Annotated in this window: 54 protein-coding genes and 1 pseudogene (2 of these 55 running past the window's edge); 32 read left to right on the top strand and 23 right to left on the bottom strand. The window is 62.2% G+C overall.

Features of this window, described 5'->3' with window-relative positions:
• The 3 genes in view from rsmB to def are tightly spaced (at most 60 nt apart) and all read right to left on the bottom strand, a layout consistent with a single transcriptional unit that may run on beyond the window.
• Positions 1–706: the 5' portion of a 16S rRNA (cytosine(967)-C(5))-methyltransferase RsmB gene (gene rsmB / locus AC3WR3_RS17000; protein ID WP_492292488.1), read on the bottom strand. The gene continues 587 nt to the left of window position 1, outside the view; only the first 706 of its 1293 coding nucleotides appear in the window; the start codon lies at positions 704–706; the stop codon falls past the left edge of the window.
• Positions 707–766: 60 nt separating this feature from the next.
• Complete coding sequence (gene fmt / locus AC3WR3_RS17005) at positions 767–1711, bottom strand: methionyl-tRNA formyltransferase (protein ID WP_492292490.1); 945 nt, start codon at positions 1709–1711, stop codon at positions 767–769.
• A 12-nt stretch (positions 1712–1723) separates the two neighbouring features.
• A complete protein-coding gene (gene def / locus AC3WR3_RS17010) occupies positions 1724–2236 on the bottom strand; it encodes a peptide deformylase (RefSeq protein WP_043132215.1) in 513 nt (170 codons plus the stop codon).
• Between the two features lie 108 nt (positions 2237–2344).
• Between def and AC3WR3_RS17015 the strand changes: the two genes are divergently transcribed.
• The 8 genes from AC3WR3_RS17015 to spfP all read left to right on the top strand — a co-directional run bounded on the left by AC3WR3_RS17015 (position 2345) and on the right by spfP (position 8949).
• A complete protein-coding gene (locus tag AC3WR3_RS17015) occupies positions 2345–3433 on the top strand; it encodes a LysM peptidoglycan-binding domain-containing protein (protein ID WP_492292492.1) in 1089 nt (362 codons plus the stop codon).
• Position 3434: 1 nt separating this feature from the next.
• A complete protein-coding gene (gene dprA, locus AC3WR3_RS17020) occupies positions 3435–4550 on the top strand; it encodes a DNA-processing protein DprA (RefSeq protein WP_492292494.1) in 1116 nt (371 codons plus the stop codon).
• On the top strand, positions 4543–5016 hold the full coding sequence (locus tag AC3WR3_RS17025) for a DUF494 family protein (RefSeq protein ID WP_025325340.1): 474 nt from the start codon (positions 4543–4545) through the stop codon (positions 5014–5016). The genes dprA and AC3WR3_RS17025 overlap by 8 nt, the downstream gene beginning before the upstream one ends.
• 55 nt (positions 5017–5071) lie before the next feature.
• Positions 5072–5629: a DNA topoisomerase family protein gene (locus AC3WR3_RS17030; protein WP_342059288.1), complete on the top strand. Its 558-nt coding sequence runs from the start codon at positions 5072–5074 to the stop codon at positions 5627–5629.
• Positions 5630–5930: 301 nt separating this feature from the next.
• Positions 5931–6491: an L-threonylcarbamoyladenylate synthase type 1 TsaC gene (tsaC, locus tag AC3WR3_RS17035; protein WP_492292497.1), complete on the top strand. Its 561-nt coding sequence runs from the start codon at positions 5931–5933 to the stop codon at positions 6489–6491.
• Positions 6492–6599: 108 nt separating this feature from the next.
• On the top strand, positions 6600–7508 hold the full coding sequence (gene hemF, locus AC3WR3_RS17040) for an oxygen-dependent coproporphyrinogen oxidase (protein WP_492292499.1): 909 nt from the start codon (positions 6600–6602) through the stop codon (positions 7506–7508).
• A 104-nt stretch (positions 7509–7612) separates the two neighbouring features.
• Positions 7613–8434 (top strand): shikimate dehydrogenase, encoded by an 822-nt coding sequence (gene aroE, locus AC3WR3_RS17045; protein ID WP_492292501.1) that lies wholly within the window; start codon positions 7613–7615, stop codon positions 8432–8434.
• Positions 8435–8901: 467 nt separating this feature from the next.
• The gene (gene spfP / locus AC3WR3_RS17050) at positions 8902–8949 is read left to right on the top strand and encodes a small protein SpfP (protein WP_462101308.1); all 48 of its coding nucleotides are present in this window, start codon (positions 8902–8904) and stop codon (positions 8947–8949) included.
• Positions 8950–9434: 485 nt separating this feature from the next.
• On the opposite strand, the gene yihA is transcribed toward spfP, so the two are convergent.
• Positions 9435–10091, bottom strand: a complete 657-nt coding sequence (gene yihA / locus AC3WR3_RS17055) for a ribosome biogenesis GTP-binding protein YihA/YsxC (protein ID WP_202047937.1) — start codon at positions 10089–10091, stop codon at positions 9435–9437.
• A 143-nt stretch (positions 10092–10234) separates the two neighbouring features.
• Between yihA and AC3WR3_RS17060 the strand changes: the two genes are divergently transcribed.
• The 4 genes from AC3WR3_RS17060 (at position 10235) to hemN (ending at position 14080) form a co-directional block, all read left to right on the top strand.
• On the top strand, positions 10235–10852 hold the full coding sequence (locus AC3WR3_RS17060) for a c-type cytochrome (protein WP_139437652.1): 618 nt from the start codon (positions 10235–10237) through the stop codon (positions 10850–10852).
• A gap of 795 nt (positions 10853–11647) precedes the next feature.
• A complete protein-coding gene (yihI, locus tag AC3WR3_RS17065; protein WP_139437654.1) occupies positions 11648–12223 on the top strand; it encodes a Der GTPase-activating protein YihI in 576 nt (191 codons plus the stop codon).
• An 11-nt stretch (positions 12224–12234) separates the two neighbouring features.
• The gene (locus AC3WR3_RS17070; protein ID WP_043133237.1) at positions 12235–12675 is read left to right on the top strand and encodes a DUF2489 domain-containing protein; all 441 of its coding nucleotides are present in this window, start codon (positions 12235–12237) and stop codon (positions 12673–12675) included.
• 31 nt (positions 12676–12706) lie between these two features.
• Complete coding sequence (hemN, locus tag AC3WR3_RS17075) at positions 12707–14080, top strand: oxygen-independent coproporphyrinogen III oxidase (RefSeq protein WP_319912571.1); 1374 nt, start codon at positions 12707–12709, stop codon at positions 14078–14080.
• A gap of 70 nt (positions 14081–14150) precedes the next feature.
• Here the strand turns inward: hemN and add are convergent, their stop codons facing one another.
• The 5 genes from add to glnA form a co-directional block, all read right to left on the bottom strand.
• A complete protein-coding gene (gene add / locus AC3WR3_RS17080; RefSeq protein WP_492292505.1) occupies positions 14151–15152 on the bottom strand; it encodes an adenosine deaminase in 1002 nt (333 codons plus the stop codon).
• A 142-nt stretch (positions 15153–15294) separates the two neighbouring features.
• Positions 15295–16713 (bottom strand): nitrogen regulation protein NR(I), encoded by a 1419-nt coding sequence (glnG, locus tag AC3WR3_RS17085; RefSeq protein WP_265435573.1) that lies wholly within the window; start codon positions 16711–16713, stop codon positions 15295–15297.
• Between the two features lie 9 nt (positions 16714–16722).
• Positions 16723–17778 carry a nitrogen regulation protein NR(II) gene (gene glnL, locus AC3WR3_RS17090; protein WP_139437660.1) on the bottom strand — a complete coding sequence of 352 codons (1056 nt, stop codon included), beginning with the start codon at positions 17776–17778 and terminating at the stop codon, positions 16723–16725.
• Between the two features lie 86 nt (positions 17779–17864).
• Positions 17865–18440: a DUF4124 domain-containing protein gene (locus AC3WR3_RS17095; RefSeq protein WP_492292508.1), complete on the bottom strand. Its 576-nt coding sequence runs from the start codon at positions 18438–18440 to the stop codon at positions 17865–17867.
• A gap of 198 nt (positions 18441–18638) precedes the next feature.
• Positions 18639–20048: a glutamate--ammonia ligase gene (gene glnA / locus AC3WR3_RS17100; RefSeq protein WP_025325354.1), complete on the bottom strand. Its 1410-nt coding sequence runs from the start codon at positions 20046–20048 to the stop codon at positions 18639–18641.
• Between the two features lie 350 nt (positions 20049–20398).
• Between glnA and typA the strand changes: the two genes are divergently transcribed.
• From typA to dtd, 4 genes and pseudogenes are all read left to right on the top strand, one after another.
• Complete coding sequence (typA, locus tag AC3WR3_RS17105) at positions 20399–22210, top strand: translational GTPase TypA (RefSeq protein ID WP_139437664.1); 1812 nt, start codon at positions 20399–20401, stop codon at positions 22208–22210.
• A gap of 219 nt (positions 22211–22429) precedes the next feature.
• On the top strand, positions 22430–23302 hold the full coding sequence (locus AC3WR3_RS17110) for a virulence factor BrkB family protein (protein WP_247627704.1): 873 nt from the start codon (positions 22430–22432) through the stop codon (positions 23300–23302).
• A gap of 6 nt (positions 23303–23308) precedes the next feature.
• Positions 23309–23446, top strand: a pseudogene (locus AC3WR3_RS17115) (virulence factor BrkB family protein); the annotation flags it as partial.
• A gap of 75 nt (positions 23447–23521) precedes the next feature.
• A complete protein-coding gene (dtd, locus tag AC3WR3_RS17120) occupies positions 23522–23959 on the top strand; it encodes a D-aminoacyl-tRNA deacylase (protein WP_492292511.1) in 438 nt (145 codons plus the stop codon).
• A 28-nt stretch (positions 23960–23987) separates the two neighbouring features.
• On the opposite strand, the gene AC3WR3_RS17125 is transcribed toward dtd, so the two are convergent.
• Positions 23988–24644 carry a spermidine synthase gene (locus tag AC3WR3_RS17125; protein ID WP_492292512.1) on the bottom strand — a complete coding sequence of 219 codons (657 nt, stop codon included), beginning with the start codon at positions 24642–24644 and terminating at the stop codon, positions 23988–23990.
• Positions 24645–24817: 173 nt separating this feature from the next.
• On the opposite strand from AC3WR3_RS17125, the gene AC3WR3_RS17130 reads away from it, so the two are divergent.
• Complete coding sequence (locus tag AC3WR3_RS17130; RefSeq protein ID WP_492292514.1) at positions 24818–25726, top strand: bifunctional GNAT family N-acetyltransferase/hotdog fold thioesterase; 909 nt, start codon at positions 24818–24820, stop codon at positions 25724–25726.
• Positions 25727–25779: 53 nt separating this feature from the next.
• Here AC3WR3_RS17130 and AC3WR3_RS17135 read toward each other — a convergent pair whose 3' ends face one another.
• The 4 genes from AC3WR3_RS17135 to AC3WR3_RS17150 form a co-directional block, all read right to left on the bottom strand.
• Positions 25780–27849 (bottom strand): AsmA family protein, encoded by a 2070-nt coding sequence (locus AC3WR3_RS17135; RefSeq protein ID WP_492292516.1) that lies wholly within the window; start codon positions 27847–27849, stop codon positions 25780–25782.
• 143 nt (positions 27850–27992) lie between these two features.
• Positions 27993–30062, bottom strand: coding sequence for an ATP-dependent DNA helicase RecG (gene recG / locus AC3WR3_RS17140; RefSeq protein ID WP_492292518.1), 2070 nt, complete (start codon positions 30060–30062; stop codon positions 27993–27995).
• A gap of 177 nt (positions 30063–30239) precedes the next feature.
• The gene (gene pssA, locus AC3WR3_RS17145; RefSeq protein ID WP_492292520.1) at positions 30240–31589 is read right to left on the bottom strand and encodes a CDP-diacylglycerol--serine O-phosphatidyltransferase; all 1350 of its coding nucleotides are present in this window, start codon (positions 31587–31589) and stop codon (positions 30240–30242) included.
• Positions 31590–31742: 153 nt separating this feature from the next.
• A complete protein-coding gene (locus AC3WR3_RS17150) occupies positions 31743–33104 on the bottom strand; it encodes a GntP family permease (RefSeq protein ID WP_236661794.1) in 1362 nt (453 codons plus the stop codon).
• 164 nt (positions 33105–33268) lie between these two features.
• Here AC3WR3_RS17150 and AC3WR3_RS17155 point away from each other — a divergent pair, with 164 nt between their 5' ends.
• The 4 genes from AC3WR3_RS17155 (at position 33269) to AC3WR3_RS17170 (ending at position 37121) form a co-directional block, all read left to right on the top strand.
• The gene (locus tag AC3WR3_RS17155; protein WP_005328545.1) at positions 33269–33778 is read left to right on the top strand and encodes a gluconokinase; all 510 of its coding nucleotides are present in this window, start codon (positions 33269–33271) and stop codon (positions 33776–33778) included.
• A 61-nt stretch (positions 33779–33839) separates the two neighbouring features.
• Positions 33840–35636, top strand: coding sequence for a phosphogluconate dehydratase (gene edd, locus AC3WR3_RS17160; RefSeq protein WP_492292523.1), 1797 nt, complete (start codon positions 33840–33842; stop codon positions 35634–35636).
• Positions 35637–35645: 9 nt separating this feature from the next.
• Complete coding sequence (locus tag AC3WR3_RS17165) at positions 35646–36287, top strand: bifunctional 4-hydroxy-2-oxoglutarate aldolase/2-dehydro-3-deoxy-phosphogluconate aldolase (protein WP_492292524.1); 642 nt, start codon at positions 35646–35648, stop codon at positions 36285–36287.
• A gap of 141 nt (positions 36288–36428) precedes the next feature.
• Positions 36429–37121: a helix-turn-helix domain-containing protein gene (locus AC3WR3_RS17170; RefSeq protein WP_492292525.1), complete on the top strand. Its 693-nt coding sequence runs from the start codon at positions 36429–36431 to the stop codon at positions 37119–37121.
• On the opposite strand, the gene AC3WR3_RS17175 is transcribed toward AC3WR3_RS17170, so the two are convergent.
• Both AC3WR3_RS17175 and AC3WR3_RS17180 read right to left on the bottom strand, forming a co-directional pair.
• Complete coding sequence (locus AC3WR3_RS17175) at positions 37110–37499, bottom strand: nuclear transport factor 2 family protein (RefSeq protein WP_492292527.1); 390 nt, start codon at positions 37497–37499, stop codon at positions 37110–37112. The genes AC3WR3_RS17170 and AC3WR3_RS17175 overlap by 12 nt on opposite strands.
• Positions 37500–37624: 125 nt before the next feature.
• A complete protein-coding gene (locus tag AC3WR3_RS17180) occupies positions 37625–38632 on the bottom strand; it encodes a substrate-binding domain-containing protein (RefSeq protein ID WP_202047949.1) in 1008 nt (335 codons plus the stop codon).
• 89 nt (positions 38633–38721) lie between these two features.
• On the opposite strand from AC3WR3_RS17180, the gene AC3WR3_RS17185 reads away from it, so the two are divergent.
• Entirely contained in the window at positions 38722–39372 is a 651-nt protein-coding gene (locus AC3WR3_RS17185) for a Qnr family pentapeptide repeat protein (RefSeq protein ID WP_492292530.1), read from the top strand.
• Between the two features lie 128 nt (positions 39373–39500).
• Here the strand turns inward: AC3WR3_RS17185 and AC3WR3_RS17190 are convergent, their stop codons facing one another.
• Positions 39501–40904, bottom strand: coding sequence for a peptidoglycan DD-metalloendopeptidase family protein (locus AC3WR3_RS17190; RefSeq protein ID WP_492292532.1), 1404 nt, complete (start codon positions 40902–40904; stop codon positions 39501–39503).
• Positions 40905–40913: 9 nt separating this feature from the next.
• On the bottom strand, positions 40914–42443 hold the full coding sequence (gene gpmM, locus AC3WR3_RS17195) for a 2,3-bisphosphoglycerate-independent phosphoglycerate mutase (protein WP_492292534.1): 1530 nt from the start codon (positions 42441–42443) through the stop codon (positions 40914–40916).
• A 337-nt stretch (positions 42444–42780) separates the two neighbouring features.
• Here gpmM and AC3WR3_RS17200 point away from each other — a divergent pair, with 337 nt between their 5' ends.
• From AC3WR3_RS17200 to gpsA, 3 genes are read left to right on the top strand one after another with little or no spacing between them, the layout of a single operon-like run.
• On the top strand, positions 42781–43212 hold the full coding sequence (locus AC3WR3_RS17200) for a rhodanese-like domain-containing protein (RefSeq protein ID WP_025325373.1): 432 nt from the start codon (positions 42781–42783) through the stop codon (positions 43210–43212).
• A 47-nt stretch (positions 43213–43259) separates the two neighbouring features.
• Positions 43260–43730 (top strand): protein-export chaperone SecB, encoded by a 471-nt coding sequence (gene secB / locus AC3WR3_RS17205; RefSeq protein ID WP_005328525.1) that lies wholly within the window; start codon positions 43260–43262, stop codon positions 43728–43730.
• 2 nt (positions 43731–43732) lie between these two features.
• Positions 43733–44737 (top strand): NAD(P)H-dependent glycerol-3-phosphate dehydrogenase, encoded by a 1005-nt coding sequence (gene gpsA / locus AC3WR3_RS17210; RefSeq protein WP_025325374.1) that lies wholly within the window; start codon positions 43733–43735, stop codon positions 44735–44737.
• Positions 44738–44806: 69 nt separating this feature from the next.
• Here the strand turns inward: gpsA and nfuA are convergent, their stop codons facing one another.
• Together nfuA and AC3WR3_RS17220 are read right to left on the bottom strand one after the other, a co-directional pair.
• Positions 44807–45385 (bottom strand): Fe-S biogenesis protein NfuA, encoded by a 579-nt coding sequence (gene nfuA / locus AC3WR3_RS17215; protein ID WP_033129997.1) that lies wholly within the window; start codon positions 45383–45385, stop codon positions 44807–44809.
• 148 nt (positions 45386–45533) lie between these two features.
• Positions 45534–46262 (bottom strand): ComF family protein, encoded by a 729-nt coding sequence (locus AC3WR3_RS17220; RefSeq protein WP_429110718.1) that lies wholly within the window; start codon positions 46260–46262, stop codon positions 45534–45536.
• 38 nt (positions 46263–46300) lie between these two features.
• Here AC3WR3_RS17220 and bioH point away from each other — a divergent pair, with 38 nt between their 5' ends.
• The 3 genes from bioH to AC3WR3_RS17235 all read left to right on the top strand — a co-directional run bounded on the left by bioH (position 46301) and on the right by AC3WR3_RS17235 (position 48228).
• Entirely contained in the window at positions 46301–47065 is a 765-nt protein-coding gene (gene bioH / locus AC3WR3_RS17225; RefSeq protein WP_492292539.1) for a pimeloyl-ACP methyl ester esterase BioH, read from the top strand.
• A 71-nt stretch (positions 47066–47136) separates the two neighbouring features.
• Positions 47137–47370 (top strand): flagellar hook protein FlgE, encoded by a 234-nt coding sequence (locus tag AC3WR3_RS17230; protein WP_042648867.1) that lies wholly within the window; start codon positions 47137–47139, stop codon positions 47368–47370.
• Positions 47371–47466: 96 nt separating this feature from the next.
• Complete coding sequence (locus tag AC3WR3_RS17235) at positions 47467–48228, top strand: putative metalloprotease CJM1_0395 family protein (RefSeq protein WP_492292541.1); 762 nt, start codon at positions 47467–47469, stop codon at positions 48226–48228.
• Between the two features lie 69 nt (positions 48229–48297).
• Here the strand turns inward: AC3WR3_RS17235 and AC3WR3_RS17240 are convergent, their stop codons facing one another.
• Both AC3WR3_RS17240 and greB read right to left on the bottom strand, forming a co-directional pair.
• Positions 48298–50610, bottom strand: a complete 2313-nt coding sequence (locus AC3WR3_RS17240; protein ID WP_492292543.1) for a Tex family protein — start codon at positions 50608–50610, stop codon at positions 48298–48300.
• Between the two features lie 217 nt (positions 50611–50827).
• On the bottom strand, positions 50828–51301 hold the full coding sequence (gene greB / locus AC3WR3_RS17245; protein WP_247627721.1) for a transcription elongation factor GreB: 474 nt from the start codon (positions 51299–51301) through the stop codon (positions 50828–50830).
• 225 nt (positions 51302–51526) lie between these two features.
• Between greB and ompR the strand changes: the two genes are divergently transcribed.
• Complete coding sequence (ompR, locus tag AC3WR3_RS17250; protein WP_111911588.1) at positions 51527–52246, top strand: osmolarity response regulator transcription factor OmpR; 720 nt, start codon at positions 51527–51529, stop codon at positions 52244–52246.
• Positions 52243–53553: a two-component system sensor histidine kinase EnvZ gene (gene envZ / locus AC3WR3_RS17255; RefSeq protein WP_492292546.1), complete on the top strand. Its 1311-nt coding sequence runs from the start codon at positions 52243–52245 to the stop codon at positions 53551–53553. Before ompR ends, envZ begins: the two co-directional genes overlap by 4 nt.
• 37 nt (positions 53554–53590) lie before the next feature.
• Here envZ and AC3WR3_RS17260 read toward each other — a convergent pair whose 3' ends face one another.
• Positions 53591–54505: a DMT family transporter gene (locus tag AC3WR3_RS17260; protein ID WP_492292548.1), complete on the bottom strand. Its 915-nt coding sequence runs from the start codon at positions 54503–54505 to the stop codon at positions 53591–53593.
• Between the two features lie 356 nt (positions 54506–54861).
• On the opposite strand from AC3WR3_RS17260, the gene rpsJ reads away from it, so the two are divergent.
• Positions 54862–55173, top strand: coding sequence for a 30S ribosomal protein S10 (gene rpsJ / locus AC3WR3_RS17265; RefSeq protein ID WP_005307944.1), 312 nt, complete (start codon positions 54862–54864; stop codon positions 55171–55173).
• A 22-nt stretch (positions 55174–55195) separates the two neighbouring features.
• Positions 55196–55293, top strand: the beginning of a protein-coding gene (gene rplC / locus AC3WR3_RS17270; protein ID WP_010672559.1) for a 50S ribosomal protein L3. It continues 535 nt past the right edge of the window; only the first 98 of its 633 coding nucleotides appear in the window; the start codon lies at positions 55196–55198; its stop codon lies off the right edge, out of view.

The following is a 55293-nucleotide window of genomic DNA, read 5'->3' on the forward strand; positions in this document are numbered from 1 at the left end:
CGGCCTGCTGGGCGGCACCGTCCTGCACCGAGCAGTCACCGGTTTCGAAGCCGGGCAGCTTGGTCACATCGCAAGGGCGCTCCAGCAGGATGCAATCCTCACCCTCTTCGCCAGCCACCGCATTGATGCCCACTTCGGCCATGCGGGCCAGCATCTGCTCGCGGCTCTGGCGCAGGCTGTTGTTGCGGATCCACATGGGGGGGCGCTGGTTGTTGGCCTCCATGATGAACTCCCAATCTTCGGGATAGGCCTGACGCAGACGCTTGGTGAGCCACTCGGGGTGACCGAGGCGGATGCTGGGCACCCGGTCGATGCGCAGCAGTATGACTTCGGCGCTGCGCTGGAAGTTGCGCAGCACACCGTTGATGAGGCCGCGCAGTGAGGTGCCCTTGAGCAGCTTGACGGCATTGACGGTCTCGGCCACGGCGGCATGCGCCGGAATGCGGGTGTAGATGAGCTGATAGAGACCGACCAGGATCAGATAGTGGAAGATGCGGCTCTTGTTCTTGAGCGGCTTGTCCATCATCTCGCTCACCGCCGCGTCGAGACGGGGCAACCAGCGCAGGGTGCCGTAGCAGAGTTCTTGCAGGAGGGCGCGATCGCGAGGCGCCACCTTCTCCTGGGCAGCAGGCAGAACAGCGGAGAGGGATTGGCCCTGATCCAGCACCTGTTGAATAACGAGAGCGGCCTGTGCACGTGTTTTCATAGAGTTACCTTAGATGCGCAAGTCGGGGCCTGGGCCCCGCTTGTGTCAATTCAATCCAGTTCAATGCAATTGCGTGCCGGGTTCAAACCAGTCGCGGCGAGAGTTGAGCAGATCCGGGACGGACATGGCCTTCTTGCCGGGCGGTTGCAGGGTCAGCAGACGCAGCACTCCCTTGCCGGTGGCGACGTCGATCCCCTGCTTGTCGGCCTTGAGCAGGGTGCCGGCGGGTTGGCCATGGTCGCTGTCGATGACCTCGGCCTGCCACACCTTGATGGTCTGCTCCGCGACCTCGAACCAGCTGATGGGCCAGGGATTGAAGGCACGGATGCAGCGCTCGATGGCGACGGCCTCCATGGACCAGTCGATGCGCGCCTCTTCCTTGGAGAGCTTCTGGGCATAGTTGGCCAGCGCATCGTCCTGCGCCTCGGCAGCTGTGTCACCGGCGGCCATGGCATCGAGGGTGTCGACCAGCGCCTGCGGGCCCAGCTCGGCCAGCTTGTCGTAGAGGCTGGCGGAGGTCTCATCACTGGCGATGGGGCAGCTCACCTTGCGGATCATGGCGCCGGTATCCAGCCCCACATCCATCTGCATTATGGTGACGCCGGTTTCGGCATCCCCCGCCCAGATGGCGCGCTGGATGGGAGCCGCGCCGCGCCAGCGGGGCAGCAGGGAGCCGTGCACGTTGAGGCAGCCCAGCCGCGGAGTGTCGAGCACCGCCTTGGGCAGGATCAGGCCATAGGCCACCACCACCATGAGATCGGCGCCAAGGGCAGCCAGCTCGGCCTGGGCCTCTTCATTGCGCAGGGACGCCGGCTGGTAGACCGGCAGATCGTGGGCCAGCGCCAGCTCCTTGACCGGGCTGGCGGTCAGTTTCTGGCCGCGGCCCGCGGGCTTGTCGGGCTGGGTGTAAACGGCGATGACCTCATGGTCGGAAGACAACAACGCCGCCAGGTGACGGGCGGCGAAGTCGGGGGTACCGGCAAAAATCAGTTTCAGCTTGTTCAATGGGGCAGATCCTCAGAGGACTTTGCGATCTTCACGGGCCATCTTTTCCAGCTTCTGACGGATGCGCTGGCGCTTGAGCGGGGACAAGTAATCCACAAACAGCTTGCCGACCAGATGATCCATCTCATGCTGTATGCAGATAGCGAGCAGATCGTCCGCTTCCAGCTCGAATGGCTTGCCGTGGCGATCCAGCGCCCGGACCTTGACCCACTCGGCGCGCGGCACCAGGGCGCGGCTGCCGGGGACCGAGAGGCAACCCTCTTCGATGCCGGTGCTGCCTGACTGCTCCAGGATCTCCGGGTTGATCAGCACCAGCTGATCTTCACGGTCTTCAGAGACGTCGATGACGATGATGCGCTGATGAACGTCGACCTGAGTCGCGGCCAGGCCTATGCCTTCCTCCGCATACATGGTTTCGAACATATCATCTACAATCTGTTGTAACTCGGGTGTAATGGTCTCGACAGGGGCTGCGACTGTGCGCAGGCGCTCATCGGGGAAACGCAATACATCTAGAATGGCCATAGTTTTTTCTTTAGTTTCATGTAAACGCAGTCAATATTGACGTAATTCTAGTCATTTACGTCGACAAAAAACAGCAACACTTTGCGTGCAGAAGTAACAGGGAGTGTTATGCATCTGAAGCAAATCATCCTCGCCTGTCTGGCGACAGCCCTGGCCAATGGTGCCATGGCACAGCAGTTGACGCTGAAATCCGGCTATCCCGAGAGTTATGTGGTGCAGAAGGGGGATACCCTCTGGGATATCTCGGGCCAGTATCTGGCCGAACCCTGGCTCTGGCCACGTCTCTGGAACATCAATCCCCAGATTGCCAATCCACACTGGATTTACCCAGGTGACGTGCTGCAACTGAGCTGGGTCAACGGCGAGCCGCGTCTGGGCAAGGCCAGCCAGGGCGGCAAGCAGGTTATTCACCTGTCTCCCAAGAATCGCTACGAGAACAAGGCCAATCCCATTCCAACCCTGCCCCTCAGCGAGATAGTGCCCTTTCTGCAAACCGATCACATTCTGGCCGACAGCCAGCAGAGCAAGGATCTGCCCTATGTGCTTGGCAATAACGACAAGCATATCGGCATGCTGGAGGGGGACACCCTCTATGTACATGGGGCGCTGAATCCGGGTCAGAGTTACGGCATCTATCGCCCCGGGGTGACTTACAAGGACAAGCTGACCGGTGAGCTGCTCGGCCAGGAGGCGATTTTTGTCGGCACTGTGCGGGCGGAGGATCGCCAGGGCAACGACAGCACCAGAGTCACGCTGACGCACAGCAGGCGCGAGGTGTATCAGGGAGACAAGGTCATCCCGTTGCCACCGCAGGAGAGCCTCTCTGCCGTCTTCATGCCAAAGGCGGCGCCGGTGATTTCCCCCGGTTATGTGATAGAGCTGCCGAGCAAGGTGCGCGGAGGAGGCAAGTTCGACGTTGTGCTCATCAACAAGGGGCAGCGGGATCAGATTGCGCCAGGCGATGTGCTCGAGATTTTGCGTCCGGGAGCCGAAATGGTGGAAAAGAATGGCAAGGTCTCGTATCGGGAATATGCTTCCGTCTATGACAAGGCATTCCACTCTGCTGGCAAGTCGTCCCTGCCCGCCGAAGCGGTTGCCAGGGTCATGCTGTTCAAGGTGTATGACAAGCTGAGCTATGGCCTCATCCTGCAGAGCCAGGACTTGGTCAGCTCGGGTTATCAGGTCAGTAACTTCTGACGTGCCACTTCCACTCGGGCGGCTGTCGCTGTGGCTGACGCTGGATGCGGTGACCGGCATAGGCCCGGTCACCGCCGCGCGCCTGCTGGCCCATTTTGGTGGCGACATCACCGCTCTGTTTGACTCAGACGATGGCACCCTGCGATCGCTTGGTCTGCAGAGCGCCCAAATTCAGCAGATGAGATGGCCCCTGCCGGTTGTGGATCAGGGGCTGAGCTGGGCCGAAGCGCCTGGCAATCACCTCCTTTGTCTCGATGACTCTGCCTATCCTGCCTTGCTTAAAGAGATCCCCGCTGCCCCCTTGCTGCTCTATTGCCGCGGGGATCTCGCTGCCCTTTCCCTGCCACAGCTGGCGATGGTGGGAACTCGTCACCCCACCTATGCAGGCAAGGACAACGCCGCCCGTTTGTGTGCCGAGCTGGTGGAGAGCGGCCTGGCGATCACCTCCGGATTGGCGCTGGGCATCGATGGCATCTGTCACCAGCACGCCTTGGCATCGGGCGGTGTGACGCTGGCGGTGCTGGGCTCCGGGCTTGACTGTCTCTACCCAAAGCGCCATCAGGGCCTGGCGATGCAGATCCTCGAGCACGGCGGTCTGCTTGTCTCCGAGCTGGCGCCGGACCAGGGGCCGCTGGCGGAACATTTCCCTCGCCGCAATCGCATCATCAGTGGCCTGTCGCTGGGCACCCTGGTGGTGGAGGCGGCCGAGCAGAGCGGCTCACTCATCACGGCCCGCTACGCGCTGGAGCAGGGCCGCGAGGTCTTTGCCGTACCGGGTGCCCCGCAAAATACCCAGGCTGCGGGGTGCAATCGCCTGCTTCAGCAAGGGGCCAAGCTGGTATTGAATGCGGCAGATGTCATGGAAGAGCTGCCTGCCCTTGTGCCGTTAAAGAGGTCGACGGGCCCTTCTCCCGAGCCATTGCATAATAGCGAATTGCCTTATGCCGATTTGTTGGATAACGTAGATTATGAGACCACGAGCGTGGATACCGTTGCCGAGCGGGCCCAGCTTCCTGTCGAAGTGGTATTGGGCAGGTTGGTAGAGCTGGAGCTGGCCGGTGCAGTGATGGCGGTAGCCGGTGGATACGTCAGAGCGAGGAGGGCGAATCATGTTTGATGTATTGATGTACCTTTTCGAGACCTACATCCACAGCGATGCAGATGTGATGGTCGAGCAGGATGAACTCACCGACGAACTTAGCCGGGCCGGTTTCAATCAGGACGAGATTGAGAAGGCGCTCAACTGGCTGGAACGACTGGCCAATCTGCATGACAGCGAGCGGGAGGTGTATGTCACCGCCAGCGCGCAAGGTTCGATGCGGATCTACGCCCCGCAAGAGCTGGCTCGCCTCAGCACAGAGTGCCGTGGTTTCCTGCTGTTCCTGGAACAGGCCCAGGTGCTTAACGCCGAAACCCGCGAGATCTGTATCGAGCGCTTGCTGGAGCTGGACAAGCCGGATATCGAGCTGGATGACCTGAAGTGGGTCGTCATGATGGTGCTGTTCAACGTCCCGGGCAGTGAGAATGCCTACCAGCAGATGGAGGAGCTGGTGTTTGACGAGTCAGACGGTGTCATTCACTGACAGTCCGGTGCCGCGCTGGTAGAATTCAGGTCATCTGGATTCCAAGGCGCGGCCCATGTCAAAAATCGATCATCACCTCTTTTCTGCCCACGAACATGTATTCGAGCGGGAGCCGTGCCCGCAGTGTGGTGCCGAGCTGGTGATCCGTCAGGGCAAGCATGGCCCCTTCTTGGGCTGTTCGGCCTACCCCTCCTGTGATTACATTCGTTCCCTGACGCCCTCCGGCCGCGACATCGAAAAGGTGCTCGAAGGATCGGCCTGCCCCGATTGTGGCCAGCCGCTGGCGATCAAGAAGGGGCGCTACGGTCTGTTCGTGGGCTGTACCCAGTATCCGGCCTGCCAGCATATCGAGTCCCTGCAGGAGAGCGACGATACCCAGATCCTCTGCCCCGAGTGCGGCAAGGGTCATCTGGTGAGCCGCACCTCCCGCTATGGCAAACAGTTTTACTCCTGTGATGCCTATCCACACTGCAAATATGTGGTGAACGACAAGCCGATCCCCATGCCCTGCCCCGCGTGTGGCTGGGGCATCATGATCGAGAAGAAAGTGAGGGGGAGTCTGCGCTGGGTCTGTCCGCAAAAGAAATGCTGTCATCAGATTGAGCGGGTATAATCCTGCCGCCATAAGCCGGCAGGCAGCTTGCTGGCAAGGGAGTGTTTCATCTGGATTTATCACCTTGCCGTGAACCGCCCCTTTATGGCCGTGCCGTTGGGCGCCGATCCCGATGTTGCCGCACCGCCAGCCTCTTGACCTGCCCGGCATCGCAGGCGCTGCACTGGCCGATGATGAGCCGGCGCCCTGGCGGGTCAAACGTCCGAATGTACTGAAGAGGTGAGGGCACCAAGGTCCCTAATGTCGGTTCAACTTACAACCCAGTGATGAGAGGTGGCAGCCCGGCTGTCGCATTTTTTCTATGCCAAACGAATTTGAACAAGCGATCGCCGCCCTGCACCGCGAAGGGGTGATCGCCTATGCCACCGAGGCCGTCTTTGGCCTGGGATGTGATCCCGACTCCGAGGCTGCGGTTCAGCGCCTGCTGGCCATCAAGCAGCGTCCGGTGGAGAAGGGCCTGATCCTGATCGCCGCCGATCTGGCCCAACTGCAGGATTACATCGACCTGGGCCAGCTCAGCAGCGAGCAGCTTGCTCGCGTGCAGGCGAGCTGGCCAGGCCCCTTCACCTGGATCATGCCTGCCCGTGCGACCACGCCGGCCTGGCTGACGGGTCAGTTCGATACCCTGGCGGTGCGTGTCACGGCCCATCCTCAGGTGCAGGCCCTGTGCCGCGCCTTTGGCAAACCCCTGGTCTCGACCAGTGCCAACCTGACCGGCGAGGAGCCTGCCCGTCGGGTGGCCGAGATAGGTGAGCTGTTGGCAAGCCAGCTGGCTTATGTCCTGCCCGGCGAAGTCGGGGGACAAGCCAATCCATCCGAGATCAAGGACGCCCGTACCGGCGCCATCATTCGTCCCTCCTGAGGGGCGGCAAGTGCCTGATTTGCGGTCATGACGGGCGATGTGCTCATGGCGTGACACCACAATATAAAATGGACGGGACGATCAAGATCCTGCCTGACTGGAGACAAGATGAGCAAACCGGATGTGGCCCAGGTCAAGGCCTTCCTGCTGCAGTTGCAGGACGAGATCTGTCGGGGACTGGAGCAGGCTGACGGCGCCGGACACTTCGTGGAGGATGCCTGGCACCGCGAAGGCGGTGGTGGAGGCCGTACCCGGGTGCTGCGCCATGGCGCCGTGATCGAGCAGGGCGGGGTCAACTTCTCCCATGTCTATGGCGATGCCATGCCGGCGTCGGCGACCGCTCACCGTCCCGAACTGGCCGGCCGCAAGTTCGAGGCCATGGGGGTCTCGCTGGTGATCCATCCGCACAACCCCTATGTACCGACCAGCCATGCCAACGTCCGTTTCTTCATCGCCGAGAAAGAGGGCGAGGCGCCCATCTGGTGGTTTGGCGGCGGTTTCGATTTGACGCCCTTCTATCCGTTTGCCGAGGATGTGCAGCACTGGCATCAGGTTTCCCGTGATCTCTGCCAGCCTTTTGGTGATGAGATCTACCCCGAGTTCAAATCCTGGTGCGATCGCTACTTCTTCCTCAAGCATCGCAACGAGACCCGGGGTGTGGGTGGCCTCTTCTTCGATGATCTGAACCGCTGGCCCTTTGCCGACTGCTTCGCCTTCATGCAGGCGGTAGGTCGGGGTTATCTCGATGCCTATCTGCCTATTGTCGAGCAACGCAAGGCGCTGCCCTATGGCGAGCGGGAGCGGGCGTTCCAGCTCTATCGTCGAGGCCGTTATGTGGAGTTCAACCTGGTGTATGACAGGGGCACCCTGTTCGGGTTGCAGACCGGCGGACGTACCGAGTCGATCCTGATGTCGATGCCCCCCCTGGCTCGCTGGGAGTATGACTGGCAGCCGGAGGCGGGCAGCCCCGAGGCCTTGCTCTATACCGACTACCTCACGCCACGAGAGTGGCTGTGACTCGAGGGGCCTTGACGGGCCCCTTTTTACTGGCCGATATTCGGCTTGTTCCCGACTGAGAAAACCCGTTAAATCGGGTGATCACCCTCTGATGGAACTCTTTGATGGATCGTTATCTGGTTTTTGGCCACCCGGTGCGCCACAGCAAGTCCCCCTTCATTCATACCCTGTTCGCCAGACAGACTCAGCAAGAGCTGGTGTATGGGCTGGCCGAGCCCGCCGTCGATGAGTTTGCCGCTACCCTGCGCAGCTTCTTTGCCCAGGGAGGCAAGGGGTGCAATGTCACAGTGCCTTTCAAGGAGCAGGCATTCGCCCTGGTCGATCGACTGAGTCCAAGGGCCAAGCGGGCAGGCGCGGTCAATACCATCAAGCTGACCGATGATGGCGTGCTGCTGGGGGACAACACCGATGGCACCGGGCTGGTAGCCGATCTCAAGTCCCATGGGGTGACGCTGGCAGGCAGCCGGATCCTGTTGCTGGGGGCCGGTGGGGCGGCTCGCGGTGCGCTGGCGCCGCTGCTGGCGGAGAAGCCGGGCGAGTTGGTCATCGCCAACCGCACTCATGGAAAAGCGCAGCAGCTGGCTGCCGAATTTCAGGATCTGGGTGCGCTCAGTGCCAAGACTTACGAGCAGTTGGCGGGGCCGTTCGATCTCATCATCAATTCCACTTCCGCCAGTCTGCAAGGGGAGCTGCCGCCGCTGGCGCCTGCCCTGATCCACGCCGATATCGCCATTTACGACATGATGTACGGTGCGACGGACACGGCCTTCATTGGCTGGGCCAAGCAGCATGGTGCCCGTCAGACCATGGATGGGCTCGGCATGCTGGTGGAACAGGCTGCCGAAGCCTTTACCGTGTGGCGCGGCATCCGGCCTGGCACCAAACAGGTGTTGAGAGAGCTGAAGCGCAACCTGGGCACCTTGTAAGTAGGTTTGCTTATCAAACTGGCTGGGAGTGGCACAACCGCGAATGTGCAGTCCCGCAGACGGGCTCTGGCAACCTCACCCTCTGGTATCTGGGCAGAACCTCTCTCATCCTCGGGGAAAAGTGCTCCCCTCGAGCAGGAGAGTGAAATTGCCACTATTTTGAAATGGGATTTAAAGCGATAAATAACAATGCGTTACGATGCGCTCAAGCTAGTGTTGTTCGCGTTTATCAAGTTTTTTCTCAAAGCAGCGGAACTTGTGCGAAATGGTGCTGACTAACTAGATAGTTGAGGAAGTGCTAGCTAGTCACCTTTATAACTCCCCGGTATTTATACTGGGGATTTTTTTATCTTTTTGAAAAATATAGAAATTTACCTCATCCATTCTAAGTGAAACTAAATTACATAAATTACTTTCACTTTCTGCTGCTTTGCTGTACAGTTATCAGCGTAGGGTACAGAGGTAAGATGTTCTATCTTTCAGACCTTTTATTTCACGTAATTGAATGTGGCTGAATAGCAGCCCCGATGAGTCATCGTCGGGGTGTTTTTTTATGCGAATCATTTAGAGTAAATGCTTTAAATTGGGCGATCTTTTGTTAGAATAGGGATGTTTCTTGAGGAAAACCAATCGTCTTTGTTCTCGAGAACTCGCTTTTTCCCAATTTTTTGAACTCATTTCTTCGGGCCGGTTCGCGACAGCGAGACTGGCCTCATTTTTATCCCTTTCTATCCCCTTGCTGTAATAAACTTTCAGTTTCGTTGATGTTCGGCATTATTCCCGGCTTGTCTGGCGGGAGAGATGAAAACGGTGTCAAGGAGGGGTAAGTTAATTTTCACAACAGCCTAACGTTCTATCTCTCTGATTAGAAAGACTTATAAGAAATAGAGATGGGTTGTAACAGAAGGGGGAGTGGGGGCTGGCCCGGGCAGGGGAAAACTGAAAGTCTTTCAATCAGCGGAGGGCCAACTCCGCTCATTGCAGCAAGAAGAGGAGCGATTTACTCCTCGATCTGGTGGTCTTCTTCTGTGTCGGTCGGAGTTGCCTCGGCATTGGACAGATACCAGCCGCTCAGGGTCTGGGCCAGCTTCTCGACGCCTATGTTGTTGAGGGAAGAGAAGGCTTCAACCTGGATCTGCGGACCCAGCTCGGCTACTGCCTGGCGCACCTTGATCACCTGGTTGTTGCGGGGACCCGGGCTCAGTTTGTCTGCCTTGGTCAGCAGCAGCATCACAGGCAGTTCGCGGTGTGAGCTCCACTCCAGCATGTTCATGTCGGTCTCTTTGAGGGGATGGCGAATGTCCATCAGGATCACCAGACCTTTCAAGGATTCGCGGCGCTGCAGGTATTCAGCCAGTGACTTTTGCCACTTGAGTTTCATTTCCAGCGGAACCTGCGCATAACCGTAGCCCGGCAAGTCGACCAGGCGCTTGCCCGGCTCCAGTTCAAACAGGTTGATCAGCTGGGTACGACCCGGTGTCTTACTGGTCCGTGCCAGGTTCTTGTGTTTGGTCAAGGTATTCAATGCAGATGATTTACCGGCGTTGGAACGCCCGGCAAACGCAATCTCGACACCCCCATCATTTGGCAGGTGGCGGATGTCGGGTGCGCTGGTCACAAAATGCACCTTATTGAAATTCAGAGTTTGTGTATCCAACGTAAATTCCCCATAGAGATAGAGGGTTATAGAGTTACTTTTTTGTGAAATCGTGTAAAATGGCGTCGCTTAAACGCGTTTATTTTAACATGCCTTCGGCGGCATGGGATCTGGAAGCCTAATAACGAGAAAGTTGGAACGCCATGAAGAACCTAGTCATTACACTTGCTCTGATGGTTGGCGTAACTGGGATGGCACAAGCCAAGGGCGATGCCGCTGCGGGACAAACCAAGGCTGCCGTCTGTGCGGCCTGTCATGGACCGGACGGCAACAGCCCAGTCGACATGTATCCCAAGATTGCTGGTCAGCACGCATCATATATCAAAAAACAATTAGTTGAACTGAAGGCTGCAGCTTCTGGCCAAACTGGTCGGGTTGCTCCCATCATGGGACCCATGGCGTTGCCTCTGTCCGATCAGGACATGGACGACCTGGCCGCCTACTTCTCCAGCCAGAAGGTGACTCCGGTTGCCGTGCCCGATGACGTGGTTGCCGCAGGCAAGGCGCTCTATATGGGAGGCGACATGGGACGTGGTCTGGCCGCTTGTACCGCCTGCCATGGTCCGCGCGGTTCCGGCGTCGAGCAGGCCAAGTATCCCAGCTTGTCGGGGCAGCACCCTGCGTATATCAAGGCGCAGCTCACCGCCTTCCGTGCGGCAGCCCGTGACAATGACCCCAATGGCATGATGCGGGATGTGGCCAAGAAGCTGACGGATCAGGACATTGAGGCGCTCTCCAAATACGTGGCGGGTCTGCACTGATAAGGTCCTGAATCTAGCTTGTTGAAAATAACAGGGAACTATCAAGGTTCCCTGTTCTCTTTTGGGGCTTCCGGTGCCATGTCTGCAAATGCCCTGCATTGTTGTAAGAGATCCCCCATTTCCGAGTCCGGTCGGGGCTGAAACAGTGTTCGGCCTTCGACGCAGAAGCTATAACTTTCAATATGTTAAAAATGAGATAGCCACTTATCTTCGTTTGAAAGCATGCCGGGTGGATTGAGCCCCGCAGCGAAATTGTTACAGTGAGCCCATGGAATGACCGGGCGAGCTGTTGGCGTCCGGGTTGGACAGGGAGTCGGCTCAGCAGGCAAGTGATGAGCAGGAGAGTCAGAGACCAGGATGGTGACCGCCAGGGATGAGCGGGGCTGCGGGAGGCAACCACCCCAGAAAGACGACCGGATGTTGTCCGCATGGGTCAGACAAGCACACGCACATTCAGGATCGAGCAACAAGGGTCAGGAAGACCTAACGACATGATGCGCAGAGGTACGCCCAGGGATAAGGCGATTTGCAGCCAGGGAATGGGACTCGCATGACAGGATCAAGGCAGCTTCGGCTGCCTTTTTTCTGCTGGGTCATTAACCCGCCAAGGCATTCTGTGTCAAAATACCAGCAACATGCCCAGAGGATGCCGATCCTGCGGTGTTCAGCGACCGAATATGGTCGAATTGGTGCGGGATCCCACTCTTGTTCCAGATTTACTGTTCCCCGCTTCAGCATCCTCCCCGGACGAAACAATCCCGGGGGTTTCAATCCAGTTATTTGTCGGAGTCATTCATGTCGGCCAAACAACCCACCCGCAAGCCTACCGGCAAGCGCAAAGAATCAGATGCCAGTGCCCTGGAAGGCCGCGAGCGCAAACGCGCCGCCAAGCGCAAGGGCTTGAAGGCGGGCTCCCGTCAGCAGGTCGAGCAGGGCAAGAAGGGCGGTAGTGGCAAGCAGGCCAAGGATCCGCGCATCGGCTCCCGCAAGCCGGTCGTGCTGATCGTGGAAGAGAAGCAGAGCAAGCCGGTGGCGCCCAAGCCGCAAAAAGAGAAGAAGTTGGTGATGACGCCCGAGCAGGAGCTGGCCTCCATCGAGAATGATGATCGCCTGAACGATCTGCTGGATCGACTGGATGCCGGTGAAACCCTGGAAGCGGCCGAGCAGGCCTGGGTCGATCAGCGCGTCGATCGCTATCAGGAGCTGATGGACGAGCTCGGCATTATAGACACCGACGAAGATGACGACGGTGATTTTGACGAGGTCGAGTATGAAGAGCCGAGACAGCCAGCCTCCGAGGAGGAGCTGTGGGAGCGTTTCAGCCAGGTTGACTATCAGCCCGAGCCCAAGCCAGAGCCGAAGAAGAAGTGATGAGTGGATGGATGCTGGCCGCCCTGTTGGGGGGCCTTGTCTTGCTGGGGCTGGCTGTCTATGCCGGCACCCTGCTGGCGCGTCTCAAGCGTCAGCACGACATGCAGCGGCAGGCCATCGCGGCCCGCAACGAGCGCATCCTCGACAGCGTCAGGGTGATCGCCCATGCGGTACGGGATGGTCAGTGCGACTACTCGGAGGGGGCCATCCGGCTGACCAACCTGCTGGACGCCTTGCAGATCAAGGGTGGACGGGCCTTCGCCAGTGAATTCCCCGGTCTCTATGGCCTCTACGAGAAGGTGAAGGAGATGCCGACTCACGAGGCGAGGCGAGCCCTTAAGCGCAACGAAGTGATGAAGATGGATCTCGAGCGCAGCGGCTACGAGGCCGAGCTGGAGGCGCAGATCCTCAAGGATGTCGCCCGACTGAAGGACTTTCAGCTAAGCCGGTGAGCCCTGGATAACAAAGAAAGAGGAAGCAAGCGTGCAAGCAGAACAGATTGTGTGGGATCAGGCCCTGATCGAGAAATATAACTACAGCGGCCCGCGTTACACCTCCTATCCCACCGCGCTGGAGTTCAACGAGGGCTTCGGTTATCCGGACTTCGTCCAGGCCGCGGGCCAGTATCCGGCGCGCAATCTGTCGCTCTACGTGCATATCCCCTTCTGCCACAAGCTCTGCTACTACTGCGGCTGCAACAAGGTGATCACCCGTCACCAGCACAAGGCCGATCAATATCTCGATTACCTCGAGCAGGAGATCAAGGCGCAAGCCCCCCTGTTCAAGAACCGGCTGGTGACCCAGCTGCACTGGGGTGGCGGCACCCCCACCTATCTGAGCGAGGGGCAGACCCGTCGCCTGATGGCCATCTTGCGGGAGCACTTCCACTTCGCCGAGGAGGGGGAGATCAGCATAGAGGTGGACCCGCGCGAGATCGAGCTTTCCATGCTGGACGTGCTGCGGGAGCTGGGCTTCAACCGCATCAGCCTCGGCGTGCAGGATTTCAACAAGGCGGTGCAGGTCGCGGTCAACCGGGAGCAGGACAACGACTTCATCCGCGCCATGCTGGAGCGCGCCCGGGCATTGGGATTCCGCTCCACCAACCTGGATCTCATCTACGGCCTGCCGCACCAGAACCGGGAGAGCTTCCACCACACCCTGGAGGAAGTGCTCAAAACGGATCCGGCCCGCCTCTCCATCTTCAACTATGCCCATCTGCCGAGCCGCTTCGCCGCCCAGCACAAGCTGAAGGAGGAGGACATGCCGGCCCCCCGGGAGAAGCTGGCCATGCTGCAGGACACCATCGCCTTCCTCACCGGTCAGGGTTATCAGTTCATCGGCATGGATCACTTCGCCAAGCCAGATGACGAGCTGGCGGTGGCCCAGCGCGAGGGCAAGCTGCACCGCAACTTCCAGGGCTACACCACCCAGGGGGATTGCGATCTGCTGGGGCTGGGGGTCTCTTCCATCAGCATGATGGGGGATGCCTATTCCCAGAATCAGAAGGATCTCAAAACCTATTACGCCCAGGTGGAGACGCTCGGCCACGCCCAGTGGAAGGGGTGTTCCCTCAATCGGGACGACCTGATCCGCCGCGAGGTGATCAAGCGCCTCATCTGCGACTTCTCCCTGAACTTCGCCGCCGTCGAGCAGGCCCATGGCCTGGTCTTCCGGGAGTACTTCGCCGAGGATCTCAAGCTGCTGCAGACCTTCATCGACGATGGTCTGGTGCGCCTGACAGACGACGGCCTTGAGGTGGTCTCCACCGGTCAGCTGCTCATTCGCAACATCTGCATGTGCTTCGACGTCTACCTGCGCAGCAAGGCGCGCCAGCAGCAGTTCTCCCGGGTGATCTGAGCCCTCGACCAGGTTCTCTACATAAAAAAAACCGCCTTTCGGCGGTTTTTTTTATTGGGCCTGCCCCTGCTCAGCGTTGAGCCGCGCGGGCACTCAGTTCGGCCTTTTCGCCATCGCTCAGGAAGGCCAGGGTCAGGCCGTTCTGCTGGGCGGTGCGGATCTCGCTCATCGTCATGCCGGCGGCGGGGGCGGCCACCTCGTATTCGTGGGGCAGGTCGATGCCTTCCACTGCGGGATCGTCGGTGTTGAGGCAGGCCAGCACGCCAGCGGCCAGGAACTGGCGGATCGGGTGCTCGGTCAGGCTGGCGACCGTGGTGGTCTGGATGTTGGAGGTGAGGCAGGACTCGATGCCGATGCGGTGCTCCGCCAGGTAGGCCATCAGGACCGGATCCTGAATGGCCTTGACGCCGTGGCCGATACGCTCGGCGCCGAGATCACGAATGGCCTGCCACATGCTTTCGGGGCCCGCCGCTTCACCGGCGTGCACTGTCACCCGCATGCCCGCATCCCGCACCTTGCGAAAATGTTCGGTGAAGAGTGTGCCCGGGAAGCCCAGCTCGTCACCGGCCAGATCGATGGCGATCAGCTTGTCGCGATGGGCCAGACAGGCGGCCAGCTCCTGACTGCACTGTTCGGTGCCGAAGGTGCGGCTCATGATGCCGATGAGGTTGGTCTTGATGCCGAAGTCGCGGCTGCCGGCGGCCACGCCGTCTATGATGGCTTCCACCACGCCCTGCGGGTGCAGCTTGTGGGCCATCGCCATGTAGGCGGGGCTGAAGCGCAGCTCGGCATAATCGATGCCGGCACGCAGCAGATCTTCCACGTTCTCGTAGGCGACCCGGCGGCATGCATCGTAATCGGCCAGCACGGACACGCCCCAATCCAGCTTCTTCAGGAAGGCCACCAGACTCGGCTCGTTCTCGACGATCTGCACGTGAGGGCGCAGGGCTTCCAGCTCATCGGCCGGCAGCTGGATGTTGTGCAGGCGACCCAGCTCGAGAATGGTCTGCGGACGGATGTTGCCATCCAGATGGCGGTGCAGGTCGGTCAGGGGGAGGGATCTGTCAATCATGGTGGCGCCTTCTGCGAGTCGGGTTGGAAAGCCTGTCATTCTAGGCGGGGATCTTGAAAAAGATACCCCGTTTGCAGGCAAACGGGGTCTGATTGGTCAGGCTTTCCCTCAAGGCGTGATGGGAATCGTTTTTCCCGAGGACTCAGGGAATGTCGAGTTCCTTGAGCTTGCGGGTCAGGGTATTGCGACCCCAGCCAAGCAGGCGGGCGGCCTCCTGCTTGTGGCCATGGGTGTGCTCCAGCGCCGTCTCCAGCATGATCCGCTCGAACTGGGGCATGGCATCCGCCAGGATGTCGGTCTCCCCCAGCGCCAGCTTGGCGGCTACCCAGTCCTGCAGTTGTTGCTGCCAGCCACCGGTCAGGGCGGGCTGGCCCGGCTCCGCCGTGCTGGTGATGGGGGTCAGCAGCTCGGTGGGCAGATCGCCGACCAGTACCTCCTGACCGGAGGCCATCACGGTCAGCCAGCGGCAGACGTTCTCCAGCTGGCGCACGTTGCCGGGCCAGGGCAGGCGGCTGATGTAGGTCTGGGTATCCGGGTGCAGGCTCTTGGCCTCCACGTTCAGCTCCTTGGCGGCTCTGAGCAGGAAGTGCTGGGCCAGCTGGGGTATGTCCTCCCGGCGCTCCTTGAGGGCGGGGATATGGATGCGGATGACGTTGAGGCGGTGGAACAGATCCTCCCGAAATTCGCCGTCGGCAACCCGTTTCTCCAGATTCTGGTGGGTGGCAGCGATGATCCGCACATCCACCTGCACCGGTTGATGGCCGCCGACCCGGTAGAACTGGCCGTCCGCCAGCACCCGCAGCAGCCGGGTCTGGACGTCCAGGGGCATGTCGCCTATTTCGTCGAGAAACAGGGTGCCGCCGTCGGCCTGTTCGAAGCGGCCGTGACGTATGTTGTTGGCGCCGGTGAAGGCCCCCTTCTCATGGCCGAACAGTTCGGATTCGATGAGATCCTTGGGGATGGCCGCCATGTTGAGGGCGATGAAATTCTTGTGGGCGCGCGGGCTGTGCTTGTGCAGGGCATGGGCGACCAGCTCCTTGCCGGTGCCGCTCTGGCCGTTGATGAGCACCGAGATGCTGGAGCGCGACAGCCGGCCTATGGCGCGAAACACCTCCTGCATGGCGGGAGCCTCACCGATGATCTCCGGGGTGGTGGTGGCCTCCTGCTGGCGTGCCTTGCGCTTGGTGCGCTGCTCTTTCAGATGATTCTCGGCGCGGCGCACCAGGGTGACCGCCTCGTCGATGTCGAACGGCTTGGGCAGGTATTCGAAGGCGCCGCGCTGGTAGGCGTTGACCGCGCTGTCGAGATCCGAGTGCGCCGTCATGATGATGATGGGCAGATCGGCCTGGCGGCGGTGGATCTGCTCCAGCAGGCTGAGGCCGTCTATGCCAGGCATGCGGATGTCGGAGAGGATCACGTCCGGTGAGCGTATCTCCAGCGAGCTCAGCAGGGCTTCGCCATCGGCAAAGCTCTCGCATTCGAAGCCTTCGCTGCCAAGGGTGCGCTCCAGGACCCACCGGATGGAGCTGTCGTCATCGACGATCCACACTTTTGCTGTCATGAGGTTCCCTTACTTGCGAAGTGGTAGGTAGATGGTGAATTCGGTGTGGCCGGGCCAGCTGATGCAATCTATGCGTCCCTTGTGCTGATCGATCAGGTTCTGGGCGATGGAGAGGCCGAGGCCTGTGCCCCCCTCCTTGCCGGTGATCATGGGGTAGAAGAGGGTGTCGCGAATGGCATCGGGAATGCCGGGACCGTTGTCGACGATCTTGATCTCGGCGGCCAGGCGGTAGCGCTGACCGTGGATGGTGATCTGGAAGGCGGTGCGGGTCTTGATGCGGATGAGCCCGGTCTGATCGCCGAGGGCCTCGGCGGCATTGCGGACTATGTTGAGAAACGCCTGCTGCAGCTGGTCCGGCTCCATCTCGAACTCGGGAATGCTGGGGTCGTAATCCCGCTCGATGCGGATCTGGGGCGGCAGCTCCAGATCCACCAGACGGCGCACCTGCTCCAGCACCGAATGCACATTGTGCATCTGATGGCGTCCCGGTCGTTGGGGGCCGAGCAGACGATCGACCAGCACCCGCAGGCGGTCGGCCTGCTCTATGATGATGCCGGTATATTCACGCAGGGCCGGGTCCGGCAGCTCCTTTTGCAGCAGCTGGGCCGCGCCGCGCAATCCCCCGAGGGGGTTCTTTATCTCGTGGGCCAGCCCGCGCACCAGCTCCTTGGCGGCCTGCTGCTGGGCATGTTGCTGCAGCTCCTGGCTGATCTTCTTCTGCTGATCGATCTTGCGCAGCTCCACCACCATCAGCCGCTGCTCATGGTCGGCCATGGGGCTCACGCTGATCTCCACCAGCCTGGGCTCTCCCTCCACCACCAGGGTGACTTCGCTGTCGGTGAAGCCCTGCCCTGAAATGAGGCACTGCTTGAATCGTTGCAGGTCGAGGGAAATGTGCTCCAGCAGATGGGGCAGTTCGATCCCGATCAGTCGCCGTTCGCTGAGGGAAAGCAGCTGTTCGGCCGCCGGGTTGACGAATTGAATGCAGAGCCGCTCATCCATCAGGATGACGGCGGTCAGCAGGTTGTCCAAGAGTGTCTTGGCGTGATCCAAGCGGGTTGGCACAGGTTTCTCCCTAAAACGGTGCTTTACACCTGTTATGCACCGATATGGTGCATTGAGTTTACCCGCATCGGTGCGTCACATCACCCCTAATTGGCCTTGGGGGTGGCTTTGGGAGCCTGATTCACAGTCGTTCTATGCAGGTAAAAGGTGGCTGCTTTGGATTTAGCAAGGATCGTACCGTCTTTGGCGAGCAGCTCGAGCCGCGCCTCGTAGGCGCCGCGAGGGAGGTTCTCCACCCGGATGGCCAGGCTGTTGTGAACGAGGGGAATGGCCTGGTCGTTCAGCAGCAGGCGTACGTCATATTGCACCGGCGCCTGGGGATGGACCTGGGCCTGGAAGACGATGTTGCCCGTGTTGTCGCGCAGTGTGCTGCCCGGCTCGGGGGAGAGCAGTTCTATCTCCAGGGGGGCGGCCTCCAGGGCCTTCCTGGCATCGACGCCGGTCAGGCTGTTGAAGTCGTCGACCTGGACCGAGTGGGGCGAGGTGCCGATGAGGGGGGAGACCCGCAAGTCGATTTCCCTGGCGTTCTTGCCGGGGGGAGGGGCGTCTGTGTAATGGGTCACCCCTTGGGGATCTATCCAGGAATAGACTCTGGCCGCCTGGGCGGTGCAGGAGATCATCAGCAAGAGGCCCAGCGTCCATGTCGGGTGTACTGTTTTCATCCATCTCTCCTTGACGGGGTTCACCTTAATCCTATCAGAGAAAAAAATGTCGGGCCTATTGTCGGATCCGCGGTGCAGAATGGGCTCGACAAGCCGTATGCCCCATGCGGTGTGAGGCCATGAATCATGGTATTTCAGCCCCTTAGATAAAAAACCCGCCAGATGGCGGGTTTGTCATGATGAAGCAAGGACACCGGATTAGACGGAGTAGTACAGCTCGAACTCCAGCGGGTGCGGGGTCATGCGGACACGATCCACGTCATGCTGCTTCAGCTCCAGGTAGGAGTTGATGAAGTCGTCGCTGAAGACGCCGCCACGGGTCAGGAACTCGCGATCAGCATCCAGTGCGGACAGGGCCTCGTCCAGGGAGCCGGCAACGGTCGGCACTTCTGCGGCTTCTTCCGGCGGCAGGTCATACAAGTTCTTGTCCATGGCATCGCCCGGATGGATCTTGTTGATGATGCCGTCCAGACCGGCCATCAGCTGGGCAGCGAAGGCCAGGTAGGGGTTGGCAGCCGGATCCGGGAAGCGCACTTCGATGCGGCGGGCTTTCGGGCTCGGCACAACCGGGATACGGATGGAGGCAGAGCGGTTGCGGGCGGAGTAGGCCAGCATGACAGGGGCTTCATAGCCCGGCACCAGACGCTTGTAGGAGTTGGTGGTCGGGTTGGCGAAGGCGTTGATGGCCTTGGCGTGCTTGATGATGCCGCCGATGTAGTGCAGCGCCATCTCGGACAGACCACCGTACAGGTCGCCGGCGAACAGGTTGACACCGTTCTTGGCCAGGGACTGGTGGCAGTGCATGCCGGAGCCGTTGTCACCGAACATGGGTTTCGGCATGAAGGTGACAGTCTTGTTGTAGGCGTGGGCCACGTTGTGGATCACGTACTTCAGCACCTGCACTTCGTCAGCTTTCAGGGTGAGAGTGTTGAAGCGGGTTGCGATCTCGTTCTGACCGGCAGTGGCCACTTCGTGGTGGTGAGCTTCAACGACCTGGCCCATCTCTTCCAGCACCAGACACATGGCGGCACGGATGTCCTGGGAGGAGTCAACTGGCGCAACCGGGAAGTAACCACCCTTGACGAAGGGACGGTGACCCTTGTTGCCGTGCTCGTACTCGGTACCCGAGTTCCAGGCAGCTTCTTCGGATTCGATCTTCACGAAGCTGTGGCCCATGGTGTTGGAGAAGGTGATGTTGTCGAACATGAAGAATTCCGGCTCCGGCCCGAACAGCACGGTGTCAGCGATGCCGCTGGCTTTCAGGAAATCTTCGGCACGCTTGGCGATGGAGCGCGGATCGCGGTCATAGCCTTGCATGGTGGCAGGTTCAAGCACGTCACAGACGATGTTCAGCGTGGTCTCTTCGGTGAACGGGTCCAGTTTGGCGGAGGCCGGATCCGGCATCAGCACCATGTCAGACTCGTTGATGCCCTTCCAGCCGCCGATGGAGGAGCCATCGAACATCTTGCCGTCTTCGAAGAAGTCTTCGTCGACCTGGTGGGAAGGAATGGATACGTGCTGCTCTTTACCCTTGGTGTCGGTAAAACGCAGATCAACAAACTTGACTTCGTGTTCCTGGATCAGGGCCAAAACGTTCTGGGCTGACATGCTAAGTAACCTCCGGTGTTAAAACTCTTTGGGTGAATGCGTCATCACATTCACATAAGCCAGTATCGTGCCAAGTTTGTGACAGCTTGATTTCAGGGCATTTGCACCCTTTCAGGCTGTCGGGACACCCGCTTTCATGCTTGGCTGCGCCTCAAAGTGGTGCAACCTTGGATCGTTTTGGTGCACCATCGTGGTGCGCCTACGTGCCAAGGCCATCTAAGCAGGCTTTTGGCGCGGGGTCCATGATCCAGATCCCCTGTTGTACGCGAATGGTCTGCAATTCTGCTAGGCAGATCACAAAGGCGAGAGTACAATTAGCGCCCAATTTTACCCGGTGATTTGAGGCGAGAATGTTAGAGAATTTACGCAATATTGCGATTATTGCGCACGTTGACCACGGCAAAACGACTCTGGTTGATAAGCTGCTGCAGCAATCCGGCACTCTGGATCGCACCAGCGAAGGTCAGGAACGGATCATGGACTCCAATGATCTGGAACGGGAACGTGGCATCACCATTCTCGCCAAGAACACTGCGATCCGCTGGAACGACTACCGTATCAACATCGTGGATACCCCGGGTCACGCCGACTTCGGTGGTGAAGTTGAGCGCGTGCTCTCCATGGTTGACTCCGTGCTGCTGCTGGTTGACGCCGTTGACGGCCCGATGCCGCAAACCCGTTTCGTGACCCAGAAGGCATTCGCCCAGGGTCTGAAGCCCATCGTGGTCATCAACAAGATCGACCGTCCGGGTGCTCGTCCTGACTGGGTAATGGATCAGGTTTTCGATCTGTTCGACAACCTGGGTGCCACCGATGAGCAGCTGGACTTCAAGGTTGTTTACGCCTCTGCACTGAACGGTTGGGCCACCCTGGACCAAGACGTACCGTCCGACAACATGGAACCCCTGTTCCAGGCCATCGTCGACAACGTCGAAGCCCCTGCTGCGGATACCGAAGGCGGTTTCCAGATGCAGATCTCCCAGCTGGACTACAACTCCTACGTGGGCGTCATCGGCATCGGCCGTATCACCCGTGGTCGCGTCAAGACCAACCAGCAGGTCACCATCGTTGGTGCCAACGGCAAGAACCGTACCGGCAAGGTCGGTCAGGTGCTGGGTTACCTGGGTCTGTCCCGTACCGAAGTGGCCGACGCGCAAGCGGGCGACATCATCGCCATCACCGGTCTGGGCGAGCTGAAGATCTCCGACACCATCTGTGACAACAATGCCGTCGAAGCCCTGCCGCCGCTCTCCGTTGACGAGCCCACCGTGAACATGACCTTCCAGGTCAACACCTCGCCGTTCGCCGGTAAAGAAGGCAAGTTCGTCACCTCCCGCAACATCCTGGAGCGTCTGAACCAGGAGCTGGTCCACAACGTGGCCCTGCGCGTGGAAGAGACCGAAGATCCGGACAAGTTCCGCGTCTCCGGCCGTGGTGAACTGCACCTCTCCATTCTGATCGAAAACATGCGTCGCGAAGGCTACGAGCTGGCGGTATCCCGTCCGGAAGTTATCCTGCGTACCGTTGACGGCGTTCTGCAAGAACCGTTCGAAACCGTTACCGTCGACGTGGAAGAGATCCACCAGGGTTCAGTGATGGAGCAACTCGGCCTGCGTAAGGGCGAGATGACCAACATGACCCCGGATGGCAAGGGCCGTGTCCGTCTGGACTTCATGATCCCGAGCCGTGGCCTGATCGGCTTCCAGACCGAGTTCCTGACCATGACTTCAGGTACCGGCCTGCTGTACCACACCTTCGACCACTACGGTCCGCACAAGGGTGGCAGCATCGGTGAGCGTCAGAACGGCGTGCTGATCTCCAACGCTACCGGCAAGGCACTGACCTTCGCCCTGTTCGGTCTGCAAGACCGTGGTCGTCTGTTCATCGGTCACGCGACCGAAGTGTACGAAGGCCAGGTGATCGGGATCCACTCCCGTTCCAACGACCTGACCGTCAACTGCCTGAAAGGCAAGCAGCTGACCAACATGCGTGCCTCCGGTACCGACGAAGCCCAGGTGCTGACTCCGCCGATCCGCATGACCCTGGAGCAGGCTCTCGAGTTCATCGACAACGATGAGCTGGTCGAGATCACTCCGAAGGCCATTCGTATCCGCAAGAAACTGCTGACCGAGATGGATCGCAAGCGCGCCGGTCGTGCTTGATCGATAGCTGTTCATCGACAGACCAAAGAGAGGCCTTATGGCCTCTTTTTTTATGGTCGCGCGGTGGTCTCTTGCTCCTGCATGGTCGATTTTTATGGTCGCGCGGCGGTCTCTTGCCTCTTGGATGGTCGATGCGATGGCCGCGAACCGGCTGATGGGTGGTCAGATGGGCACCCTATCTGACACAATATCTGCATGATGACGCTTACGAGAATCAAGATGCAGCAGCAAATCCGCGGCCGCCTGGCCCACGCAGTCTCCTTCTTGCGCCACGATGGTGCCCATTTCGCCCAGTTTGTCTGGGGTCGTTTCCAGCAGGACAGGCTGACGGTCACCGCCGGCTACCTGGCCTATGTGACCCTGCTCTCCCTGGTGCCCATGGTGGCCGTGGTGTTCGGCATGATGTCGGCCTTTCCGGTGTTCCAGACCCTGAAACAGCAGATGGAACAGTTCGTCTATCACAACTTCGTGCCCACCGCCGGCGAGATGCTCAAGGAGTACATAGACGGCTTCGTGGCCAATGCCACCAACACCACAGCGGTCGGCATAGGCGCCCTGATAGTGGTGGCCCTGATGCTGATCTCGGCCATCGACAAGAACCTCAACTACATCTGGCGCTCGACCCAGAATCGACCGCTGGCCCAGGCCTTTGCCATGTACTGGATGATCCTGACCCTGGGCCCCGTGCTCATCGGAGCCAGCCTCGCCATCTCCTCCTACATACTGTCGCTGAAGCTGTTTGCCGCTGACAGCCTGTTTGGCGCCGGCTACCTGGTGCTGCGCAGCCTGCCGTTCCTGTTTTCTGTGTTCGGCTTCCTGCTTATCTATACGGTGGTGCCCAACTGCAAGGTGCGGCTGACCCACGCCTTGATCGGCGCCCTGGTGGCGGCCACCCTGTTCGAGCTGGCCAAGCGCGGCTTCTCCATCTACATCACCAACTTCCCCTCCTATCAGGCCATCTACGGTGCCCTGGCGACCATCCCCATTCTGTTCGTCTGGGTCTATCTGAGTTGGCTGGTGGTCTTGCTCGGCGCGGAGACCACCGCCTGCCTGGGAGAGTACGAGAAACCCGGCAATGAGGAGCTGGGCTGAGTCAGCCACTCATTGTTGGCACCGATATTCATTCTGTTCGTCTGGGCATTTGTAAACCTGAGCTGGTTGGTGGTCTTGCTCGGCGCAGAGACCACCGCCTGCCTGGGGGAATACGAGAAGCCGGGTACCGAGGAGCTGGGCTGATCCCCTCGCTTATTGCTAACATCAACGACCGCCTTCGGGCGGTCGTGCGTTTCTGACAAGACAAAGGAGTTGCGGGTGATTGCATTGATCCAACGGGTATCCGAGGCCAGCGTGACCGTCGAGGGGGAGGTGACCGGGGCCATAGAGCAAGGGCTGCTGATACTGCTCGGGGTGGAGCAGGGGGACGATGAGGCCAAGGCCGACAAGCTGCTGCACAAGGTGAGCGGCTATCGCATCTTCTGTGACGAGAACGGCAAGATGAACCTCAATGTGGGCCAGGTGGGAGGCAGTCTGCTGGTGGTCTCCCAGTTCACCCTGGCGGCGGATACCGGCAAGGGGATGCGACCCAGCTTCTCCGGTGGTGCCCACCCGAGCGATGCCGAGCGGCTCTATGACTACTTCGTTGCCCGGGCCAGGGAGAGCGGCGTGCCGACCGAGACGGGGCGCTTTGCCGCCGACATGAAGGTCAGGCTGCTCAACGACGGTCCCGTGACCTTCTGGCTGCAGGTGTAGGGCAACAGTAACAGCTCGCCAAGGGGCGTTAAGCCCCCTGGCTGATGGCGTGCAGTATGACGTTGCGATAGCCCGGCACCCCGTTGGCGCTGGTGGGGCCGATCCACTCCTCGGCCAGCCTTTTGGCCTGTGCCAGTTCGAGATGGGTCCGTGGCAGCAGGTTGACGATGAGGGTGCCGCGCAGGCATCTGGCCAGCGCCTGATAGATGGGAGCCTGGAACAGCAGCAGGGGATTGCCGTCCTGGCTGAACAGGTCCAGCAGCACCAGGTCGTACTGCTCCCGACTCTCCAGCAGGAAGTGCAGTGCATCGGCGTGGTGCAGCCGTGGCGCACCTCCAGTCGGGGGCAGGAAAAACTGCTGGAACAGGGTGAGGATCTCGGCGTCCAGATCCACGCAGTCGTGGCGGGCTTCGGGCCAGCGCGCACCCAGATGACGGGTGAGATCCCCCCCTCCCAATCCCAGCTCCAGGATCCGGCTCGCCTGTGCGGGCAGCCGCTCGGCGATGCTCTGCTGATGGGGCAGGCAGAGGTGTTCCGGTTGGCTCAGGCTCATGGCGGATTGCACCACGCCGTCCATTTCCAGCCAGCGGTGGCGGGCATTTTCCAGGATGGAGAGGCGGCGTTCGGGTTTGGCGCTGAGGTGCAATAAGTGATCGGCTTGGTACGCTTGCAGATTGAAGTCCATGAATTTGCACGGCAAGATGGCTTTCGACCAGTGTAACTCAAGGATGTCGCTATGTACCGGGTGGTCACCCCTCAAACGCCAGCGGAGCTGGATGCCAGCTACCCGCTGCGTCGGGAGGCATTGGTGCGCAAGCCCTTCCATCTGCCCGTCGGCGCAAACTCAAGGATCGCTTTATGCATCGGGTAGTCACCCCAGAAACGCCAGCGGAGCTGGATGCCTACTACCAGTTGCGCTGGGAACTCCTACGCAAGCCTTTCAATCTGCCCGTGGGCTCCGAGCGTGACGAATACGATACCGTCGCCATTCATCGGCTGATGCTGGCCGAAGACGGCACCCCCATCGCCGTCGGCCGCCTCTTCATCGGGGGTGACGAGGCCCAGATCCGCTTTATGGCGCTGCGTCCTGAGTTTCGCGGTCAGGGGCTGGGGGCCCGCATGGTAGAGGATCTCGAACAGCTGGCCCGGGACGAGAAGGTGAAACGGCTGGTGATGAACGCACGCCAGGAGGCGGTGGAGTTCTATCGCAGGTGCGGCTTTCTCGAGGTGGGTGAGGGGCCCGTCTCCTTCGGCCGCATTCCCCATCGTCAGATGATCAAATCCATCAGTCCGCTGCAGACCATACAGTATCGCCCCGAGTGGTGTCAGGATCTCACCACCCGCTGGTCGAGGGGGATCCCCATCAGCGAGAAGATGGGGGTACACATCACCCACTACGATGGCCAGACCTTCCACCTCAAGGCCAACCTGGCGGCCAACCTCAACGTCCACGACACCATGTTCGCCGGCAGCATTTACAGCCAGTGTGTGCTGGCGGGCTGGGGCCTCATCTGGCTGCAACTCAAGGAGGCCGGTCTGGGCGGGGATACGGTGCTGGCGGAGGGCAACATCAAATACTACAGACCGGTGAGCGAGGAGCCTGAGGCCAGGGTCGCCCGGGAGGGGATGCCCGCCGTGCTGGCGCCGCTCAAGAACGGGGAGTCCGCCAAGTTCAGCCTGCGGGTGCAGCTGTTCAGCGGCCGCAAGCTGGCGGTGGAGTTTGTCGGCCAGTACGTGGTGCTGCCCATCAAGCGGGCGGGACACTGACCCCGTCGTCGGGCATCCGTTAGCAACAAGGCCTCATGATGAGGCCTTGTTCGTCATTGCGCCGCGGTGGCGGGGGGAGTCTGGGGTCGCCGGAGCGGGCCGCTGCGCCCCTGGGCCGGGTAGCGTACGCCAGTCTCCCAGTCGCAAGTGGCTTCCCCGCTCGGGAAGCGCCATTCAAGGGTCGGGCTCTCAAGGGGGCCGCGCCAGCGCGCCAGCAGCTCGGCGCAGCGCCGCTTGTTCAGCACGCCGAGATCCAGCTGCCACTGGTCGCTGGCGAGATCGACCCCACCCTGCAAGCCGAGCAGGTGGGTGATGGTGGAAGCCCCGCCCTGATCGATCTGCAGCTTGCCCTGCTCAGCCCTGGCCTTCAGCCTGATGTGGTAGAAGGGGGTATCCCCCTGCTGCATCGCCTGCCACAGGGTCTCGGGGGTCAGAGTGGGCGGGGTCGCCTCCTTGAACCAGTTGTCCAGCAGCGGGTCTATCCCGACCTTGTCCCAGAAGGGATCCCTGGCCTCCAGGCTCAGGCTGCCCTGCAGGGTGTGGCGCCAGTTGCCGGGGGCCTGCTCCGGCTGCGGGGCCAGATCGGCTTGCAGATCCGTCTCCAGATCCACCTTGCCCGCCAGCGAGACGGGGGCATGGAGCAGTTCGCCCCACTTCTCCAGATCCAGCTGCTTGCCCTGCAGTTGCAGACGGCTCTCCTGCCCGGGCACCTTGCCCCATTGGCCGCTGAGGCTGAGAGAGCCCTCATCCGGCAGCTCGCTGCTGAGCCTGTTGAGCTGCCAGGCGCTCGGGGTCAGCTCCCCGTCCAGCACGCCGTTGCGGGCACTCAGGCCATCCCACACCAGCTCGAACCACTTGCTCTCGATGCGGGTACGGCCGAGCAGCGGGCCCGGCTGGTTGTTCCTCAGGCTGAGATCGCTCAGATAGAGCTGCCAGCCGGTCAGGGAGAGGGGCAGGGTGTCGTCGAAGGAGAGCACCTTGAGCCTGTCGAAGGCCAGCTTGCGCAGGTCGATCTGCTGCGGGCGCCAGCCCTGCCACTCCTGCCACCACCCTTCCGGCAGGCTGATGTCCATGCCGCTCAGGGCCATGTTCTTGAGGGTCAGCTTTTGCAGTTGGGGGTCGAGGGCAAGCTCGACATTGAACTCCCCTTCGTATGCCTTGCCCTGCAGCTCGGCCTCGATCTGCCGGGGGGAGAAGGCGAGCTTGCCCTCGATGGCTTCCAGCTGGAACAGGCCGCGGCCCAGATCCGCCAGGGTGCCGGAGAGATAGCCGCTTGGCTGGCTGCCCGCCTGCCAGTCGAAGGCGGTGAGCTGACCGCTGAAGTTGTTGAGGGAGAGCTCCTGCTCTATGGCATTGACGCTGACCCGATCGAGCTGGCCCCGATCCAGGGTGATGCGGTGCAGGGGGAGCTCGCCAGGGGGGATGTCACCGAGCTCGACCCGCATGCCACGGGCCTTCAAGGCGTGCAGTTGCAGGCTGCGATCCGGCCAGTTCAGCACCATGCCGGTCTCCAGCAGACCCTCGAACAGGTTGGTGGTCAGCTTGTCCGTGCTCAGCACCTGCCCCTCCAGTCTCCCCTGGAGGCTGAGGCGGGCCAGGGTGAGCTGCGGCGTCTCCAGCTGGTTGATGCCCAGGGTCAGGTTGGCCTGGGGCTGGCGTTTCGGATCGATCAGCTCCCAGTCGCTCAGGGTGGCGCTCAGGCCGCGCAGGGTCAGGGCCTCGCTCTGCAGGCTCAGGTTGTCTATGGTGCTGTCGCTGATGGTGAGGGAGTGCACCGGCAGGGTCGGCAGCTGGTTCGGCAGCGGCAGCTTGATGACGGGGCGGATGAGATCCAGGTGGGCGATGCGCACGTCCCGGTTCAGCCAGTCGATGTTGTCTATCTCCAGATAGATCTTCTCCAGCTGCACCGCATCCCCGTATTGCACCTGCTCCGCCAGCAGGGTGTAGGGGTGAAGCGGGTTGAACACCAGCCGGCCTATGGTGACAGGCACGCCGGTCTGCTGGCTGATCCAGCTGGCGATGGGGCCCTTGGCCCGCTCGGCGTCGAACAGGCCGAGGCCGACCCAGACGAATAGCAGCAGGAAGGCAAACAGATAGAGCAGGGCGCGTAGCCAGGAATTCATGGATGCTTTCCTCCTGTTTTGGGGGTTGTTGTCAGGCGTTTGAGTAGTGGTCCCGCAGGCCGAGCCAGCGGCGGATCAGCGGTTCGACATGACTCGGATGGCGGTCCATGAGGACATGTGCCCATCTTCTGCATCTACCTCGATCAGGCATTGGAATAGTGATCCCGTAAGCCGAGCCAGCGTCGTATCAAGGGTTCGACATGACTCGGATGCCTATCCATGAGGAAGCGCGCCATCTTCTGCACCTGGGGAATAAGCGGTTGATCCCGCACCAGATCGGCGATCTTGAGATCCGCCAACCCGGTCTGGCGGGTGCCGAGCAGTTCCCCCGGGCCGCGCAGCTCGAGATCGCGCTGGGCGATCAGGAAGCCGTCGTTGGTCTCCCGCAGCACCCCGAGCCGGCTCTGGGCCGTCTTGGAGAGGGGGGCATGGTAGAGCAGCACGCAGTGGGAGGCCACAGACCCCCGGCCGACCCGGCCGCGCAGCTGGTGCAACTGGGCCAGCCCCAGCCGCTCCGGGTTCTCGATGATCATCAGGCTGGCATTGGGCACGTCCACCCCCACCTCGATGACGGTGGTGGCGACCAGCAGTTGCAATATGCCCGCCTTGAACTCCTCCATCACCCGCTGCTTCTCGATGGGGCGCATCCGGCCATGGACCAGGCCTATGTGCAGGCCGGGCAGCCTGGCTTGCAGCTCGGCGGCCGTGTCTTCGGCGGCCTGGCACTCCAGCACCTCGGACTCCTCGATCAGGGTGCAGACCCAATAGGCCTGCTTGCCCTCCTCGCAGGCGAGCTTGACCCGCTCGATCACATCCTGACGGCGGCTGTCCGGCAGGGCGACCGTGGTGATGGGGGTACGGCCGGGCGGCAGCTCGTCGATGACGGAGGTGTCGAGATCCGCATAGGCGGTCATCGCCAAGGTACGGGGAATGGGGGTGGCGGTCATGATGAGCTGGTGGGGATGCACCCCCTCCCGCTCCCCCTTCTCGCGCAGGGCGAGGCGCTGGTGCACCCCGAACCTGTGCTGCTCGTCGATGATCACCAGGGCCAGGCGCTGGAACACCACCTGCTCCTGGAAGATGGCGTGGGTGCCCACCACCATCTTGACGCTGCCGTCGGCAATGGCGGCCAGCGCCTCCTCCCGCGCCTTGCCCTTCTGCTTGCCCGCCAGCCAGCCCACCTTGATGCCGAGTGGTTCCAGCCAGTGGGCGAAGTTGATGGCATGCTGTTCGGCCAGCAGCTCGGTCGGCGCCATCAGCCCCACCTGGCAGCCGTTGCCTATGGCTTGCAGCGCCGCCAAGGCCGCCACCAGCGTCTTGCCGGAGCCCACGTCCCCCTGCACCAGCCGCATCATGGGGTGGCTGCGTTGCAGATCATGGCTTATCTCCGCCACCACCCGGTTCTGGGCGCCGGTGGGGGTGAAGGGCAGGGCGCTTAGCAGCTTTTCCACCAGAGCCGGGGCCGGCTTGAGGGTGCGGGCCAGCTGGGTCTGTGCCTGGGCGCGGACCTTGAGGACGGAGAGGTTGTGGGCCAGCAGCTCTTCCAGCACCAGTCGCTGCTGGGCCGGATGCTGGCCGCTCTCCAGCAGGGCCAGCGCCACCGAGGGGGGCGGGCGGTGGAGCAGACGCAGGGCGGCGGCCAGCTCGATCTGCTGGGGGTAGAGACCGGCGGGCAGCAGCTCCTCGACGCCATAGAGGTCGAGCTGGGCCAGCGCCTGATCCGTGAGGCTGCGCAGGCTGAGCTGGCGCAGGCCTTCGGTGGTCGGGTAGACGGGGGTGAGCGCCTCTTCGGTCTGGCCGGCCTGCTCCTCGCCGAGCAGCTTGTACTCGGGGTGGGCCATCTCCAGCCCGTACTTGCCGGGACGAGCCTCGCCGAAGCAGCGGATCAGGCGGCCCTGGGCCAGGCTGTTTTTCTGGGCGGCGGTGAAATTGAAGAAACGCAGGGTCAGGCTGCCGGTGCCGTCGCTGATGCGGCACACCAGCATGCGGCGGCGTCCCATGACCAGCTGGGTGTCCTGGATTTCGCCCTCGACGGCGCCGTGCAGCCCGGGGGGCAGATCGCCGATGGGCCACACCTGGGTGCGGTCCTCGTAGCGCAGGGGGAGGTGGAACAGCAGATCCTGTACCGTGGCCAGCCCCAGCCGCTCGAGCTTCTCCAGCATCTTGCTGCCGACGCCCTTGAGGCTATCGAGAGGAATTTTATCCAATTTCATCAATTAGATGCCCGAAAACACTGTAAATATGTCCAGATGATAGGGGTTGTTGCTGTCTCGATGCAAGCCGCGTTGCAGCGGCAGGGGCTCCCCGGGCGGGGCGAGAGGGCGCATACGACAAAGGCCTGCCGAACACGGGAGGCCTTTGGAGGGGCAGAGAGGGGAGGCGGACAGGGTTTAGATGATCCGCTTGAGCAGGATATGGGCCCTGACCCTGTGGATCCTGGCAAGCAGCTTGCGCACCTGCTCGGGGTAATCCTTGATCTGCTCGATCTGATCGAAGTGGCTGATGCGACGGGTGTGGGCCAGGATGCAGTCGCGCTCCTCCTGGAAGCGCTCGCGCAGATGGTGATGGCGGTCATGGACCAGCAGGCCGTTCTCCAGATCCAGCGCCCAGGCGCGGGGATTGAGGTTGTTGCCGGTGAGCAGGGCCCACTCCTGGTCCACGAAGATCCCCTTGAGGTGATAGGAGTTCTTGTCACAGCACCAGAGCATCAGGTTGAGACGGCCACTGTCGATGTGGTGCTGGTTGCGCTCGGCAAACTTGCGCAGGTTGGTCTCGTAGAGATAGGGCAGGCCGCCTATGGTGGAGAACTTCTCCTCCGGCGGGATGAAGAAGTCGTTGGCTGTCTTGTCGCCCACCACTATGGTCACCTTGCAGCCGCGCTTGAGCAGGGCTTCCACGTCCTTGTTCAACTCCTTGGGGGGGTTGAAGTAAGGGGTGCAGATGAAGATCTCCCGCTCGGCGGCCCGCACCAGATTGCGGATCATCCGGTTGAGCTGGTTGCCGCGCTTGCCCAGGCCCACCATGGGGGTGATGGCGATCTCCTGGCTGTTGGCCGGTATGCTCTCGAATCGGTACTGGCTGGTGCGCAGGTTGTGCTTGAAGCGGCGGATCTGCCCCTTGAGCTGCTTGGCGCCCGGGATGCCGGGGCGATCCAGCCGCTGCACGGCCTCGCTCTTGAGGAAGACGTCATCCACGTAGTTGACCATGCTGCGGGTCAGGGCCTGGCTGTGGATCTGGTGATAACGATCGAAGCGGTAGCGCTCCTGCTGGTGCAGGTAGATGTCGTTGAGGCTGGCACCTGAGTAGAGCAGGATGTCGTCGAAGATGAAGCCCTTGAGGTGCAGGACGCCGAGCAGCTCGCGGCCCTTGACCGGCACGCCGTAGATCTCGATCTGGTGTTCATGGCGGGCGGCCATGGTCTGATACATCAGGTGGTTGCCCCCCTGTTTGCCCTTGCCGATCAGGCCGCGCTGGGCACGGTGGAAGTCGACGAAGACCTTGATGTCGAGGGCGGGGTTGCGCTGCTTGGCGGCGTAGAGGGCAGAGAGGATCTCCCGTCCCGCCTCGTCATCCTGCAGGTAGAGGGCGATCAGATAGATACGCTGGGTCGCGCCCGCGATGAGCGAGAGGATACGGCTCTTGAAATCCTTGGCGCTGTTGAGTACCTGGAACTGATCTGCGGCAACCGCGATCTGGGGTAAACGTGCCAGCAACTGTCGATAATGTGCCGATGAATGCATAGAGAAGCCTGAAATCACGGGATGAAGCGTTCCACTCGGGGCGATGAATAGGCAATTCTAGCAATCTGTGGCGACGGGCCCAAGCAAGAATCCGTAAAAATGTCGATGGAACGCCATATCGGGGCCGCCGGATGGGGCCCCGATATGGGGGAGTTAGAAGACGATGCTTGCCATGGCAACGATGAGGAAGGCGATGGTACCGAGCAGTGTCTCCATCACGGTCCAGGTCTTGAGGGTGGTCTTCTCGTCCATGTTGAGGAAGCGGCTGACCAGCCAGAAACCGGAGTCGTTGAAGTGGGAGAGCACGGTGGCCCCACCGGCGATGGCGATGACGATGAAGGTCAGGTCCAGATCGCTCAGCCCGGCTGTGGCCGCGACCGTCGGCGCCATCAGGGCGGCCGTGGTGGTCAGGGCCACTGTGGCAGACCCCTGGGCCACCCGCAGGGCGGTGGAGACCAGGAAGGCGGCCAGGATCACTGGCATGCCGGTGTCGGAGAGCACGTCGGCCAGGGCCGTGCCGATGCCGCTGGCACGCAGCACGCCGCCGAACATGCCACCGGCACCCGTCACCAGGATGACGGCGCAGACCGGGGCCAGGGCGTCGTTGCAGAACTTCTCGAGCTGCACCTTGCCCTGGGTCTGACGGAACAGCCAGAGGGCATAGAGCACTGTGATGAGCAGGGCCACCGGGGTCTTGCCGACCATGCGCAGCACGTTGACCCAGTCCGCACCCTTGTCGATGACACCCATGACACCCAGGGTATTGAGGCCGGTATCCATGAAGATGAGCACCAGCGGCAGCAGCAGGATGGAGATCACCTGGCCAAAGCTCGGCGCCTTGTCGGAGAGTCGCTCTGCGGTCTCGGTGAAGCTCGGGGGCAGTGGCAGCTCAAACTTCTTGCCGGACCAGAGCCCGAACAGATAGGCACCCAGGTACCAGGTCGGCAGCGCGACCAGCAGACCCACGACGGTGAGCAGCCCTATGTTGGCACCCAGCAGTTCGCTGGCGGCCACCGGGCCCGGGTGGGGCGGCAGGAAGGCGTGCATCACCGCGAAGGCACCGGCGGAGGGCAGGGCATATTTGAGGACTGAGCCGCCGAACTGCTTGGCCACGCTGAAGATGATGGGCAGCATGACGATGAGGCCGGCATCGAAGAAGATCGGGAAGCCGAACAGCAGGGAGGCGATCCCCAGCGCGAAGGGGGCGCGGTGGGAGCCGAAGCGGTTGATCAGGGTGTCGGCAAGCACCTTGGCGCCCCCCGTCATCTCCAGGATCCTGCCTATCATGGCCCCCAGGCCAACCAGCAGCGCGACCGAGGCCAGGGTGCCGCCGAAACCGGTCAGCATGGTGGGGATCACCTGGTCATAGGTGACCCCGGTGGCCAGGGCTGTCAGCATGCTGACCAGGGTCAATGCCACGAAGGCATGTACCTTGAATCGCATGATCAGCACCAGCAGCATGACGATAGCGCCAGCGGCTACCGAGAGCAGGTAGGCGACATCGGGTGTGTTCATCGCTCCGTCCATAAAATGTCCTCAAATGGTTCTAGTAGTTGTTCTGCACATTTCTGTGCTCCACTTCACATTGCGCAACGTTACCGGTAACATGTTACCGGTAACGTGCTAACTTAGAACCCATCAGGTAAACGTTTTTTGAAAAGTGAGAGAGAGGTCAAATAATGGCGGGCAAGAGCATTATCGTGATGGGTGTGTGTGGCAGTGGCAAGTCCAGCATAGGCCTCAAGGTGGCCAGCGCCCTGGGCGCCAAGTTCATCGACGGTGATGATCTGCACCCCCGCGCCAACATCCAGAAGATGGCGGGCGGCAACCCTCTCAACGACGAAGACCGGGCACCCTGGCTGGAGCGGATCCGCGATGCGGCCTACAGCCTGGAGCAGAAGAACGAGCTGGGCGTCATCGTCTGCTCGGCCCTCAAGAAGCAGTACCGCGACCAGATCCGCGAGGGCAACGAATCGGTGCACTTCCTGTTTCTGGACGGCAGCCAGTCCCTCATTCTCGACCGGATGCGGGCACGCCAGGGCCACTTCATGCGGGAAGGCATGGTAAAGAGTCAGTTTGAGACCCTGGAGCGGCCGGATGGCGAGGCCGGTGTGTTTCGCGTCGACATAGACGGCACCTTCGAGCAGGTGGTCGACCGCGCCGTCACCGCCCTGGCGCAGGTGCAATGAGCCATTTCGCGCGCCCGGCCCCGGTCGATCGCGCCCGTATTTCCGTGTTGGAGACAATCCTATGACCCATCCCGTGATCACCGAGGTGACCAACCGCATCCGCGAGCGCAGTGTCGCCCGCCGCCAGGCCTTCCTGGCCCGCATCCAGCGCCAGGCCGAGCAGGGCAAGACCCGCGCCTCCCTCTCCTGCGGCAACCTGGCCCACGCCGTGGCCGCCTCCAGCTGTGACGACAAGGGGCGCATCCTCGACATGACCCGCGCCAACGTGGCCATAGTCACCGCCTACAACGACATGCTGAGCGCCCATCAGCCCTATCAGGGCTACCCGGACATCATCAAGGGAGCGCTGGCCGGGCTCGGCCACAGCGCCCAGGTCGCCGGCGGCGTGCCCGCCATGTGCGACGGCGTGACCCAGGGCCAGCCGGGGATGGACATGTCCCTCTTCTCCCGGGATCTCATCGCCCAGGCCACCGCGGTCTCCCTCTCCCACAACACCTTCGACGCCACCCTGCTGCTCGGCATCTGTGACAAGATAGCCCCGGGCCAGATCATGGGGGCCCTCTCCCACGCTCACCTGCCCACCGCCTTCGTGCCTGCCGGCCCCATGGCGAGCGGCATAGGCAACGACGAGAAGGTCAAGGTGCGCCAGCAGTACGCCGCCGGCGAAGTGGGCCGCGATGCCCTGCTGAAGATGGAGTGCGGCGCCTACCATTCGGCCGGCACCTGCACCTTCTACGGCACCGCCAACACCAACCAGCTGGTGTTCGAGGCCATGGGGTTGATGCTGCCGGGCTCCGCCTTCGTCCACCCCCACAGCGAGCTGCGCCACGCCCTCACCGAGGAGGCGGCTCGTCGCATCAGCGCCATGATCCCGGGCTCCCCGGCCTACCGCCCCCTGAGCCAGGTGCTGGACGAGCGCGCCCTGGTCAACGGCCTGGTGGCCCTGCTCGCCTCCGGCGGCAGCACCAACCACAGCATCCACATGGTGGCGCTGGCCCGCGCCGCCGGCCTGGAGCTGACCTGGGACGACTTGAGCGATCTCTCCGACGTGGTGCCGCTCTTGGTACGCATGTACCCGAACGGCCCGGCGGACGTGAACGCCTTCGAGCAGGCGGGGGCCGTGCCCGGCCTGATGCGCCGGCTGGCGGAGGCGGACCTGATCCACCTGGACGCCACCCCGGTGTTTGGCGAGATGCAGGATTACCTCAGCCGCCCCGCGCTGGTGGAGGGCAAGCTGGTGTGGCAGCCGGTGGGGGAGAGCACGGATCCGAGCGTGTTGTCCGTCGCTGGCAGCGTGTTCCAGGCCACCGGCGGCACCAAGCTGCTCAGTGGCAACCTGGGCCGCGCCGTGGTCAAGGTCTCGGCGGTCGCCCCCGAGTATCGTGTTATCGAAGCGCCAGCCCGGGTCTTCTCCTCCCAGCACGCGGTGGAGGCGGCCTACAAGGCCGGTCAGCTGAACCAGGACGCCGTCATCGTGGTGCGCCACAATGGTCCGGCGGCCAACGGCATGCCGGAGCTGCACAAGCTGATGCCGGTGCTCGGCAACCTGCAGAAGGCGGGTCACAAGGTGGCCCTGGTCACCGACGGTCGTCTCTCCGGCGCCTCCGGCAAGATCCCGGCCGCCATCCACGTCACCCCGGAAGCGCTGCACGGCGGGGCCATAGGCCTGCTTGTCGATGGCGATCTGCTGCGGGTGGACGCGGTGACCGGCAGCCTCGACTGCCTGACCGATTTGAGCGGCCGCACCCAGGCCGAGATCGACCTCACTCTGGAACAAGAGGGGTGGGGCCGTGAACTGTTCAGCGTGATGCGTCGCGCGGTATCGAGCGCCGAGTGCGGCGCCACCATCTTTGACTGAGGAAGAGCTATGCAGAACTGGAAAGTGACCCCTGCCGAGGTGTTTGCCGCCTCCCCCCTGGTACCCGTGATGGTCATCAACGACCTGGAGCAGGCCCTGCCGATGGCCAAGGCCCTGCTCGATGGCGGCATCTCTGTGTTCGAGATCACCCTGCGCACCCCGGTGGCCCTCGATGCCATCGCCCTGATCGCCAAGGCGATGCCGGATGCCATGGTCGGTGCCGGCACCGTGCTCAACTGCGCGCAGTTTGACGCCGCCGTGGCCGCCGGTGCCCGCTTCGTCATCTCCCCGGGGATGACCCCGGCCCTGCTGGCTCATGCGGCCAAGAGCACGGCGCCGCTGATCCCGGGGGTCGCCACGCCGTCCGAGGTGATGCAGGCGCTGGAAGCGGGCTACAACCACCTGAAATTCTTCCCGGCCGAGGCGAACGGCGGCACCAAGGCGCTGGCCGCCATCGCCGCCCCCCTGCCCCAGGTACGGTTCTGCCCCACCGGCGGCATAGGCCCGAAAAACGTCGCCGACTACCTGGCGCTGAAATGCGTGGCCACCGTCGGCGGCTCCTGGATGCTGCCCGCCGATGCGGTCAAGAGCGGCAACTGGGAAGAGGTGACCCGCCTCTCCCGGGAAGCGGTTGAAATGGTTAAACGCTAAGCGAACATCGTTTAGATAAATTGAACAGGCCACCCTTGGGTGGCCTGTTGTTTTTCCGCCTCCGGGAGGCAGGAAGGCCATTTACACTGAGCCGCCGGCTGGCTTAAGGTCGGGGGCCTGTCCTCCACGCTGTCGCCCCTTATGAGCTTTCTTCATCACGCCTACCCGCTAGGGCACCTCACCGCGCTGCACAGCCACCCCCAGGCCCAGTACTGCTACCTGCACCAGGGCGGCGGTGTCATCACAGGCTGCGACGGCGGCGGCTTGCTGGTGGCCGGCCAGCTCTGCCTGATCCCCGCCGGCTGGGCACACGAGTTTCGCGTGCTGCGCCACTCCGGGCTCTCGCTGCTCTATACCTCGCAATCGGCATCTACCACTTTCAGCCAGTTTCAGGTGAGCCCCATGCTGGCGGGTCTCTTCGCCCGTCTGCCCGAGCTGGAAGAGGGGGAGACGCGGGATGCCTATCTGAAGGTGCTGCGCCACGAGCTGGCACTCGCCGCTCCGCTCGCGGGGCAGCTCCCCCTGGCCGCGGATCTGGATCCGCGCCTGCTGCGGGTGCTGGAGAGGCTGTGTCAGACCCCCTCCGTCAAGGTGACGCTGGAGGCACTGGCGGTCGATTGCGGCGCCTCGGTGCGCACCCTCAATCGCCTCTTTGCCCGGCAGCTGGGGTGCAGTTTTCGCCAGTGGCGGGAGCGGGTGCTGATGGGGCGGGCCCGTCAGTTGCAGCATCAGGGGATGGTTCCTGTCGAGATTGCCGGGATCCTCGGCTATGAGGATCCCGACGCCTTCTCGGCGGCCCTGGCGCGGGTGATGGGCCGCGGCTCAGCGCCGTGAGCCTATGTCTGCGTCCTCCTTGTCCCCCGCCAGCAGGCAGGTGACCTCCTCGGTGTGACAGAGCCGGCCCTCGCGAAAGGTGAAGAGGCCGCTCACCTTGCAGGCCAGGGTGCCGCCATCCTGGCGGGTGGCTCGAACCAGGTGGGTGGAGTGGACCCGCTCGCCCAGCTCCAGGGTGGCGACAAACTCGATGGTGGCCTCGGCCAGATGGCTTCTCAAGGTGGCGATATGCTGGCGAAAGGCGGCGTAGTCGAGGGTCTCGCCATTCACCTGCTGGCAATAGTCCGGGCTGAACCAGGCGTCGAGCTCGGCCAGGGTGAAGCCGGGATCGCAGATGACGCGCTGCAGGCAGGTCTTCAATCTTTCGGTGTGGTTCATCTTCTGCTCCTGAATGTGGGACAAGCTGCGCCAGCATAAGTCAGTGAGCAGGGAGGATCCCGGGAGGACGCGCCATCATGGCGGTCACAGGCGCCAAGGTGGCGCCGGGGGATGAAGGGGCGGGATCAGCCCAGGCTCTCCCCCTCATAGAGGGAGAAGCCCATGTCCTTGCGGTGCTCGGCCTGGGGTTGCCCATTGAGCCTGGCCAGCAGCATGGCGGCCGCCTCGCGGCCGATGGCCTCGCGCGGGGTGCTGATGCTGGCGAGCTTGGGGGTCATGGCGTGGCCGATGTCGAGGGCGTTGCAGCCGGCGATGGCGATCTGCTGGGGCACGGGTATCCACCTGGCCTGGCACTGCAGCAGGGCACCGACCGCCACGTCGTCGTTGGTGCAGAACAGACCGTCGAGATCGGGATAGCGGGCCATGGCCTGCTCCAGCAGCTGGCCACCCAGGGTGAAGCTGGAGGACTGCTCGGTCAGCAGGTGCTGGCCATCCAGGCCGAAGTCCGCCATCGCCTGGTAGTAGCCCTCCATCCGCAGCTGGGTACGCACGTCGAGGCGCGCCCCCAGGTAGACCACCTTGCGCCGTCCCCGGCGCAGCATCTCTGTTACCATGGCCCGGGCGGCGGCCCGGTGATCCATGCCCACCACCATGTCGATGGGGGAGAGCGGCAAGTCCATGGTCTCCACCACCGGAATGCCGGCGGTGGCGATCATCTTGCGGGTGCGATCCGTGTGCTGGGTATCGGCGAGGATGAGACCATCCACGTTGTAGGAGAGCAGGGAGGCGACCTGCTCCTCCTCCCGCTCCGGGCTGTAGCCGTAGTGGGCGAGCAGGGTCTGGTAGCCGGCGGGCCGGGTCACCGCCTCTATGCCGTGGATCACCGCCGAGAAGACCTGGTTGGAGAGGGAGGGGATCAGTATGCCGATCGCCTTGCTGGTGGCGTTGGAGAGCATGTCCGGCGCCCGGTTCGGGATGTAGCCTAGCTCCTCCACCGCCGCGGCGATCCGTTCACGGGTGCCTTCGGCCACGGCGGACGGGTCACGCAGGTAGCGGCTGACGGTCATCTTGGTGACTCCGGTCAGGTCGGCGATGTCCTGCAGGGTGGGGCGGCGCTTGCGGGTGTCGTTCATCTCGGGGTCCGGCAAAGAATGTTACAGGTAACATTACCGTTTTCGCGCAACAAAGTCAGCATATGACGCCATCACAGGAGAGGCTGGGGATGATCAAGGGCAAGTGCTTCGAGGGGAAAAGGTTCGAGCAGCAGGAGGTGGCCGAGCAGCAGTTTGATGGTTGCCGCTTTATCGACTGCAACTTCTCCTGGCTGGATCTGGGGGAGAGCCGCTTCGTCGACTGCAGCTTCTTTGATCGGGAGCGCGAGCTCGGCTGCCAGTTTCAGGGCTGCGATTTGCGGGAGGCGCGCTTCCTGCGCTGCGATCTCACCCTGGCTGACCTCAGCCGCAGCCAGTGCCTGGGGTTGGAGATGCGCGACTGCCAGGCCATGGGCATCAACTTCGCCCACGCCAGCTTTGCCAATCAGATCACCGTCAAGAGCTACTTCTGCGAGGCCCATCTTACGGGAAACAATTTCAGCTACGCCAACTTCGACGGCTGCCTGCTGGAGAAGTGCGAGCTCGGCGGCAACCGCTGGCAGGGGGCCAGCCTGCTGGGGGCCTCATTGGCGGGATCCGATCTCAGCGGCTCCGAGTTTGGCCAGATCGACTGGACCAGCTTCAACCTGCAGGGCTGCGATCTGCGTCAGTGCGACCTGCCCGGGCTGGATCTGCGCCGGGTCAACCTGGACGGCGTGCAGATAAACGAGGAGCAGCAGCAGGGGCTGCTGGAACAGATAGGGCTGGTGGTCTTCCCCTGAGCGGGGTGGAAAAGAGGTAAGTTTTCATCAACGGGGGCGGTGTGGCGCTTCCCCTGCCAAACAAAAAGCCTGCGTGATGCAGGCTTTTTGTTTGCAGAGTGATAGGCGTTTGGCCCATCAGCAGGGACTCAGCGTCTGGCCAGCCACTTGGTCGGGTTGATCGCCTCGCCCTGATAGCGGATCTCGAAGTAGAGGCCGGAGCGCTCCTGTCCGCCGCTGTCGCCGACCAGGGCCACGGGTTCGCCCTGTTCCACCTTCTGGCCCACCTGACGCAGCAGCGACTGGTTGTGGCCGTAGAGGCTCATGTAGCCGCGGCCGTGGTCGATCACCAGCAGCATGCCGAAGCCGTCCAGCCAGTCCGCATAGACCACCTGGCCCGGTGCCACCGCCTTGACCTGGGTTCCCTCGCTTGCGCCTATCAGGGTGCCCTTCCACTTGAGCTCGGCGGTGCGCGGCGAGCCGTAGGAGATGAGGATGGGGCCCTGTACCGGCCAGCGCAGGTTGCCACCCGTGCTCAGACCGCCGTAGCCGTTGCTGCTCGCCTTGGCGCTGCTGCGCGCGGCGGCTTGCTGCTTCGCCACCCGGTTCTGCTGTTCGGTGACTCTCTGCTGCTCGGCGGCGAGCCTTTGTTGCTCGCCGGCCTGGCGTTGCTGGGCCGCGATCCGTTGCTGCTCGGCAATCCGCTTCTGCTCCGCGGCCAGGCGCTGGGCCTCCAGGCGGCGCTGGCGCTCCTGCTCGGCCTTGATCTTGGCGAGGCGCTCCCGCTCGGCCCGTTCGCGCCGTTCCTGCTCTTCCCGCTGGCGGCGCAGCTCTTCAAGCCGGGCCTTCAGGGCCTTCTCCGCCTTGACCAGCTTGGTGAGCTTCTGCTCGTCGTTTTGCACCGATTGCTGCAACTGGTTGCGCACCTTGGCCCGGCTCTGCTGGCTGGCAAGCAGGGCCTGATGGTGCTGCTGCTGTTCGCTTAGCAGGGCTTGCAGCCTGCTCTCGGTCTCTTTGGTGGCCAGCTGGTTTTTCGCCAGCTTGTTGCGGGTGGCGCGCAGGGCGTCTATGGCCTCGATGCGAGCCTTGTTGAGATAGTCGTAGTAATCGAGAGAGCGGCTCAGCTTGGCCGGATCCTGCTGGTTGAGCAGCAGCTTGAGGTAGTCGTGGTTGCCCGCCTGGAAGGCGCTTTCCGCCTGCTTGGCCAGCAACTGTTTCTGGTGTTTCGCTTGTTGTTCCAGCGCCAGCTTGTCCTGCTGCAGCTCGGCCAGCTTCTGCTGGTTCTGCTTCAGTTGCAGTCTGGTCTGATCCAGCTTGGCGGCGGCGGCCGAGATGGCCTGCTCGTCAGCCTTGAGCTGGGTGTTGAGCTTGGCAAGCTCCTGCTTGCTGAGCTTGAGGGTCTTCTGCTGTTCCTTGATCTCGGACTGCATGGCCCCCAGCTGCTGGTTCGCAGCCTGGGCCGTGCCGGCGCCGCCGACCAGGCAAAAAAACAGCGCGCCGGCCAACAGGCCGACGCGACTGGTTTTCTGTGAAATAACTTCGCATCCCCGCATGGGGCAGGATTATTTCAGAATCATCAGGGGCTTGCCAGTCATTTCCGGCGGGACAGGAAGACCCATAAGAGTCAGCATGGTCGGGGCCAGATCGGACAGTTTGCCCCCTTCCAGCACCTCGGCCTTGCGACCGAAATAGATGAGGGGAACCGGCAGATTGGTGTGGGCGGTGTGCGCCTGACCAGTCTCTTCGTCCAGCATCTTCTCGGCGTTGCCGTGGTCGGCGGTGATCAGGCATTCGCCACCCACTTCGGCCAGGGCCTCGGTGACGCGACCGATGCAGTGGTCAACGGCTTCGCAGGCCTTGACGGCCGCATCGAACACACCGGTGTGGCCAACCATGTCGCCGTTCGGGTAGTTGCAGATGATGACGTCGTACTTGCCGCTCTTGATGGCGCCGACCAGCTTGTCGGTCAGCTCTTCGGAGCTCATCTCCGGCTGCAGATCATAGGTGGCCACTTTCGGGCTGGCGACGATCTCGCGATCTTCGCCGGTGAAGCAGGACTCTTCGCCACCGTTGAAGAAGAAGGTGACGTGAGCGTACTTCTCGGTCTCGGAGATGCGCAGCTGGGTCTTGCCCTGCTTGGCCAGCCATTCACCCAGGGTGTTGACCAGGGCAGTGGGCGGGTAGGCGCAGGCAGTCTTGATGTCGGCCGCATACTCGGTCAGCATCACGAAGTTCAGCGCCGGGGTGGCGGCACGGGCGAAGCCGGTGAAGTCGCTGTCGACGAAGGCGCGGGTGATCTCGCGGGCACGGTCGGCACGGAAGTTCATGAAGATCAGCGCATCGCCATCTTCCATGGGGGCAGCGTCACCGATGCGGGTGGCCTTGACGAACTCGTCGTTCTCGTCGCGGGCGTAGGCATTGGCCAGGGCTTCGCTGGCGCTCTCGGCGGTGAACTCGCCCTTGCCCTGGGTCATCAGGTCATAGGCCTGCTGCACGCGATCCCAGCGGTTGTCACGGTCCATGGCGAAGTAGCGGCCGATCATGGAGGCGAAACGACCCTTGCCCAGCTTGGTGAACAGGGCGTCGAACAGCTCGATGGAGGACTGGGCGGAGCGCGGCGGGACGTCGCGGCCATCCAGGAAGGCGTGGAAGTAGATCTTCTCGGCGCCACGCTTGGCGGCCATCTCGATCATGCCCATGATGTGCTCTTCGTGGCTGTGTACGCCACCCGGGGACATCAGGCCCATGATGTGCACGGCCTTGCCCTTGGTCACGGCGGCGTCAACAGCCTTGCCCAGCTCGACGTTCTGGAAGAAGTCGCCGTCCTGGATGTCCTTGGAGATGCGGGTCAGCTCCTGATAGACGATGCGACCGGCGCCGATGTTGACGTGGCCCACTTCGGAGTTGCCCATCTGGCCGTCCGGCAGACCCACATCCAGGCCGGAGCCGGAGATCAGGGTGCTGGTGTAGTCGCGGGCCAGGCGGTCCAGGTTCGGGGTCTTGGCGGCGGCAACGGCGTTGTGCTCTTGCTTGGTGCTGTAGCCCCAACCGTCCATGATGACCAGAACCAAAGGTTTCTTAGCTGTTGACATAAGACTATGTCCTCTCGGATAGGAATGAATTGCGGGAAGTGAAACTAGCGTAATATTACTACATCTGCCGAAATAGTCACCTGATAGCCAAGTCCCTCTTTCACCTCTGTTTTTACCTGTTATCCCACTGTTTTCGGCATGTTGCCGGCTTGTCTTTGTGCACGATTCACCCCCTGGCGCCTCTCTTCCGAAGCGGCTGGCGGCCCCTTCCCCAAGGCGGTCTGGGGGCGGGCAATCCCTGATGGGAGCTTGCTCTCGCTTTGCCGCCAAGATGGCTGATCTTATCAAGGGCCCCATGTATACTCGGGCCCTTGTCTTGGTCCCTGGATAGTAGAAGATGCAAGAGTATTTGGATTTTGCGGCCCGCAACCCGCTGCTGACCGCAGCCTGGTTGGGCCTGGCAGGCACCCTGGTGTATACCACTGTGCGTGCTCGTTTTTCTCCGGTGAAGGCGGTGAACAATCACGGCGCCACCCTGCTGATCAACCGTGAAAATGCCACTGTGGTGGACATTCGCAGTCAGGATGAGTTTGCCAAGGGTCATCTGGCCGGCGCCCATCACCTGCCCCTCACCCAGATCCAGGCGAACAATCTGGGGCCGGTTGAAAAGCACAAAGATGCCCCCATCATAGTGGTGTGCGAGTCGGGGATGACCGCTGGTGGCGCGGGTCGCCAACTGAGCAAAGCCGGTTTCAAACAGGTATATGTGCTCAGCGGTGGCATGGCCCAATGGCGTGCAGATAATCTGCCGGTGACCAAAAAACGCTGATTTAAGGGCCTGCGCCCACTCATTTTCTTAAAAAGGAATCAAACGAAATGGCTGACGAAATCAACAATCAGGAAGTGCAACCGGAATTCCACATCCAGCGTGTCTACACCAAGGATGTCTCCTTCGAAGCCCCGAATACTCCGCACATCTTCCAGAAAGAGTGGCAGCCGGACGTCAAGCTGGACATGGACACCAAGACCAATGTCCTGGCTGACGGCGTGTACGAGGTCGTGCTGACCCTGACCGTGACCTGCAAGCTGGAAACCGAGACCGCCTTCCTGTGTGAAGTGCAGCAGGCCGGTATCTTCACCATCGGCAACCTGCCGGAGCCGCAGCTGGCACACTGCCTGGCCGCCTTCTGCCCGAACATCCTGTTCCCCTATGCCCGCGAAGCCGTGGCCAACCTGGTGAGCAAGGGTTCCTTCCCGCAGCTGAACCTGGCACCGGTCAACTTCGACGCCCTGTTTGCCCAGCACATGGCACAGGTTCAGGCCCAGCAGGCGACTGCGGAAGCCTGATAATGGCCGACCAGATCGCAATCTCGGTCTTGGGGGCGGGGTCTTATGGCTCCGCCCTTGCCATTTCTCTGGCGCGCAACGGCCATCCGACCCTGCTGTGGGGTCACGATCCCGCCCATGTCGCCGAGCTGGAACAGGATCGCTGCAACAAGGCGTTTCTGCCTGATGTCCCTTTCCCCGCCGATCTGCAGCTGACTGCGGATCTGCAGGCGGCAGTGCAGGCCGCTCCCGTGCTGCTGCTGGTGGTGCCGAGCCATGTGTTCGGCCAGGTGCTGGCCCGGGTCAAACCCTTCCTGCGCCCCGATACCCGTATCGCCTGGGCCACCAAGGGGCTGGAGCCGGACAGCGGCCGCCTGCTGCAGGACGTGGCCCGTGACGTGCTGGGGGAGACTATCCCGCTGGCGGTGATCTCGGGTCCGACCTTCGCGAGGGAGCTGGCCGCCGGCCTGCCGACCGCCATCTCTGTGGCGTCGACCCACGACGACTTCGCCGACGATCTCTCGCAACTGCTGCACTGCGGCCGCTCGTTCCGGGTCTATACCAATCCGGACTTCATCGGTCTGCAGCTAGGGGGGGCGGTCAAGAACGTCATCGCCATCGGCGCCGGTCTCTCCGACGGGCTGGGCTTTGGCGCCAACGCCCGAACCGCGCTCATCACCCGGGGTCTGGTGGAGATGCAGCGCCTCGGTGCCGCACTGGGGGCCGATGCCAAGACCTTCATGGGGATGGCGGGGCTCGGGGATCTGGTGCTGACCTGTACCGACAACCAGTCCCGCAACCGTCGCTTCGGTCTGGCCCTCGGGGCCGGCAAGTCGGTGGAAACCGCCATGACCGAGATAGGTCAGGTGGTGGAAGGTTATCGCAACACCAAGGAGGTGCATCTGCTGGCGGCCCGTTGTGGCGTCGAGATGCCCATCTGCGAGCAGATCTTCAAGGTGCTGTACGAAGGCAAGAACCCGAAAGAGGCGGCCATCGCCCTGCTGTCGCGAGACAAGAAGGACGAGTGATCTGCCCGCCGCAGAATGCAAAAGGCCCCGCCAGCTGGCGGGGCCTTTTCTTTGCCGCAGGGCAGCAAATCAATAGTAGGAGTGATCGCCACGCTGGTGCTCGGTGGCATCCTTCACGCCGTTGAGCTCGCCCGGGAATTTCTCCAGCAGCTGCTTCTCGATCCCCTCTTTCAGGGTGTAATCCACCTGAGAACAGCCGTTGCAACCACCACCAAACTGCAAAATCGCCAGCTTGTCGTCGGTAATGTCAATCAAGGTCACCTTGCCACCGTGACCGGCCAGCATGGGGTTCACTTCAGACATCAGCACATACTCGATGCGGTCGGCCAGGGGCGCATCGTCGGCCACCTTGCGCATCTTGGCGTTGGGCGCCTTGAGGGTGAGCTGGGAGCCCATCTGATCGGTGACGAAGTCGATGGTGGCATCGACCAGGTAAGGGGCGCTCAGGGGATCGACCAGGCAGTCGAAGCCGCTGAAGGGCAGGTGTTGATCTTCCGGATCGACCGCGTCGGGTGGGCAATAGGATACGCCGCACTCGGCATTCTGGGTTCCCGGATTGACCACAAACACCCGGATGTTGGTGCCATCAGGCTGCTTTTCCAGCAACTTGCGGAAGTGGGCCTGGGCGGTGTCGGAAATGCTGATCATCACTATCCTCATAAACCTGAGTGTACGACTAGGGTATTCATGATAACTCGCTTGGCGGGGCTTGGGTAGCGTGTCGATGGCGAGCTTGTGAGCCCGGGCGTATCGGAATCATGCCGCCATCGGCCTGCTTGGCCGTATCCCTGCCAGGTTATTTGAGGTGTCTGAGGGTACGGCAGATGGCCCACACCTCCACCTCTGTGATGCCACTCTCATGAAGCAACCGGGTGAGCTGACCTGCGGTGGCTCCCGTGGTGACCACGTCGTCGAGCAGGGCCACGTGGCGGTAATGGTGGGGCGCTATCTGGAAGGCGCCGCGCAGGTTGCGCCGCCGCTGGCCGGCACTGAGCCGGGTTTGCTGCGGAGTGGCCCTGATCCTGCGCAGCAGCCGGGTGTCGCAGGGGATGCCGGTGAGCTCGCCGAGGGCGGTTCCTATCTCCTCTGCCTGATTGAACCCGCGCCACCACTGGCGCCACCAGTGCAGGGGGACGGGGATGATGGCTTCGGGAGGATCGTCTCCCTCCAGATGGTCGGCCAGCAGGCGAGCGAGCAGCGGCGCCAGCAGGATCTGGCCCGAGTATTTCAGCCGGGGAATAAGCAGGGAGTAGGGGATCTGATAGTCACCTATCACCTGCAGCCGCTCCCAGGGAGGGGGCCTGCGCTGGCAGCGTCCGCACAGCAGCTCGTTTCCTGCCTGGTGCTCTGGCAAGGGGGTCGCGCACAGCCTGCATTTGCGGCAAGGCTGGTGCAGGGACTGCTGACACCAGCGGCACAGCAGAGGCTGATCATCACAGGGCTGGCGACAGAGCAGGCAGAGGCCGAGCCAGTCGGACCGGGAGCCGAGGATCGGACTTGCTTTGGCGAGCAGCCGCTTTAACATGCAGGCTCCAAGCAGATGAACAGGGATCTTGAGTCTAGATGAGCGTATCGGTTGAGCGGTTTGGCCAGGGGCAGGACCTGGTGTTGTTGCATGGCTGGGGCATGAATGGTGCTGTCTGGCACGGTATTGCCCAGCAGTTGGCGGCCCACTATCGGTTGCACCTGGTGGACTTGCCCGGGTTTGGCAACAGCCCCCTGCAGGAGGGGAGTGACTACTCCCTGCCCTGGCTGGCGGAGCAGGTCGCCACCGTCCTGCCGGAAAAATGCCATCTGCTCGGCTGGTCCCTCGGCGGCCTGGTGGCGAGCCAGCTGGCCCTGACCCGGCCTGAGCGCCTCCACTCCCTCATCACTGTCGCCAGCTCCCCCTGCTTCATGGCCCGCGAAGACTGGCCCGGGATAGCCCCCAAGGTGCTTGCGGGGTTCAACCAGATGCTGGCGGGGGACTTCATGCAGACCATAGAGCGCTTCCTGGCGATCCAGGCCATGGGTAGCGAACATGCCAGAAACGACATTCGCCAGTTGCGCCAATGGCTGGCAGAGCGTCCGGCTCCCCGGCTTGCCGCGCTGGAGGCGGGTCTCGGTCTGCTGGCCGACGTGGATCTGCGGGATGCGCTGGTCGGTCTGGATCTGCCCTGGCTGCGCATCTATGGCCGGCTGGATTCCCTGGTACCCAAGGCGGCCATACCGCTGCTGGACGAGCGCTACCCCGCGAGCCGCAGCCTGGTGCTGGAGAAGGCCTCCCATGCCCCCTTTATCTCCCACCCGGCCCAGTTCATCGACATGGTGCGGCAGTTTGTCGGCTGAAAAGTGAGCGGAAGGCTTCAATAATTCCGCAAGCTGGTGAATAATCAGCCAACCATGAAAGGAGTGAGCCGATGCGTATCGATTCTGCCATGACCACGGGCGTACAGGGATTCCAGCGGGCCGAGCAACTGGCCGGCCAGGCATCCGGCCAGCTTGCACGCCTCAACACCCCGTCGGGCGACCAGGTACAGGTGACGGACGAGCTGGTGAATCTCAAGGTGGCCGAGCTGCATGCCGGCGCCTCCGCCAAGGTGATCCAGACCGCCAGCGACATGCTGGGCACCCTGATCGACATCAAGGTGTGAGATGAACGTCAACGTCGCTCTGCCGTCCTTCATCCTCCATCGTCTGCAACCGCAGGCTGGCATGGTTGGGGACCTTGATCGACATCAGGGTGTGAGATGAACGTCAACGTCAGTCTGCCACTTCTGATCCCCAATCAACTGCAGCCGCAGACGGAATCGGCGCAGACTGACAACCGCCGCGCAGAGCTGGTGCCTCCCAGCCGCCAGAGCGAGGCCTCCAACGCCGAGTCCGGCGTCGCCTCCCAGAAAGACAAGTCCAGAGCCGCCCAGGCCAATTCCAATCCGTCTGCCGCTTCGACCCGGGATAACGCGCAGGCCGGCCCGACGACCTCGTCCCATCGCTTCGTCGAGGCCACGGGGGAGGAGAGCCAGCGCCGGCAGCAGCAGGATCCCGAACAGCAGGAGCAACAGAGGCAGCAACGCCAGCTGGCTGCGCTGGTGGAGCGGGATCTCGAGGTGCGCAAGCACGAGCAGGCGCACCAGATGGCAGGCGGCGAGCATGCGGGCAGCCCCAGCTACCAGTTTTCCCAGGGGCCGGATGGCAAGCGTTACGCCACCGGGGGTGAGGTGGCCATCGACATCGGCACCATCCCGGGCGATCCGGCTGCCACCCTCGCCAAGATGCAGCAGGTGCGTGCCGCCGCCCTGGCGCCGGCAGAACCCTCGTCACAGGATCTGAGCGTGGCCCGCGCCGCCTCTGCCAAGGAAGCCAAGGCCCGTAAGGAGCTGATGACCCTCAGGCAGGAAACCACAGGTCCGCTCGGTGCCTATATGGACAACCGAAATCAGGTGATTGCCAGGCACTATCAGCAAGCGGTGAGGCCGGCTTCCCCACATAGCCTGAGTCAGGACGCCTGATCCCGTCCCGTGCCAGCGCGGTGCAGACAAGAAAAAGCCCCTTTCGGGGCTTTTTGCATTGTCGGGATCCTATTTCTTCAGCTTGGAGAGGGCGGCGGCGAAGGCGTTGCCCATGGCACCACCGGCAGGGGCGCCCTGTTTCGGCTCCTGCCTGGGTCTGGCGCTGCCTGTACCCGATGGGCGGGATTCCGCCGGCTTGCGGGCGGGTTGTCCCGCTTTCTCGTCGAGGCGCATGGTCAGGCTGATGCGCTTGCGCGGTGCATCCACCTCCAGCACCTTGACCCGCACAATGTCCCCCGCCTTGACCACCTCGCGGGGATCCTTGACGAAGCGGTCGGTCAGGGAGGAGATGTGCACCAGGCCATCCTGATGGACGCCGATGTCGACGAAGGCGCCGAAGTTGGTGACATTGGTGACCACCCCTTCCAGCACCATCTCGGGCACCAGGTCGCTGATTTTCTCCACCCCTTCCTTGAAGGTCGCGGTCTTGAACTCGGGGCGCGGGTCGCGGCCCGGCTTGTCCAGCTCGCCGATGATGTCGGTGACTGTGGGCACGCCGAACTGCTCGTCCGTGTAGTCGGCCGGTTTCAGGCTGCGCAGCAGGCTGCTGTTGCCGAGCAGGCTCTCCACTGTCTTTTCCAGCTGGGCGAGGATCCGCTCCACCACCGGATAGGACTCCGGGTGCACCGCCGAGCCGTCGAGGGGATTGCTGCCGCCGCGAATGCGCAGGAAGCCGGCGCACTGCTCGAACGCCTTGGGCCCGAGCCGGCTCACCTTCAGCAACTGCTGACGGCTCTTGAAGGCACCGTGCTCATCCCGGTAGGCGACTATGTTCTGGGCCAGGGTCTGGGAGAGGCCGGAGACCCGGTTGAGCAGGGCGACCGAGGCGGTATTCACATCCACACCGACCGCGTTCACGCAATCCTCGACCACGGCATCCAGTCGGCGGGCCAGCTGGCTCTGTCCGACGTCGTGCTGATACTGGCCCACCCCGATGCTCTTGGGATCGATCTTGACCAGCTCGGCCAGGGGGTCCTGCAGGCGACGGGCGATGGAGACGGCGCCACGGATGGAGACGTCGAGATCCGGGAACTCCTGGGAGGCGAGCTCGGAGGCGGAGTAGACAGAGGCCCCCGCTTCGCTCACCACGATTTTCTGCGCCTTGGAGGCGGGGTAGCGCTCGAACAGATCGCTCACCAGCCGGTCGGTCTCCCGGGAGGCGGTGCCGTTGCCTATGCTGATGAGCTCCACCTTGTGCTTCTGGCACAGCTCGCTCAGGGTCTTGAGGCTCTGATCAATCTGGCGTTTCGGTTCGAACGGATAGATGGTGGCGTGATCGACCAGCTTGCCGGTGGCATCCACCACGGCCACCTTGACCCCGGTGCGGATGCCCGGGTCCAGCCCCATGGTGCAGCGCATGCCGGCCGGGGCCGCCATCAGCAGATCCTTGAGGTTCATGGCGAACACCTTGATTGCCTCCTCCTCTGCCGATTCACGGATGCGGCCGATCAGCTCTGTCTCCATCTGGAGCGACAGCTTGATCTTCCAGGTCCAGCTCACCACCCCTTGCAGCCACTTGTCCGCCGGGCGGTTCTGCAGATTGAGTCTGAGGTGGTGGGCGATGATCCCTTCGCAGGGACTGGCACTCTCATCGTCACCTGTGACCAGCGCCAGATTGAGGATCCCCTCGTTGCGGCCGCGCAGCATGGCCAGCACCCGGTGGGAGGGGGCCTTGTGCAGGGGCTCGTCGTGCTCGAAGTAGTCCTTGAACTTGGCCCCTTCCTGCTCCTTGCCCGCCACCACCCGGGCGCGCAGGGTGGCGTTCTGCCACAGGTAGTCCCGCAGCTTCTCAAGGAGATCCGCCTGCTCGGCGAAGCGTTCCATCAGGATGTAGCGGGCGCCGTCGAGGGCCGCCTTGCTGTCGGTGATCCCCTGTTCGGCATTGAGGAAGCGGGCCGCCACTTGCTCCGGATCCTGCATGGGGTCGGTGAGCAGCAGGTTGGCCAGCGGCTCCAGCCCGGCTTCGATGGCCATCTGCCCCTTAGTGCGACGCTTGGGCTTGTAGGGGAGGTAGAGGTCTTCCAGCCGGGTCTTGCTGTCGGCACCGTTCAGCTCGCGGGCCAGCTCGGGAGTCAGCTTGCCCTGCTCCTCGATGGAGCGAATGATCACCTGGCGGCGATCTTCCAGCTCACGCAGATAGCCGAGGCGGCTCTCCAGGGTACGCAGCTGACTGTCGTCCAGACCGCCGGTCACCTCCTTGCGATAACGGGCGATGAAGGGAACGGTCGAGCCTTCATCCAGCAGGCGCACGGCGGCCTGCACCTGTTCCGGGCGGGCATTCAGCTCACCGGCAATCTGTCTCTCAATTACATGGCTGTGCATCTGGGGTCTCTGTGGTCGGGTCTGTCCAACGGGCCGGCAGTGGCTGGGAATGGTCGCGGCGGGCTCGCCAGCTGACTCCCGGTGCGCCTCTGCGGCCGGTGTGCGCCTTGCGGCGCCGGGTGTGAGCACTATATGAGGTCGACGCTGGGGATGCCACCCCGGGCAAGGCGCCAGCCTGACCCCGAGGGGATGGGCTGGCCCGCGCTCCCCGGCAGGATCACTTGGGGTAGCTGATGTCGTTGACATACCAGCAGGCGTCACCCACTGGCGTACGCACTATGGCCTCGTCGCCGACCTCTTTCTTGAGCAGGGCGCGGGCCATGGGGGAGTCGATAGAGATGTAATCCTTGCGACCGAAGATCTCGTCATAGCCGACGATGCGAAAGCGCTTGGTCTCTCCCTCTTCACTCTCCACCTCGACCCAGGCGCCGAAGAACACCTTGCCCTCCTGGGAGGGGGAGTAATCGACTATGGTCAGCTCCTCCAGGCACTTGCGCAGGTAGCGGACCCGGCGGTCTATCTCCCGCAGCCGCTTCTTGTTGTACTGGTAGTCGGCGTTTTCGCTGCGATCCCCGAGGCTCGCCGCCCAGGCCACCTTCTTGGTGACCTCGGGTCTCTCCTCGCGCCACAGGGTGTCGTGTTCCTGCCGGAGCAGGTTATAGCCTTCACGGGTGATGAGTTTGGTTTTCATGGGCTTATCAGTCCCTGCTGCCTGTGTGGCGGGTTGCGTCGTCTTGCTCGGGATCTTAGCCATTGGCGTCCGAGTGTCGAGCAGAAATGCATGCAAAGCGGCTCGTTCGGCACCGCGCTATCCCCGGGATCCCCCGGTCAAGGGTAATAACCGGTAACATATTTATGCTTTGTGGTTGCCAGAGCGGGCCCTAGTATTGGGAGGAGACAGAGAGGAGAGGCGGCAATGAGTCAGCAATACAAGGTCCTGGTGGTCGACGACGACCTGAAACTACGCTCCCTGCTGGAGCGTTACCTCACCGAACAGGGATTTGTGGTGCGAGGCGTTGCCAACGGGGAACAGGCGGATCGTCTGCTGACCCGCGAGAACTTCAGCCTGATGGTGCTCGACCTGATGCTGCCGGGGGAGGACGGGCTCTCCATCTGCCGCCGTCTGCGGGAGGCGGGCAACCAGATCCCGGTGCTGATGCTCACCGCCAAGGGAGATGAAGTGGATCGCATCGTCGGGCTGGAGATGGGGGCCGATGACTATCTGCCCAAGCCCTTCAACCCCCGTGAGCTGCTGGCCCGGATCCGCGCCGTGCTGCGCCGTCATACCGTCGAGCTGCCCGGTGCGCCGTCCACCGCCGAGAAGATGGTGAGCTTTGGCGCCTATCAACTCAACCTAGCGACCCGCGAGCTGAGCCGCGACGGGGATCCGGTCGCCCTCACCAGCGGCGAGTTTGCCGTCCTCAAGGTATTGGTGAGCCACCCTCGCGAGCCGCTCTCCCGGGACAAGCTGATGAACCTGGCCCGGGGGCGGGAGTACACAGCCACAGAGCGCAGCATAGATGTGCAGGTCTCCCGCCTGCGCCGCCTGCTGGAGCAGGACCCGGCCCAGCCCCGTTACCTGCAGACGGTGTGGGGCCTGGGCTATGTCTTCGTGCCGGACGGTGACGGGGAATGAAAAAAGTGGGCAGCATGTTCTCCCGCATGCTCTGGTTCCTGGCCGCCGTGCTGGTGGTCTATCAGGTTGTCTCCTACGCCACCTTCTACAACTATCTACTGGCGCCCACCGTCAAGCAGATCAGTCACCTGCTGGCCAATCAGGTCAAGCTCATCTTCCCGGTCGACAGCAACCAGCTTGCCCTGAGCGAGGATGCCGAGGCGCTGGTCTATGTGACCACGGGCAGCGACATCTACACCCAGAGCGAGGCGGCGCAGCATGGACTCAAGGAGTCCAAGCCCTACCCCTATCTGGAGGAGAACATCAGTCGGGAGCTGAAGGGGGAAACCAGGGTCAGGGTCGAGATCCAGGACCACTACATCATCTGGATCCAGCCGCCCCAGGCTAGCCAGATGTGGGTGCGCATCCCCCTGACCGAGATAGAGGATGACGACATAGAGCCCCTCATCATCTACATGAGCGTGCTGCTGGTGGTGACCCTGTTTGCCGCCTGGCGTTTCGCCCGCCAGCTGGTGCGGCCGCTGGAGGATCTGGAGGCGGGGGCCGTGGCGGTGGCGCGAGGCAACTTCCCCGATGCCCTGGGAGAGCACGGTTCGCGGGAGGTGCGCCGCCTGACCCGTACCTTCAACCACATGTCGCACTCCATCAAGGGCCTTATCGAAGAGCGTAACCTGATGATGGCCGGGGTCTCCCACGATCTGCGCACCCCTCTGACCCGCATCCGGCTGGCGACCGAGATGATGTCCTCCGGGGATGAGTATCTCAAGGAGAGCATCAATGCGGACATCGACGAGTCCAACGGCATCATAGACCAGTTCATCGACTACATACGCCCGAACGAGGGGCTGGATGCCCAGCCCATCGATCTGACCCAGCTCATCCACGATGCGTTGCTGATGCAGACCGATCAGGGGCTGGAGGTGGAGCTGCTCCTGCCGGAGCAGGCGGTGCGGGTGGCCTGCCATCCCATCAGCATACGGCGCATCCTCAACAACCTGTCGGGCAATGCGGTGCGCTACGGCGCGACCCGGCTGCAGGCCGAGTTGAAGGACGATGGTCACTGGGTCAGGTTGCGGCTCTCCGACAATGGCCCCGGGATAGCAGAACAGGACTATTCCCGGGTGCTCAAGCCCTTTACCCAGGGCAATGTGGCGCGCACCGGTGGCGGCAGTGGCCTGGGGCTGGCCATAGTCGCCAAGATAGTCTCCCAGCACCACGGCACCATCAGGCTGGGCCGCTCCGAGCTGGGAGGCTTGCTGGTGGAGATCCGGCTACCCAAGCACCAGCCGCTGGAGTGGATGGATTGAACGAAGGGCGCATCTGTGGATGCGCCCTTCTGCATTGTCAGGCTTGTGGCTCGGCCGTCTTGCGGTAGCGCTTGCCGTATTTGAGTTGCTGGATCAGCAGGGCGGCGACGATCAGCGCCAGCCCTATGGGAGTGGCCGGGTGGATGCTCTCGCCGATCAACAGGTTGAGCAGTACCAGTGACGCAAACGGCGAGATGAAGATAAGGTTGCTGATGGGGGCTGTGTTGGTGGCGTGGCGCAGGGCCATCAGCCAGAGCACGAAGCCGAAGCCCATCTCGAACAGCCCCACATAGATGGCACCGAGCCAGCCCTGCCAGGCGGTCATGGCAAAGTCGGCGAGCAGCCAGGTCGCCACCACGATGAGAGGCAGGCTGATGAGAAAACCCAGCAGCAGGCTGACGATGGGATCCCCCTGATTGCGGGTATTGAGGATCCAGTAGCCCGCCCAGATGAGGGTCGAGACCAGGGCCAGCGTCACGCCGAGCGGGCTGTCGAATTGCAGGCCGAACACATCCCCCCTGGTGGCGATCACCAGGGCGCCGAAGTAGCCCAGCACTATGGCCACGCCGTCACGGCGACGGAGCTTCTGGCCGAGGAAGGGGACGGCCAGCAAGCTCAAGGTGATGGCCCAGGTGTAGTTGAGGGTCTGGGCCTGCTGGGCCGGCAGCAGATCATAGGCCTTGAACAGCAGCAGATAGTAGAGGAAGGGGTTCAACACTCCCAGGGCCAGATAGTAGAAAGGGCGGGCCCTGAGATAGCTCAGCAGCAGGGGCAGCTTGCCCTGGATCGCCACGATGGACCCCAGGGTCAGGGTCGAGGTGATGGCGGCGACCAGCAGCAGCTGCACCGGCTCGAAGTAGGCGAGGGAGATCTTGAAGGCGGTGGCCACCGTCGACCAGAGGGCGACGGCGCAGAGTCCGTATTGATAGGCTTTCTTCTGATTCTTGAGCATCGGGGTCGTTCCGCTGACTGAGGCAAGGGGGCAGTCTATCAGCCTGTTTGCAACATTGTCGTTACCGCTTTTTGGCGGGCAGGGGAGCGATCGCGGGCGAGATCCATCCGCCACACAAAATTGCGCACAATCTGTCCGCCTTCTCTTGCGCGAATTGAAAAAATCCGTATAATCCCCTCCGCTTGCCCATGAGGCATGCCAGACGATATGTCTGCTTGCTGAGCTTCCCGTTTACGAGTCGCCAGCCATACAGTCCTCCCGATATGGGAGGAAACGTGAAAAATCGCACCTCTGGCGGGAGTATTCCCGGTCGGGCGGTGTTGATTTATGTTCTTTTATCTATTGGAGCTCTGTCAATGCAGAACCAAAGAATCCGTATCCGCCTGAAGGCTTTTGATCATCGCCTGATCGATCAATCCACTGCGGAAATCGTTGAAACTGCAAAGCGCACCGGCGCGCAGGTTCGCGGTCCTATTCCGCTGCCGACTCGCAAAGAGCGCTTCACCGTCCTGATCTCCCCGCACGTCAACAAAGATGCGCGTGATCAGTACGAGATCCGCACTCACAAGCGTCTGGTAGACATCGTTGAGCCGACTGACAAGACCGTAGACGCCCTGATGCGTCTGGATCTGGCAGCTGGTGTAGACGTCCAGATCAGCCTGGGTTAATTACGGAAAGAGGTTGATAACAATGACAATCGGTCTTGTAGGTCGCAAAGTGGGTATGACTCGCATCTTCACTGAAGATGGCGTTTCTATCCCGGTGACTGTTATCGAAGTTGAAGCTAA

Source organism: Aeromonas sp. EU05-FHT14A05, assembly GCF_058791175.1.

Bases quoted from the DNA above. Each gene is read 5' to 3' on its own strand.
- def (WP_043132215.1), bottom strand. From the start codon at position 2,236: ATGGCCATTCTAGATGTATTGCGTTTCCCCGATGAGCGCCTGCGCACA.
- AC3WR3_RS17015 (WP_492292492.1), top strand. From the start codon at position 2,345: ATGCATCTGAAGCAAATCATCCTCGCCTGTCTGGCGACAGCCCTGGCC.
- AC3WR3_RS17025 (WP_025325340.1), top strand. From the start codon at position 4,543: ATGTTTGATGTATTGATGTACCTTTTCGAGACCTACATCCACAGCGAT.
- AC3WR3_RS17030 (WP_342059288.1), top strand. From the start codon at position 5,072: ATGTCAAAAATCGATCATCACCTCTTTTCTGCCCACGAACATGTATTC.
- tsaC (WP_492292497.1), top strand. From the start codon at position 5,931: ATGCCAAACGAATTTGAACAAGCGATCGCCGCCCTGCACCGCGAAGGG.
- hemF (WP_492292499.1), top strand. From the start codon at position 6,600: ATGAGCAAACCGGATGTGGCCCAGGTCAAGGCCTTCCTGCTGCAGTTG.
- aroE (WP_492292501.1), top strand. From the start codon at position 7,613: ATGGATCGTTATCTGGTTTTTGGCCACCCGGTGCGCCACAGCAAGTCC.
- AC3WR3_RS17060 (WP_139437652.1), top strand. From the start codon at position 10,235: ATGAAGAACCTAGTCATTACACTTGCTCTGATGGTTGGCGTAACTGGG.
- yihI (WP_139437654.1), top strand. From the start codon at position 11,648: ATGTCGGCCAAACAACCCACCCGCAAGCCTACCGGCAAGCGCAAAGAA.
- AC3WR3_RS17070 (WP_043133237.1), top strand. From the start codon at position 12,235: ATGCTGGCCGCCCTGTTGGGGGGCCTTGTCTTGCTGGGGCTGGCTGTC.
- add (WP_492292505.1), bottom strand. From the start codon at position 15,152: ATGATTGACAGATCCCTCCCCCTGACCGACCTGCACCGCCATCTGGAT.
- glnG (WP_265435573.1), bottom strand. From the start codon at position 16,713: ATGACAGCAAAAGTGTGGATCGTCGATGACGACAGCTCCATCCGGTGG.
- AC3WR3_RS17095 (WP_492292508.1), bottom strand. From the start codon at position 18,440: ATGAAAACAGTACACCCGACATGGACGCTGGGCCTCTTGCTGATGATC.
- glnA (WP_025325354.1), bottom strand. From the start codon at position 20,048: ATGTCAGCCCAGAACGTTTTGGCCCTGATCCAGGAACACGAAGTCAAG.
- typA (WP_139437664.1), top strand. From the start codon at position 20,399: ATGTTAGAGAATTTACGCAATATTGCGATTATTGCGCACGTTGACCAC.
- AC3WR3_RS17110 (WP_247627704.1), top strand. From the start codon at position 22,430: ATGCAGCAGCAAATCCGCGGCCGCCTGGCCCACGCAGTCTCCTTCTTG.
- AC3WR3_RS17125 (WP_492292512.1), bottom strand. From the start codon at position 24,644: ATGGACTTCAATCTGCAAGCGTACCAAGCCGATCACTTATTGCACCTC.
- AC3WR3_RS17130 (WP_492292514.1), top strand. From the start codon at position 24,818: ATGCATCGGGTAGTCACCCCAGAAACGCCAGCGGAGCTGGATGCCTAC.
- AC3WR3_RS17135 (WP_492292516.1), bottom strand. From the start codon at position 27,849: ATGAATTCCTGGCTACGCGCCCTGCTCTATCTGTTTGCCTTCCTGCTG.
- recG (WP_492292518.1), bottom strand. From the start codon at position 30,062: ATGAAATTGGATAAAATTCCTCTCGATAGCCTCAAGGGCGTCGGCAGC.
- pssA (WP_492292520.1), bottom strand. From the start codon at position 31,589: ATGCATTCATCGGCACATTATCGACAGTTGCTGGCACGTTTACCCCAG.
- AC3WR3_RS17150 (WP_236661794.1), bottom strand. From the start codon at position 33,104: ATGAACACACCCGATGTCGCCTACCTGCTCTCGGTAGCCGCTGGCGCT.
- AC3WR3_RS17155 (WP_005328545.1), top strand. From the start codon at position 33,269: ATGGCGGGCAAGAGCATTATCGTGATGGGTGTGTGTGGCAGTGGCAAG.
- edd (WP_492292523.1), top strand. From the start codon at position 33,840: ATGACCCATCCCGTGATCACCGAGGTGACCAACCGCATCCGCGAGCGC.
- AC3WR3_RS17165 (WP_492292524.1), top strand. From the start codon at position 35,646: ATGCAGAACTGGAAAGTGACCCCTGCCGAGGTGTTTGCCGCCTCCCCC.
- AC3WR3_RS17170 (WP_492292525.1), top strand. From the start codon at position 36,429: ATGAGCTTTCTTCATCACGCCTACCCGCTAGGGCACCTCACCGCGCTG.
- AC3WR3_RS17175 (WP_492292527.1), bottom strand. From the start codon at position 37,499: ATGAACCACACCGAAAGATTGAAGACCTGCCTGCAGCGCGTCATCTGC.
- AC3WR3_RS17180 (WP_202047949.1), bottom strand. From the start codon at position 38,632: ATGAACGACACCCGCAAGCGCCGCCCCACCCTGCAGGACATCGCCGAC.
- AC3WR3_RS17185 (WP_492292530.1), top strand. From the start codon at position 38,722: ATGATCAAGGGCAAGTGCTTCGAGGGGAAAAGGTTCGAGCAGCAGGAG.
- AC3WR3_RS17190 (WP_492292532.1), bottom strand. From the start codon at position 40,904: ATGCGGGGATGCGAAGTTATTTCACAGAAAACCAGTCGCGTCGGCCTG.
- gpmM (WP_492292534.1), bottom strand. From the start codon at position 42,443: ATGTCAACAGCTAAGAAACCTTTGGTTCTGGTCATCATGGACGGTTGG.
- AC3WR3_RS17200 (WP_025325373.1), top strand. From the start codon at position 42,781: ATGCAAGAGTATTTGGATTTTGCGGCCCGCAACCCGCTGCTGACCGCA.
- secB (WP_005328525.1), top strand. From the start codon at position 43,260: ATGGCTGACGAAATCAACAATCAGGAAGTGCAACCGGAATTCCACATC.
- gpsA (WP_025325374.1), top strand. From the start codon at position 43,733: ATGGCCGACCAGATCGCAATCTCGGTCTTGGGGGCGGGGTCTTATGGC.
- nfuA (WP_033129997.1), bottom strand. From the start codon at position 45,385: ATGATCAGCATTTCCGACACCGCCCAGGCCCACTTCCGCAAGTTGCTG.
- AC3WR3_RS17220 (WP_429110718.1), bottom strand. From the start codon at position 46,262: ATGTTAAAGCGGCTGCTCGCCAAAGCAAGTCCGATCCTCGGCTCCCGG.
- bioH (WP_492292539.1), top strand. From the start codon at position 46,301: ATGAGCGTATCGGTTGAGCGGTTTGGCCAGGGGCAGGACCTGGTGTTG.
- AC3WR3_RS17230 (WP_042648867.1), top strand. From the start codon at position 47,137: ATGCGTATCGATTCTGCCATGACCACGGGCGTACAGGGATTCCAGCGG.
- AC3WR3_RS17235 (WP_492292541.1), top strand. From the start codon at position 47,467: ATGAACGTCAACGTCAGTCTGCCACTTCTGATCCCCAATCAACTGCAG.
- AC3WR3_RS17240 (WP_492292543.1), bottom strand. From the start codon at position 50,610: ATGCACAGCCATGTAATTGAGAGACAGATTGCCGGTGAGCTGAATGCC.
- greB (WP_247627721.1), bottom strand. From the start codon at position 51,301: ATGAAAACCAAACTCATCACCCGTGAAGGCTATAACCTGCTCCGGCAG.
- ompR (WP_111911588.1), top strand. From the start codon at position 51,527: ATGAGTCAGCAATACAAGGTCCTGGTGGTCGACGACGACCTGAAACTA.
- envZ (WP_492292546.1), top strand. From the start codon at position 52,243: ATGAAAAAAGTGGGCAGCATGTTCTCCCGCATGCTCTGGTTCCTGGCC.
- AC3WR3_RS17260 (WP_492292548.1), bottom strand. From the start codon at position 54,505: ATGCTCAAGAATCAGAAGAAAGCCTATCAATACGGACTCTGCGCCGTC.
- rpsJ (WP_005307944.1), top strand. From the start codon at position 54,862: ATGCAGAACCAAAGAATCCGTATCCGCCTGAAGGCTTTTGATCATCGC.